At 72.8% G+C, this 57,671-nt stretch carries 50 protein-coding genes and 1 pseudogene (1 of these 51 running past the window's edge); 32 read left to right on the top strand and 19 right to left on the bottom strand.

Annotated features, from left to right (window positions below; translation table 11 throughout):
- The 3 genes from ABZX30_RS20525 to ABZX30_RS20515 all read right to left on the bottom strand — a co-directional run.
- Positions 1–1,583, bottom strand: the 5' portion of a protein-coding gene (locus ABZX30_RS20525; RefSeq protein ID WP_355935294.1) for a PucR family transcriptional regulator. Its footprint begins 64 nt before the window's first position; only the first 1,583 of its 1,647 coding nucleotides appear in the window; it begins with the start codon at positions 1,581–1,583; the stop codon falls past the left edge of the window.
- Between the two features lie 64 nt (positions 1,584–1,647).
- The gene (locus tag ABZX30_RS20520) at positions 1,648–2,985 is read right to left on the bottom strand and encodes an FAD-binding oxidoreductase (RefSeq protein WP_355935293.1); all 1,338 of its coding nucleotides are present in this window, start codon (positions 2,983–2,985) and stop codon (positions 1,648–1,650) included.
- Between the two features lie 62 nt (positions 2,986–3,047).
- The gene (locus tag ABZX30_RS20515) at positions 3,048–4,850 is read right to left on the bottom strand and encodes a glycoside hydrolase family 15 protein (RefSeq protein ID WP_355935317.1); all 1,803 of its coding nucleotides are present in this window, start codon (positions 4,848–4,850) and stop codon (positions 3,048–3,050) included.
- 519 nt (positions 4,851–5,369) lie between these two features.
- Between ABZX30_RS20515 and ABZX30_RS20510 the strand changes: the two genes are divergently transcribed.
- The 10 genes from ABZX30_RS20510 (at position 5,370) to ABZX30_RS20465 (ending at position 17,560) form a co-directional block, all read left to right on the top strand.
- The gene (locus ABZX30_RS20510; protein ID WP_355935292.1) at positions 5,370–7,037 is read left to right on the top strand and encodes a CTP synthase; all 1,668 of its coding nucleotides are present in this window, start codon (positions 5,370–5,372) and stop codon (positions 7,035–7,037) included.
- A gap of 116 nt (positions 7,038–7,153) precedes the next feature.
- Positions 7,154–7,780 (top strand): NUDIX hydrolase, encoded by a 627-nt coding sequence (locus ABZX30_RS20505; protein ID WP_355935290.1) that lies wholly within the window; start codon positions 7,154–7,156, stop codon positions 7,778–7,780.
- A 195-nt stretch (positions 7,781–7,975) separates the two neighbouring features.
- The gene (locus ABZX30_RS20500; RefSeq protein ID WP_355935288.1) at positions 7,976–10,042 is read left to right on the top strand and encodes a tetratricopeptide repeat protein; all 2,067 of its coding nucleotides are present in this window, start codon (positions 7,976–7,978) and stop codon (positions 10,040–10,042) included.
- Between the two features lie 136 nt (positions 10,043–10,178).
- Entirely contained in the window at positions 10,179–11,303 is a 1,125-nt protein-coding gene (ald, locus tag ABZX30_RS20495; protein ID WP_355935286.1) for an alanine dehydrogenase, read from the top strand.
- Positions 11,304–11,771: 468 nt separating this feature from the next.
- Positions 11,772–12,908, top strand: coding sequence for a ParA family protein (locus ABZX30_RS20490; RefSeq protein WP_355935284.1), 1,137 nt, complete (start codon positions 11,772–11,774; stop codon positions 12,906–12,908).
- Positions 12,893–13,459 (top strand): hypothetical protein, encoded by a 567-nt coding sequence (locus ABZX30_RS20485; RefSeq protein ID WP_355935282.1) that lies wholly within the window; start codon positions 12,893–12,895, stop codon positions 13,457–13,459. Before ABZX30_RS20490 ends, ABZX30_RS20485 begins: the two co-directional genes overlap by 16 nt.
- A 328-nt stretch (positions 13,460–13,787) precedes the next feature.
- A complete protein-coding gene (locus ABZX30_RS20480) occupies positions 13,788–15,044 on the top strand; it encodes a segregation/condensation protein A (RefSeq protein WP_355935281.1) in 1,257 nt (418 codons plus the stop codon).
- On the top strand, positions 15,041–15,706 hold the full coding sequence (scpB, locus tag ABZX30_RS20475; RefSeq protein ID WP_355935279.1) for an SMC-Scp complex subunit ScpB: 666 nt from the start codon (positions 15,041–15,043) through the stop codon (positions 15,704–15,706). The genes ABZX30_RS20480 and scpB overlap by 4 nt, the downstream gene beginning before the upstream one ends.
- Entirely contained in the window at positions 15,706–16,776 is a 1,071-nt protein-coding gene (locus ABZX30_RS20470) for a pseudouridine synthase (protein ID WP_355935277.1), read from the top strand. Before scpB ends, ABZX30_RS20470 begins: the two co-directional genes overlap by 1 nt.
- A 25-nt stretch (positions 16,777–16,801) precedes the next feature.
- Positions 16,802–17,560: a nucleotidyltransferase domain-containing protein gene (locus ABZX30_RS20465; protein WP_355935275.1), complete on the top strand. Its 759-nt coding sequence runs from the start codon at positions 16,802–16,804 to the stop codon at positions 17,558–17,560.
- Here ABZX30_RS20465 and ABZX30_RS20460 read toward each other — a convergent pair.
- On the bottom strand, positions 17,486–18,229 hold the full coding sequence (locus ABZX30_RS20460) for a nucleotidyltransferase domain-containing protein (RefSeq protein WP_355935273.1): 744 nt from the start codon (positions 18,227–18,229) through the stop codon (positions 17,486–17,488). The genes ABZX30_RS20465 and ABZX30_RS20460 overlap by 75 nt on opposite strands.
- 22 nt (positions 18,230–18,251) lie before the next feature.
- Complete coding sequence (locus tag ABZX30_RS20455) at positions 18,252–18,650, bottom strand: Rieske (2Fe-2S) protein (protein ID WP_355935271.1); 399 nt, start codon at positions 18,648–18,650, stop codon at positions 18,252–18,254.
- A gap of 192 nt (positions 18,651–18,842) precedes the next feature.
- Here ABZX30_RS20455 and aroH point away from each other — a divergent pair, with 192 nt between their 5' ends.
- From aroH to der, 5 genes are all read left to right on the top strand, one after another.
- Positions 18,843–19,205 carry a chorismate mutase gene (aroH, locus tag ABZX30_RS20450; protein ID WP_355935269.1) on the top strand — a complete coding sequence of 121 codons (363 nt, stop codon included), beginning with the start codon at positions 18,843–18,845 and terminating at the stop codon, positions 19,203–19,205.
- Positions 19,202–20,287 carry a prephenate dehydrogenase gene (locus tag ABZX30_RS20445; RefSeq protein ID WP_355935267.1) on the top strand — a complete coding sequence of 362 codons (1,086 nt, stop codon included), beginning with the start codon at positions 19,202–19,204 and terminating at the stop codon, positions 20,285–20,287. The genes aroH and ABZX30_RS20445 overlap by 4 nt, the downstream gene beginning before the upstream one ends.
- A gap of 189 nt (positions 20,288–20,476) precedes the next feature.
- Positions 20,477–21,169 carry a (d)CMP kinase gene (gene cmk / locus ABZX30_RS20440; RefSeq protein ID WP_355935265.1) on the top strand — a complete coding sequence of 231 codons (693 nt, stop codon included), beginning with the start codon at positions 20,477–20,479 and terminating at the stop codon, positions 21,167–21,169.
- A complete protein-coding gene (locus tag ABZX30_RS20435) occupies positions 21,166–21,819 on the top strand; it encodes a lysophospholipid acyltransferase family protein (RefSeq protein ID WP_355935263.1) in 654 nt (217 codons plus the stop codon). Before cmk ends, ABZX30_RS20435 begins: the two co-directional genes overlap by 4 nt.
- Before the next feature lie 80 nt (positions 21,820–21,899).
- Positions 21,900–23,381: a ribosome biogenesis GTPase Der gene (der, locus tag ABZX30_RS20430; protein WP_355935261.1), complete on the top strand. Its 1,482-nt coding sequence runs from the start codon at positions 21,900–21,902 to the stop codon at positions 23,379–23,381.
- Positions 23,382–23,442: 61 nt separating this feature from the next.
- Here the strand turns inward: der and ABZX30_RS20425 are convergent, their stop codons facing one another.
- Together ABZX30_RS20425 and ABZX30_RS20420 are read right to left on the bottom strand one after the other, a co-directional pair.
- Positions 23,443–23,838, bottom strand: coding sequence for a hypothetical protein (locus ABZX30_RS20425; RefSeq protein ID WP_355935259.1), 396 nt, complete (start codon positions 23,836–23,838; stop codon positions 23,443–23,445).
- Between the two features lie 83 nt (positions 23,839–23,921).
- The gene (locus ABZX30_RS20420; protein ID WP_355935258.1) at positions 23,922–24,710 is read right to left on the bottom strand and encodes a hypothetical protein; all 789 of its coding nucleotides are present in this window, start codon (positions 24,708–24,710) and stop codon (positions 23,922–23,924) included.
- Between the two features lie 538 nt (positions 24,711–25,248).
- Here ABZX30_RS20420 and ABZX30_RS20415 point away from each other — a divergent pair.
- From ABZX30_RS20415 to ABZX30_RS20405, 3 genes and pseudogenes are all read left to right on the top strand, one after another.
- Complete coding sequence (locus tag ABZX30_RS20415; RefSeq protein ID WP_355935256.1) at positions 25,249–25,941, top strand: transglycosylase family protein; 693 nt, start codon at positions 25,249–25,251, stop codon at positions 25,939–25,941.
- Between the two features lie 144 nt (positions 25,942–26,085).
- Positions 26,086–27,071: pseudogene (locus tag ABZX30_RS20410) on the top strand (YafY family protein); the annotation flags it as partial.
- Between the two features lie 281 nt (positions 27,072–27,352).
- Positions 27,353–27,568, top strand: coding sequence for an I78 family peptidase inhibitor (locus tag ABZX30_RS20405; RefSeq protein WP_355935254.1), 216 nt, complete (start codon positions 27,353–27,355; stop codon positions 27,566–27,568).
- A 135-nt stretch (positions 27,569–27,703) separates the two neighbouring features.
- Here ABZX30_RS20405 and ABZX30_RS20400 read toward each other — a convergent pair whose 3' ends face one another.
- Positions 27,704–28,726, bottom strand: a complete 1,023-nt coding sequence (locus ABZX30_RS20400) for a phosphatase PAP2 family protein (protein WP_355935252.1) — start codon at positions 28,724–28,726, stop codon at positions 27,704–27,706.
- A gap of 238 nt (positions 28,727–28,964) precedes the next feature.
- On the bottom strand, positions 28,965–30,209 hold the full coding sequence (locus tag ABZX30_RS20395) for a hypothetical protein (RefSeq protein ID WP_355935250.1): 1,245 nt from the start codon (positions 30,207–30,209) through the stop codon (positions 28,965–28,967).
- A gap of 261 nt (positions 30,210–30,470) precedes the next feature.
- Here ABZX30_RS20395 and ABZX30_RS20390 point away from each other — a divergent pair, with 261 nt between their 5' ends.
- Positions 30,471–32,072 (top strand): MFS transporter, encoded by a 1,602-nt coding sequence (locus tag ABZX30_RS20390; RefSeq protein WP_355935248.1) that lies wholly within the window; start codon positions 30,471–30,473, stop codon positions 32,070–32,072.
- Positions 32,073–32,239: 167 nt separating this feature from the next.
- Complete coding sequence (locus ABZX30_RS20385; RefSeq protein ID WP_355935246.1) at positions 32,240–33,430, top strand: acyl-CoA dehydrogenase family protein; 1,191 nt, start codon at positions 32,240–32,242, stop codon at positions 33,428–33,430.
- A gap of 37 nt (positions 33,431–33,467) precedes the next feature.
- Here the strand turns inward: ABZX30_RS20385 and ABZX30_RS20380 are convergent, their stop codons facing one another.
- Entirely contained in the window at positions 33,468–33,905 is a 438-nt protein-coding gene (locus ABZX30_RS20380; RefSeq protein WP_355935245.1) for a cell division protein SepF, read from the bottom strand.
- Between the two features lie 321 nt (positions 33,906–34,226).
- On the opposite strand from ABZX30_RS20380, the gene ABZX30_RS20375 reads away from it, so the two are divergent.
- From ABZX30_RS20375 to ABZX30_RS20345, 7 genes are all read left to right on the top strand, one after another.
- Positions 34,227–35,399, top strand: coding sequence for a DUF5685 family protein (locus ABZX30_RS20375; protein ID WP_355935243.1), 1,173 nt, complete (start codon positions 34,227–34,229; stop codon positions 35,397–35,399).
- A gap of 607 nt (positions 35,400–36,006) precedes the next feature.
- On the top strand, positions 36,007–37,881 hold the full coding sequence (locus tag ABZX30_RS20370; protein WP_355935315.1) for an FAD/NAD(P)-binding protein: 1,875 nt from the start codon (positions 36,007–36,009) through the stop codon (positions 37,879–37,881).
- Positions 37,878–38,684, top strand: coding sequence for a DUF1684 domain-containing protein (locus tag ABZX30_RS20365; RefSeq protein ID WP_355935241.1), 807 nt, complete (start codon positions 37,878–37,880; stop codon positions 38,682–38,684). The genes ABZX30_RS20370 and ABZX30_RS20365 overlap by 4 nt, the downstream gene beginning before the upstream one ends.
- Before the next feature lie 232 nt (positions 38,685–38,916).
- The gene (locus ABZX30_RS20360) at positions 38,917–39,816 is read left to right on the top strand and encodes a S1 family peptidase (RefSeq protein ID WP_355935239.1); all 900 of its coding nucleotides are present in this window, start codon (positions 38,917–38,919) and stop codon (positions 39,814–39,816) included.
- Positions 39,817–39,952: 136 nt separating this feature from the next.
- Entirely contained in the window at positions 39,953–40,138 is a 186-nt protein-coding gene (locus ABZX30_RS20355) for a hypothetical protein (protein WP_355935237.1), read from the top strand.
- Between the two features lie 302 nt (positions 40,139–40,440).
- Positions 40,441–43,890, top strand: coding sequence for a DNA polymerase III subunit alpha (gene dnaE / locus ABZX30_RS20350; RefSeq protein ID WP_355935314.1), 3,450 nt, complete (start codon positions 40,441–40,443; stop codon positions 43,888–43,890).
- Entirely contained in the window at positions 43,887–44,879 is a 993-nt protein-coding gene (locus ABZX30_RS20345) for a hypothetical protein (RefSeq protein WP_355935235.1), read from the top strand. The genes dnaE and ABZX30_RS20345 overlap by 4 nt, the downstream gene beginning before the upstream one ends.
- Here the strand turns inward: ABZX30_RS20345 and ABZX30_RS20340 are convergent.
- On the bottom strand, positions 44,857–45,231 hold the full coding sequence (locus tag ABZX30_RS20340) for a cupin domain-containing protein (RefSeq protein WP_355935233.1): 375 nt from the start codon (positions 45,229–45,231) through the stop codon (positions 44,857–44,859). The genes ABZX30_RS20345 and ABZX30_RS20340 overlap by 23 nt on opposite strands.
- Before the next feature lie 95 nt (positions 45,232–45,326).
- Here ABZX30_RS20340 and ABZX30_RS20335 point away from each other — a divergent pair, with 95 nt between their 5' ends.
- Positions 45,327–45,773, top strand: coding sequence for a MarR family winged helix-turn-helix transcriptional regulator (locus ABZX30_RS20335; RefSeq protein WP_355935231.1), 447 nt, complete (start codon positions 45,327–45,329; stop codon positions 45,771–45,773).
- 169 nt (positions 45,774–45,942) lie between these two features.
- Positions 45,943–46,821, top strand: coding sequence for an alpha/beta fold hydrolase (locus tag ABZX30_RS20330; RefSeq protein WP_355935229.1), 879 nt, complete (start codon positions 45,943–45,945; stop codon positions 46,819–46,821).
- 176 nt (positions 46,822–46,997) lie between these two features.
- On the opposite strand, the gene ABZX30_RS20325 is transcribed toward ABZX30_RS20330, so the two are convergent.
- On the bottom strand, positions 46,998–47,132 hold the full coding sequence (locus tag ABZX30_RS20325) for a hypothetical protein (protein WP_355935228.1): 135 nt from the start codon (positions 47,130–47,132) through the stop codon (positions 46,998–47,000).
- Between the two features lie 138 nt (positions 47,133–47,270).
- Between ABZX30_RS20325 and ABZX30_RS20320 the strand changes: the two genes are divergently transcribed.
- A complete protein-coding gene (locus ABZX30_RS20320) occupies positions 47,271–47,885 on the top strand; it encodes a class I SAM-dependent methyltransferase (protein WP_355935226.1) in 615 nt (204 codons plus the stop codon).
- A 14-nt stretch (positions 47,886–47,899) separates the two neighbouring features.
- Here ABZX30_RS20320 and ABZX30_RS20315 read toward each other — a convergent pair whose 3' ends face one another.
- Together ABZX30_RS20315 and ABZX30_RS20310 are read right to left on the bottom strand one after the other, a co-directional pair.
- The gene (locus ABZX30_RS20315) at positions 47,900–48,400 is read right to left on the bottom strand and encodes a DUF402 domain-containing protein (protein WP_355935224.1); all 501 of its coding nucleotides are present in this window, start codon (positions 48,398–48,400) and stop codon (positions 47,900–47,902) included.
- Positions 48,381–49,310 carry a GNAT family N-acetyltransferase gene (locus ABZX30_RS20310; protein WP_355935222.1) on the bottom strand — a complete coding sequence of 310 codons (930 nt, stop codon included), beginning with the start codon at positions 49,308–49,310 and terminating at the stop codon, positions 48,381–48,383. Before ABZX30_RS20310 ends, ABZX30_RS20315 begins: the two co-directional genes overlap by 20 nt.
- A 71-nt stretch (positions 49,311–49,381) precedes the next feature.
- Between ABZX30_RS20310 and ABZX30_RS20305 the strand changes: the two genes are divergently transcribed.
- The gene (locus ABZX30_RS20305) at positions 49,382–49,750 is read left to right on the top strand and encodes a GntR family transcriptional regulator (RefSeq protein ID WP_355935220.1); all 369 of its coding nucleotides are present in this window, start codon (positions 49,382–49,384) and stop codon (positions 49,748–49,750) included.
- Positions 49,751–49,932: 182 nt separating this feature from the next.
- Here the strand turns inward: ABZX30_RS20305 and ABZX30_RS20300 are convergent, their stop codons facing one another.
- Entirely contained in the window at positions 49,933–50,766 is an 834-nt protein-coding gene (locus ABZX30_RS20300) for a DUF72 domain-containing protein (protein WP_355935218.1), read from the bottom strand.
- Positions 50,767–50,781: 15 nt separating this feature from the next.
- Positions 50,782–51,900: a DUF5925 domain-containing protein gene (locus tag ABZX30_RS20295; RefSeq protein ID WP_355935216.1), complete on the bottom strand. Its 1,119-nt coding sequence runs from the start codon at positions 51,898–51,900 to the stop codon at positions 50,782–50,784.
- Positions 51,901–52,279: 379 nt separating this feature from the next.
- On the opposite strand from ABZX30_RS20295, the gene ABZX30_RS20290 reads away from it, so the two are divergent.
- Positions 52,280–53,086 (top strand): SGNH/GDSL hydrolase family protein, encoded by an 807-nt coding sequence (locus ABZX30_RS20290; protein ID WP_355935215.1) that lies wholly within the window; start codon positions 52,280–52,282, stop codon positions 53,084–53,086.
- A gap of 6 nt (positions 53,087–53,092) precedes the next feature.
- Here ABZX30_RS20290 and ABZX30_RS20285 read toward each other — a convergent pair whose 3' ends face one another.
- From ABZX30_RS20285 to ABZX30_RS20275, 3 genes are all read right to left on the bottom strand, one after another.
- Positions 53,093–54,703 (bottom strand): protein kinase, encoded by a 1,611-nt coding sequence (locus ABZX30_RS20285; RefSeq protein WP_355935313.1) that lies wholly within the window; start codon positions 54,701–54,703, stop codon positions 53,093–53,095.
- Positions 54,704–54,730: 27 nt separating this feature from the next.
- Positions 54,731–56,353, bottom strand: a complete 1,623-nt coding sequence (locus tag ABZX30_RS20280; RefSeq protein WP_355935213.1) for a sulfite exporter TauE/SafE family protein — start codon at positions 56,351–56,353, stop codon at positions 54,731–54,733.
- Positions 56,350–57,671: tetratricopeptide repeat protein (locus ABZX30_RS20275; RefSeq protein WP_355935211.1), on the bottom strand; the 1,322-nt coding region annotated here is incomplete at its 5' end. The genes ABZX30_RS20280 and ABZX30_RS20275, both read right to left, overlap by 4 nt.

Below are 57,671 nucleotides of genomic sequence, written 5' to 3'. Positions count from 1 at the left end.
AGGTCGGTACCGAGCAACTCGCCGATGCGGGCGAGGCGGTTGTAGAGCGTCTGGCGGTTGAGGTGCAGCTCGCGGGCGGTCTCGGCCTTGCGGCCCGCATGGGCCAGGTAGGTCTCCAGGGTGGGCAGCAGCGGCGGCTTGGAGCGGTCGTCGTGGTCGCGCAGCGGGCCGATGGCCCGGTCCACGAAGGCCGCCAGGTCCGGGTGGTCGCGCAGCCGCCACAGCAGCAGGTCGATGTCCAGGCGCCGGGCGTCGTACCAGGGCCGGTCGCTCAGGCCCTGCGCCGCCGTCGCCGTCTCCGCCGCGTGCCGGAGCCCGGCCGATGCCGCCGCCCAGCCACCGGCCACCCCGACCACCACCACGGGCGGCTGGGCCCCGGGCCGCTGCATCCCCGCCCGCTCCGCTCCGGCCCGCAGCGCCGCCGCGACCCGGTCCGCGACCGCCGGCCGCTCCGCCTCCGAGCGCAGACCCACCAGCAGCGGGACCCGGCCCTCGACCGGCCGCACGCCGAGCAGCACCGGCACCCCGACCGAGGCCAGCTCCTCGGCGACCGCACGGGCCAGGACCGCCCAGCCCCCGCCAGGGGACAGAGCGTCCCCGAGCCGCATCACGACCGGCAGCAGCGGGCTGCCGCCCGGCTTGAAGCCCAGCACCCGGGCCTGCGCCGGGGCGTCCTGCGCCGCGATCCGCCCCTCGGCGAGGTCGGTGAGGAAGTCGCCGCGCCCACGCGCCGCCAGCTCCTCCTCCTGCCGGGCCTGCATCAGCACCACGGCGAGGATGCCCGCGGCCCGTTCGGCGGCCATGCGGTGCACCGGGGCGAGCGGCCCCAGGACGGGCAGCAGCACCAGCCGGGCCCGCACCGCGCCCGTGCCCGGGCCGCCGCCGGGCACGTCCACCAGGACCGAGCCCGCCGGTGGCGGAGCGTCCTTGTGCGGGTCGCGCAGCCCCTCCCAGACCTGCAGCGGATCGGCGCCCTCGGACCCGGCCCCGGCGGCGTACAGCAGCCGGCCGTCCGTGGTCTCCAGGAAGACCGGGTTGCCGCTGAAGCCGGCCAGGACGCCGAGCACCTGCGGCACCCCGCCACCCCCGAGGAGGGCCTCGGTACAGCGCCGGTGCACTTCCTCCGCCCGCTGCAGCAGCGCGTAGTGGCCGTTGACGATCTCGGTGTGGATCTCCTCGGTGACCGTGACGAAGGGCACCTCGCGGTGCAGCTGGACCAGTGGCAGCCCGGCACCGCGGGCGGTGTCCACCAGGGCGGCGGGCAACCGGGTGAAACGCGGCCCCAGCTCCACGACCAGGGCGGCGATGCCCCGCTCGGCGAGGGTGCGGACGAACGCCCGCTGGTCGGCCGGGCGGGTGCCGAGGCCGTAGCCGGTGGTGAGCAGCAGCTCGCCGCCCTTCAGCAGCGAGGCGATGTGGGGCACCTCGCCCGCGTGCACCCAGCGGACGGTGCGCCCCAGCCGGTCGGCGCCCGCCAGGATCTCCGGCAGGCCGCTGCGCAGCCCGGGCAGCTCCAGGGCTCGCTGAACGGTGATGCCGGCACCCTGGGCGGCGAAGCCGCCGCTGTCCGCACTGCTGTTCATGCAGCGGACGCTACCTGCGAAAACGTCAGGAGGACAGCGTCGGCCCGGCGCCGGAGCCGACGGCCTACACCGGCTTGATGTTGTGGTTGAAGCGGAACACGTTGTCGGGGTCGTACCGCCGCTTCACCTTCTCCAGCCGCAGCAGGTTCCCCGCGCCCAGGCCCGCCCGGACCCGCTCGGGGCCCTCGTCGCCGACCAGGCCGAGGCAGACCGCACCGGCGCTCCAGGGCCGGACGTCGGCGCGGGCGTCCCGTACCCAGGCCAGGGCGCGCTCGTCGTCGGCCGGGTCGGCCCAGCGGGCGAGGGGGTGCGCCACCCAGGGCGCGCTCCGGTACGGCACCGGGTACCGGTCGGGCCCGGCGGCGGCGGCGCCGCCGAGCGGGAGGAGCGTGTACCGGGACCCGCTCGGCACGGGCACGGCCTCCGCGCGGGCGCAGAAGCGGTCCACCAGGTCGTCGGGCAGACCGGTCAGGCACTGAGCCGACCAGTGGGCGCGCAGCCCGGGAGCGAGGTCCAGCAGACGCCGGGCCCCGGCGCCCGGCAGCTCCGCCTCGTGCGGCAGCGCGAGCAGCGGCCCGGCGAGCCTCCGCAGGTCCGCCGCACCGCCCGCGTACGTCAGCAGCGCGCCGTACCCGGCTCTGTCCGCAGCCGGGTAGAACACGGCGCCGCCCAGCCGGTCGGGACCGCCGGCGATGATCTCGCGGAAGGCGCGGACCACCTCCCGCCCGTACGCGGGGCGGTGCAGCAGCAGCGTGACGGAGAACTCCGGGAGCTCGTGCAGTTCCAGGGTGAGCGCGGTGGCGATGCCGAAGTTGCCGCCGCCGCCGTGCAGCGCCCAGAACAGCTCGGGGTTCTCGTCGGGGTTGGCACGGACCCGTTCGGCGTCGGCGGTGACCAGCTCGACGCCGATCAGGTCGTCCACGGCGAGGCCGAAGAAGCGGTCCAGCAGGCCGGTGCCGCCGCCCAGGACGAAGCCGCCGACGCCGATGCCGGATGCCCGGCCGCCGGTGCCGGCCAGGCCGTACGGCCGGGTGGCCCGGTCGAGGTCACCCGTCGTGGCGCCGCCCTCGACCCGTACCGCCTCGGCCGCCGGATCGACGGTCACCTCGTGCATCCGGCGCAGGTCCACCACGAGAGCTCCGTGGTCCGGCGGCGGGCCCGCGAGACCGTGTCCGCCGCCGCGCACGGCGATGTGCAGGTCCAGGTCCCGGGCGAACCGCACCGCCCGTACGACGTCCGCCTCGTGCGCGCACCGCGCGATCACCGCGGGCCGCCGGTCCACCCGCGCGTCGAAGCACGCGCGGGCCTGGTCGTACCCCGGGTCCCCGGGCGCGAACACCTCGCCGGCCAGATCCTCACGCAGCGCGTCGAGCGCCGCGCCCGCCTTGGAACGGGAAGCCATGGCAGCCCCCTTCCGCAAGGGTGCCGCTCTCCAGCCTAGGGCCCGCCGTGCGGGCGCGTGCGTCAGCCTCCGTACGCGCCCGAAGCCGTCAGCCGCAGCGCCGTGTCGATCAGCGGGACGTGGCTGAAGGCCTGCGGGAAGTTGCCGACCTGGCGCTTGCGGCGCGGGTCCCACTCCTCGGCGAGCAGACCGAGGTCGTTGCGCAGGGACAGCAGCTTCTCGAACAGCTTGCGGGCCTCGTCCACGCGGCCGATCATCGCCAGGTCGTCCGCCATCCAGAACGAGCAGGCCAGGAAGGCGCCCTCGTCGCCGGGGAGGCCGTCGACGCCCTCGTGCTCGCCCTCGGTGGGGTAGCGCAGGATGAAGCCGTCGGTCGTGGACAGCTCGCGCTGGATGGCCTCGATGGTGCCGATGACCCGCTTGTCGTCCGGCGGCAGGAAGCCCATCTGCGGGATCAGCAGCAGGGAGGCGTCCAGTTCCTTCGAGCCGTAGGACTGCGTGAACGTGTTGCGCTCCTTGTCGTACCCCTTCTCGCACACGTCCCGGTGGATGTCGTCGCGCAGCTCGCGCCACCGCTCCAGCGGGCCGTCGGCGTCGCCGGACTCGATCAGCTTGATCGTGCGGTCCACCGCGACCCAGGCCATGACCTTCGAGTGCACGAAGTGGCGGCGCGGGCCGCGCACCTCCCAGATGCCCTCGTCCGGCTCGTCCCAGTGGTCCTCCAGGTAGCGGATCAGCTTCAGCTGGAGCAGGGAGGCGTAGTCGTGGCGGGCCAGGCCGGTCATGTGGGCGAGGTGCAGGGCCTCGGTGACCTCGCCGTACACGTCCAGCTGGAGCTGGTGCGCGGCTCCGTTGCCGACCCGGACCGGGGCGGAGTTCTCGTAGCCGGGCAGCCAGTCCAGCTCGGCCTCGCCCAGCTCGCGCTCGCCGGCCAGGCCGTACATGATCTGCAGGTTCTCGGGGTCGCCGGCCACGGCCCGCAGCAGCCACTCGCGCCAGGCGCGGGCCTCCTCGCGGTAGCCGGTGCGCAGCAGGGAGGACAGGGTGATCGCCGCGTCGCGCAGCCAGGTGTAGCGGTAGTCCCAGTTGCGGACGCCGCCGATGTCCTCCGGCAGCGAGGTCGTGGGGGCGGCGACGATGCCGCCGGTCGGGGCGTACGTCAGCGCCTTCAGCGTGATCAGCGAGCGGATCACCGCCTCGCGGTACGGACCGTGGTACGTACAGTGCTCGACCCACTCGCGCCAGAAGTCCTCCGTCGCCACCAGCGACTGCTCCGGCTCCGGCAGAGCCGGGGGTTCCTTGTGAGAGGGCTCCCAGGAGATCGTGAACGCGATCCGGTCACCCGGGGCGACGGTGAAGTCCGCGTAGGTCGTCAGCGACTTCCCGTACGTCTCGGCCTCGGTGTCGAACCACACGGAGTCCGGTCCGGCGACGGCGACCGTACGGCCCTCGTGCTTGTGCACCCACGGCACCACCCGGCCGTAGGAGAACCGCATCCTGAGGACCGAGCGCATCGGTACCCGCCCGGAGACGCCCTCGACGATCCGGATCAGCTGCGGCGCCCCGTCACGCGGGGGCATGAAGTCGATCACGCGGACCGTGCCGCGCGGGGTGTCCCACTCCGACTCCAGGATCAGCGAGTCGCCCCGGTAGGTGCGCCGGGCGGCGGTGGGCGGCTCGGCGTCGGCCGCGTGGGCCGGACCGAGACGCCAGAAGCCGTGCTCCTCGGTGCCCAGCAGACCGGCGAAGATGGCATGCGAGTCGAAGCGGGGCAGGCACAGCCAGTCCACTGTCCCGTCCCGGCAGACCAGGGCAGCGGTCTGCATGTCTCCGATGAGTGCGTAGTCTTCGATGCGCCCGGCCACGTGCTTCTCCAGTCGAACGGCCACGTCGCCCCCACGGAAGAGGGCTGTCGCTAGTGCGGTCAAGGGGTCGTTGTTGTGCGTCGTTGAGCGGTGAAGCAAAGCAGCCCGCCGAGCCCTGAGGCAAAACGACAGTCTTTGCTCAACGAACTGACGAGCTCTCGTTGTTCCGGTGCTTACGGGCGGGGGTGGTGCCGTGTTCTCCGGGCGGGCTCGGCAGCGAGTGTCCGAGCAGGATACGACGCACGTAGATGATCTGCGTCCCGCTCCGGGCAACCCGTGTGGGCCGAACGAGTGAGCCTCGGGTGAGAGACCCGTGCTCGTGGCACGTCCGTGGCGGCCCGTGCGCGGAGCGTGGCCGGAAGCCATCTCTCCGCGGCGCTGATACCCTGGTAGCCCGTGGACCGGTGGGCACGAAACCCCCGAACCGCAGCGACGGCGCCTCCGCGAGAAAAACCACATTCTCCGGCCCGGCAGCCGCACCGCACCCCAGACCGCGACCACGGGAGCCCCCTCTTGGCCATGCCGCCCGCTGCTTTCCGAACCAGCACAGCCACGACGACCAAGCACATCTTCGTCACCGGGGGTGTCGCCTCCTCTCTCGGCAAGGGCCTCACCGCCTCCAGCCTCGGCATGCTGCTCAAGGCCCGCGGTCTGCGCGTCGTGATGCAGAAGCTCGACCCGTACCTCAACGTCGACCCGGGCACCATGAACCCGTTCCAGCACGGTGAGGTGTTCGTCACCAACGACGGCGCGGAAACCGACCTGGACATCGGACATTACGAGCGCTTCCTCGACCGCGACTTGGACGGCTCCGCCAACGTCACTACAGGCCAGGTGTACTCGACCGTCATCGCCAAGGAGCGCCGGGGCGAGTACCTGGGTGACACGGTGCAGGTCATCCCGCACATCACCAACGAGATCAAGCACCGCATCCGGCGCATGGCGACGGACGAGGTGGACGTGGTGATCACCGAGGTCGGCGGCACGGTCGGCGACATCGAGTCGCTGCCGTTCCTGGAGACCGTCCGCCAGGTCCGCCACGAGGTCGGCCGGGACAACGTCTTCGTGGTGCACATCTCGCTCCTGCCCTACATCGGCCCCTCGGGCGAGCTGAAGACCAAGCCGACCCAGCACAGCGTGGCCGCGCTGCGGAACATCGGTATCCAGCCGGACGCGATCGTGCTGCGGTGCGACCGTGAGGTCCCCACCGCGATCAAGCGCAAGATCTCCCTGATGTGCGACGTCGACGAGGCGGCCGTGGTCGCCTGCCCGGACGCCCGCTCGATCTACGACATCCCCAAGACCGTGCACGGCGAGGGCCTGGACGCGTACGTCGTCCGCAAGCTCGACCTGCCGTTCCGTGACGTGGACTGGCGGACCTGGGACGACCTGCTCGACCGTGTCCACAACCCCGACCACGAGATCACCCTGGCCCTGGTCGGCAAGTACATCGACCTGCCCGACGCCTACCTGTCGGTGACCGAGGCGCTGCGCGCCGGCGGCTTCGCCAACCGGGCCCGCGTCAAGATCAAGTGGGTCACCTCGGACGACTGCAAGACCCCGGCCGGCGCCAAGGCGCAACTCGCCGACGTCGACGGCATCTGCATCCCCGGCGGCTTCGGCGACCGCGGTGTGCTCGGCAAGGTCGGTGCCATCCGTTACGCCCGCGAGAACCGGATCCCGCTGCTCGGCCTCTGCCTGGGCCTGCAGTGCATCGTGATCGAGGCCGCGCGCAACCTGGCCGGCGTCTCCGACGCCAACTCCACCGAGTTCGACCCGGCCACCGCCCACCCGGTCATCTCCACCATGGCCGAGCAGCTCGACATCGTGGCGGGCGAGGGCGACATGGGCGGCACCATGCGGCTGGGCATGTACCCGGCGAAGCTGGCCGAGGGCTCGATCGTGCGCGAGGTGTACGACGGCAAGGAGTACGTCGAGGAGCGGCACCGGCACCGGTACGAGGTGAACAACGCCTACCGCGCCGAGCTGGAGAAGAAGGCCGGCATCCTCTTCTCGGGCACCTCGCCGGACGGCAAGCTCGTCGAGTACGTCGAGTACCCGCGCGACGTCCACCCCTACCTGGTCGCCACGCAGGCGCACCCCGAGCTGCGCTCGCGGCCGACCCGCCCGCACCCGCTCTTCGCCGGGCTCGTGAAGGCGGCGGTCCAGCGGAAGAATTCCAAGTAACACACCCAGTTGTACGGTGGCCGGGGTGCATACCTTCAAACGGTGGGCACCCCGGTTTCGTTGTGGGCCGGTTCCGTGGTGAGCCGGTCTTCCTCGCACGTGCGGAAGGACAGGGCATGACGATCAAGGACACCCCGGAGGAGTGGGAGATCCGGGCGACGGAGACCCCCTTCGCGGGCAACAAGACCTCCGTCCGCACGGACGACGTGGTCATGCCCGACGGCTCGGTGGTCCGCCGCGACTACCAGGTCCACCCCGGTTCCGTGGCCGTCCTCGCCCTGGACGACGAGGACCGCGTCCTGCTCATCAAGCAGTACCGCCACCCCGTACGGCACAAGCTGTGGGAGATCCCGGCGGGCCTGCTCGACGTGCCGGGCGAGAACCCGCTGCACGCGGCGCAGCGCGAGCTGTACGAGGAGGCGCACGTCAAGGCCGAGGACTGGCGGGTGCTGACCGACGTCTACACCACCCCCGGGGGCTGCGACGAGTCCGTGCGGATCTTCCTCGCCCGCGGCCTGTCGGAGGCCGAGGGGGAGCGCTTCGAGGTCGAGGACGAGGAGTCCGACATGGAGCACGCGCGCGTGCCCGTCGACGAGCTCGTCCGTGGCGTGCTCGCCGGTGAGCTGCACAACAACTGCCTCGTCGTCGGCGTCCTGTCGCTGGTCGCCGCCCGCACCGGCGGCGGGCTCGAGGCGCTGCGCCCGGCGGAGGCGCCGTGGCCGGCGCGTCCGTTCGAGTCCTGAGACCCGTCCTCGAGTCCTGAGACCCGTCCGCCGCGCCGAGCGGCCCCACCGGTGTGACGATCGCCTGATCCGATCGGGGGATGTCTCCGCCGTGCTCCTCCCGGACCGTTGCAGAGCGTGAACTAGGCTCTGAAAACGCCCGGACCGGAGTTCCCGGCGGGCGCCGGTGTGCGGGGTTGGACGGGAGTGTGGCCCGTGGCGGAACAGGCGGTGGACACAGGCGGTGCGCGGCTGGCCGGCGAGTCGGCCGCGCCAAGCCATTTCCTCGGCCGCTCACGGGAGTTGAAGGAGCTGCGCGCCGACATCGAGCGCGCGGGCCTGGACACCCTCTCCGGCCGCAAGGCCCCCCGTGCGCGGGTGCTCCTCATCGCCGGCCGCCCCGGTTCAGGCCGTACGGCCCTCGCCGAGGAACTCGTCCGGCGGGTCGCCGAGCGTTACCGGGACGGGGTGCTGCGGGTCCGCCTCAGCGACCCCGACGGCACCCCCGTCCCCGTCGGGCGCACCGCCCGCGAGCTGCTCACCGCCCTGGACCTGCCCGCCCCGGCCGGAGCCGCCGAGGACGACCTCACCGAGGCGCTGCGGGCGGCCCTGGCCGGGCGCCGCGCCCTGCTCCTGCTGGACGACGCGGCGAGCGCCGAGCAGGTCGACGCGCTGCTGCCGGACGCCCCGGACTGCCTCGTCGTCGCCGTCTCCGGCGGCCCGCTCACGGGGATCACGGACGTCCGCCCGTGCACCCTGGGCGGCCTCGACACCAAGTCGGCGCTGGAGCTGCTGACCCGCTTCACCGGCTCGGTCCGCATCACCGTCGACCCGCGGGCCGCCGAGAACCTGGTCGAGGTGTGCCAGGCCCAGCCCGCCGCGCTCGTCCTGGCCGGCGGCTGGCTGGCCGCCAGCCCCAAGACGGCCGTGTCCGACCTGGCCAAGCGCCTGCACGCCGAGACCGACGAGGGCACGCCGCTGTCCCGTGTCTTCCGGTTCGTGTACGGCGGGCTGCCGGGCCCGGCAGCCCGGATACTGCGACTGCTCTCCCTGGCCCCGGCCGGCCTGGTCGACCCGCACACCGCCTCCGCGCTGGCCGGCACCTCGGTCACGGCCGCCCGGGCCGCCCTGGACGACTTCGTCGCCCTCGGCCTGCTGCGGGCGGTGGCCTCCCCGCTGCCGCAGTACGAGGTGCCCGGCTGCCTCCAGCCCCTGCTGCACGCGCGCGCCGAGGCCCAGGACCGCCCCGGCGAGCTCCGGCTGGCCCGTGCGCGCATGCTGGAGCGCACCGTGCGGCTGCTGCAGTCCTGCCGGGCGATCACCGAGACCGACCAGCCCGAGTTGCGCGAGAAGCTCCAGGGCCTGCCGGCCGAGCTGCGCTTCCCGACGCCGAGGGCGGCCGAGGACTGGCTGCGCATCCGCCGGCCCGCGCTGCTGGCCGCGGCCCGGCTCGCGGTCGCCGACGGGGAGCTGGACACGCTGGCCCGCCGGCTGATGTCCCAGCTGGTCCGGGCCATGGCGGCGCACTTCGGCACGGAGGCGGCCGCGCCCGACCTGTACGGCGTGCACCGGCTCGTCCTGAACGTGGCCGAGCGCCGGAACCTGCCCCGGGAGAAGGCCGCCGCGCTGCTGAACCTCGCCGACCTGGACGCCCGTACCGGCCGTACCCGGGACGCGCTGGCCCGCTACCGGGCCGCGCTGGACGCCGGACGCGAGGCGAACGACCCGTACGCGGCCGGCCGTGCGATGGAATCCGTAGGGGGTGCCCACCAGGAGCTGGGGGACTACGACCGGGCCGCCGACTGGTTCGGCCGGGCGCTCGCCCAGCGCCTGGCCCGGGGGGAGCGCGCGGACGCCGCCCGGCTGTACGGCCGTATCGCGGGCGCCCACACCTTCGCGGGCCGCTACGGGGAGGCGCTCAGGAACTGGCGGGCGGCCGGCGCCGTGTACCGCAAGGACGGTGACATCGCCGCCTACGCAAGGGCGTTGAGCGAAGTGGCCCGGGTCCAGGAGTACGCCGGACGCCCCACGGAGTCGCTGCACACCTGCCAGGAGGCGGTGGAGTGGGCGCGCCGCGCCCAGGACCCCCGGCTGCAGGCCGCGATCCAGCTGCGGCTCGCCGACACCCTGGAGCGCCTCGGCGACCCGGCCGCCGCCCGACTGCACCGCTCGGCGGCCGAGCGCATGCTGGGAGAGGGGCCCCAGGAGGGCCCTGACGCGGAGAAGGGGCCGGAACACGGCGCTAACGCCTGCGAAATCCGTAGTACATCCGGCGAAGATTAATGCAATGAAAGGCTAGACAGCCGGAACGCCTTCATTAAACTGGCTCTGCCGCACGTTCTCCGGCGGTGTCTCCCGGTGTGCCCCTGCATGCCCGGGTATGTCTGACAATGCCCCCACACCCTCTGAGCCAAGGACCGTGATCCACGTGAAGGTCGGCATCCCCCGCGAGGTCAAGAACAACGAGTTCCGGGTGGCCATCACCCCCGCCGGCGTGCACGAGCTGGTGCGCCACGGCCACCAGGTCGTCGTCGAGCGGAACGCCGGCGTCGGCTCCTCGATCCCGGACGAGGAGTACGTGGCGGCCGGCGCGCAGATCCTGGAGACGGCCGACGAGGTCTGGGCCTCCGCCGACCTGCTGCTGAAGGTCAAGGAGCCCATCGCGCAGGAGTACCACCGCCTCCGCAAGGACCAGATCCTCTTCACCTACCTGCACCTGGCCGCCTCGAAGGAGTGCACGGACGCCCTCCTGGAGTCCGGCACCACGGCGATCGCCTACGAGACGGTCGAGCTCGCGAACCGCGCCCTGCCGCTGCTCGCCCCGATGTCCGAGGTCGCGGGCCGCCTCGCCCCGCAGGTCGGCGCCTACCACCTGATGGCCGCGAACGGCGGCCGCGGTGTGCTCCCCGGCGGTGTCCCGGGGGTGCCGGCCGGCAAGGCTGTCATCATCGGCGGCGGCGTCTCCGGCTGGAACGCCGCGCAGATCGCCATCGGCCTCGGCTTCCACGTGACCCTGCTCGACAAGGACATCAACAAGCTCAAGGAAGCCGACAAGATCTTCGGCACGAAGATCCAGACCGTCGTCTCCAACGCCTTCGAGCTGGAGAAGGCCTGCCTCGACGCCGACCTCGTGATCGGCGCGGTGCTCATCCCGGGCGCCAAGGCCCCGAAGCTGGTCACCAACGAGCTGGTCTCCCGGATGAAGGCCGGAAGTGTCCTTGTCGACATCGCGATCGACCAGGGCGGCTGCTTCGAGGACTCCCACCCGACCACGCACGCCGAGCCGACCTTCCGGGTCCACAATTCGGTCTTCTACTGCGTCGCCAACATGCCGGGCGCGGTGCCCAACACCTCCACCTACGCGCTGACCAACGCCACGCTGCCGTACATCGTGGAACTGGCCGACAAGGGCTGGGTCGAGGCGCTGCGCCGCGACGCCGCGCTCGCCAGGGGCCTCAACACGCATGACGGCAACGTCGTTTACAAGGAAGTCGCCGAGGCGCACGGTCTGGAGCACGTGGAACTCGAGACCCTGCTCGGCTGAGCGGCGACCGGCCGCCGGCCTGGCGCCGGCCTCACGCCGGCTTCACGCCGGCCTCGCGTCGGCCTCGCGTCGGTCACCAAGTCGCCAAGAACCATAAGGCGATTCGTCAACACCGGTCGTCAACGCGGCGCACCCGGCCGGACCTTGCCCGACAAGGTCCGGCCGGATGTGTGTATGGTCACTTTGCCACTTGCGGTCAACTCGCCTCGAACGTAACCCTTCGACCGATTCGCACACCGGTGAAACCTGCCGTGCGACGGCCGTACGCCCTTGACAGCGGGATGTTTCATTGCCGACACATCCTGCCGGGTCCGGCGGATTGTGTTGCTGCGGACCGCCGACACGCCATAGAGTCGCCAACCGTCGGCATGGTGCCACGCTGACCTGTCTAGAAGTTTCCTGGTCACCAAGGAGGTAAGACGACTTGTGAATGAGTCGACATTTTCTCCCGGGGGTGGTCAACCAGGAATGCCTGCGCGGGGCCAGGGCTCCACGGGGCTCGAGGCTGTCGGCTCCGTCGCTGTCCGAACCTTCGCAGCCCAACAGAGCCAGGGCAGCCCCCACATGGCTCTGTCAGCACACCAGAGCATGGATGGCCATCACGTGAACGCCATGGCCGGCGACGGAAGTGGCGCGCCCCACAACCACTTCGCCGACTACGACGAACTGCCCGAAGGGCACTTCTACGACCCCGACGCCGAGTACGAGCCCGATCCCGAGTACGCGGCCACGCTCGCGCCCGACGCGGCCCGCCAGCGCCGTGAGCGCATCGGTCCGACCGGACGCCCGCTGCCGTACTTCCCGATCCCGGGCCCGCTGACCGACCACGGCCCCGCGAAGATCATCGCGATGTGCAACCAGAAGGGCGGCGTCGGCAAGACGACGTCGACCATCAACCTGGGTGCCGCGCTCGCGGAGTACGGCCGGCGCGTGCTCCTCGTGGACTTCGACCCGCAGGGCGCGCTGTCGGTGGGTCTCGGCGTCAACCCGATGGAGCTCGACCTCACCGTCTACAACCTGCTCATGGAGCGGGGCATGTCGGCGGACGAGGTGCTCCTGAAGACGGCGGTCCCCAACATGGACCTGCTGCCCAGCAACATCGACCTGTCCGCCGCCGAGGTCCAGCTGGTCTCCGAGGTCGCCCGTGAGTCGACGCTCCAGCGGGCGCTGAAGCCGCTGCTGCCCGACTACGACTACATCGTGATCGACTGCCAGCCCTCGCTCGGCCTGCTCACGGTGAACGCGCTGACGGCCGCCCACAAGGTGATCGTCCCGCTGGAATGCGAGTTCTTCGCGCTGCGCGGTGTCGCGTTGCTCACGGAGACCATCGAGAAGGTCCAGGAGCGGCTCAACCCGGAGCTGGAGCTCGACGGCATCCTCGCCACGATGTACGACTCGCGTACCGTGCACAGCCGCGAGGTGCTGGCACGCGTGGTCGAGGCCTTCGACGACCACGTCTACCACACGGTCATCGGCCGCACGGTCCGCTTCCCGGAGACCACGGTCGCCGGCGAGCCGATCACCACGTACGCCTCCAACTCCGTCGGTGCCGCCGCCTACCGCCAGCTCGCCAGGGAGGTGCTCGCCCGGTGTCACGCCGAGTGAGTCTGCCCGGGGCCGACGAACTGTTCCGTACGACGGGGGGGACGGCGCTCCAGGCGTCCACCCCCCGGCGCCAGACGGGCGGCGAGGCCCGGGTGCCGGCTCCCGCCGGAGAGAGCGACCCGGCGGCCGCCTCGGCGGAGGACGCGCCGCAGGCCGTCCCCGTGCAGAGCGGTGACGGTGACGGTGCGGAGCACGTGGCGGCGGTCGACACGGAGCCGGCCGAGGCCGGTGAGTCCCGGGAGCGGGAGCGCTCCGCGCGGTCCCGGACGGCGGCGCAGGAAGGTTCTGCCGCCGCCGCGCAGCCGCGCAAGCGGGGCCGGGCCGCCGCGCGCCGGCCCAGCGGGCGCGAGCGGCACGACGAGAAGATCACCGTGTACGTCTCCGCCGAGGAATTGATGGACCTGGAGCACGCCCGCCTGGTCCTGCGCGGCGAACACGGCCTGGCGGTCGACCGCGGCCGCATCGTCCGCGAGGCGGTCGCCGTGGTACTGGCCGACCTCGAGGCCCGCGGCGACGCGAGCATCCTGGTACGGCGGCTCCGCGGCCGCTAGCGGCCGCGCGCGACGGCCGGCCCGGGGTTGCCCCGGTGCCCAGGTCCCCCCCGAGGCGCAGGCGCCAGGACGCCGGCCGCGGGATGCTCGCCCGGGAGTCAGCGGTTCAGGGGTCCGCGGGCGTGCGGGGCTGCTGGTGTGGCGGGCTGTGGGGGCGGCAGGCGCCTGGTGGCGGGGCCGGGCGGTTCGGGAGCGTGCGGATGCTTCGAGCCGGTGTGCGGGTGCCTGCGCGGGCGGGAGGGCCGCCTGGGAGGCGGTGGGTCCGGTGCGGCGGCCGTGGCGGGCCGTGGCCGGCTCCGCGAACGGGAAACGATAGCCTGCGACGGCCATGACCCCGAACGACGTTCCCACCCCCGGCGCACGCGCCGGCCAGAGGCGTGCGCTCGGGCGGGGACCCGGCACCGCGCGGGTGGAAACGGATACGGCTCCGGCCCCGGACGTGCCACCACCCCCGCCCACGGAACCAGAACCGGAGGCTGCCGCCGAAGAGGCCGAGCAGGCCCCGGTGCGTGAGGCGGAGCTCGATCCCGAGGCCGTGACCCATGGACCGGTGGACCCGGTGGCCGGTGCGCGTGCGGAGTCCGGCAGCGGGCCGGAGCAGGTGTCCCGCGCGGCGGGTGAGGTCGGGGCGGCTTCGGTGCGTGAGGCGGGGTCCCGTCCTGAGCCCGTGGCCCGTGGCCGGATGGACCCGGCGGCCGGTGCGGGGGCCGAGTCGGCGGCCCCCGCGGCGGGTGAGGTCGGGGCCGTGGCCGAGGCGTCGGCCGACCCCGGCGGGGAAGGTGTCTTCAAGGTCCGGCTCGCCAACTTCGAGGGGCCGTTCGATCTGCTGCTCCAGCTGATCTCGAAGCACAAGCTGGACGTCACCGAGGTCGCCCTGTCCAAGGTCACCGACGAGTTCATGGCCCACATCCGGGCGATGGGGCCGGACTGGGACCTGGACCAGACGACCGAGTTCCTGGTCGTCGCGGCCACCCTGCTGGACCTGAAGGCGGCCCGGCTGCTGCCCACGGCCGAGGTCGAGGACGAGGCCGACCTGGCGCTGCTCGAGGCCAGGGACCTGCTGTTCGCACGGCTGCTGCAGTACCGGGCGTACAAGCAGATCGCCGACATCTTCCACCAGCGGCTGGAGGAAGAGGCCCGGCGCTACCCGCGCACCGTGGGACTCGAACCCCACCACGCCGAACTCCTCCCCGAGGTCGTCATCAGCATCGGCCCGGAAGGCTTCGCCAAGCTCGCGGTCAAGGCGATGCAGCCCAAGCCGAAGCCCCAGGTGTACGTCGACCACATCCACGCACCGCTCGTCTCGGTGCAGGAGCAGGCCCAGATCGTGGTCGGGCGGCTGAAGGAGCTCGGCGAGGCCAGCTTCCGCACGCTCGTCGCGGACACCGGCGACACGCTCACCGTCGTCGCCCGCTTCCTCGCCCTGCTGGAGCTGTACCGGGAGAAGGCCGTCGCCCTGGACCAGGAGACCGCGCTCGGCGAGCTGGTCGTGCGCTGGACCGGCGGGGACGGGGACGCCGCCCCGGTGGTCACGGACGAGTTCGACCGGCCTCCCGAGGAGCCGAAGGAGGACAGGAAACCGTGAGCGAGGACACCGCGGAACCCACGGCGGGGCCGCACACCGTCGCCGGCCTCGAGCTCAAGCCCGCCCTCGAGGCGGTCCTGATGGTCGTGGACGAGCCCGCGACCGAGGAACACCTGGCGAAAATACTGCAGCGGCCCCGGCGGCAGATCGCGGACGCGCTGCGCGAACTGGCCGACGAGTACACCGTGCAGGGCCGCGGCTTCGAGCTGCGCCTGATCGCCGGCGGCTGGCGCTTCTACACCCGCCCCGAGTACGCGGCCGCCGTCGAGGGCTTCGTCCTGGACGGCCAGCAGGCCCGCCTCACCCAGGCGGCACTGGAGACCCTGGCCGTGGTCGCCTACCGGCAGCCGGTCAGCCGCAGCCGCGTCTCGGCCGTGCGCGGAGTGAACTGCGACGGCGTGATGCGCACCCTCCTCCAGCGCGGTCTGGTCGAGGAGGCGGGCACGGAACCCGAAACAGGTGCGATCCTGTACAGGACGACGAACTACTTCCTGGAGCGGATGGGCCTGCGCGGCCTGGACGAGCTCCCGGAGCTCGCGCCCTTCCTCCCGGAGGCTGAGGCGATCGAGGCCGAGACCCAGGAAGGCGTACCGTCGTTCGATCCGGACGCCCCGGACGCGGACGACGGTCCCACGACGAACACGACGACGACGGAACTTTGATGCGAAGCAGCGGCAGCGGCAGCGGCAGGAACGGCGGACGCGGTAACCACCGCGGCGCCGGCAACAACAGGGACGAGCGGCAGGGGCAGGGCCGTCCCCGCAAGCCCCGCCCCGAGGAGCGCCGCTACGACGTGGGCCCCGGCGCTTCCCAGGACGGCCCCAAGTCCGGGCGCGGCGGCACGGCACGGGGCGGCGCCAAGGGCGGCCCGAAGAAGCCCCAGAGCGGGCGCGGCCGTACCGCCCCGGCGAGCTCCCGCGAGTACGAGACGCGGGCCGAGGAGCGCAACCGCGAGCGGTACGCCGGGAAGAAGGACATCAAGCTGCCCAGGACCTTCCCGGGCGCCGAGCAGGAGGGCGAGCGGCTGCAGAAGGTCCTCGCGCGCGCGGGCTACGGCTCCCGGCGTGCCTGCGAGGAACTGATCGACCAGGCCCGCGTCGAGGTGAACGGCGAGATCGTCACCGAGCAGGGCAAGCGGGTCGACCCGGAGAAGGACGAGGTCAAGGTCGACGGCCTGACGGTGGCGACCCAGTCGTACCAGTTCTTCTCGCTCAACAAGCCGGCGGGCGTGGTCTCCACGATGGAGGACCCGGAGGGCCGCCAGTGCCTCGGCGACTACGTCACCAACCGTGAGACGCGCCTGTTCCACGTCGGCCGCCTGGACACCGATACCGAGGGGGTCATCCTCCTCACCAACCACGGCGAGCTGGCCCACCGGCTGACCCATCCCAAGTACGGCGTGAAGAAGACCTACCTCGCCGCCATCGTCGGCCCGATCCCACGCGACCTGGGCAAGCGTCTGAAGGACGGCATCCAGCTCGAGGACGGCTACGCCCGCGCGGACCACTTCCGCGTCGTGGAGCAGACCGGCAAGAACTACCTCGTCGAGGTCACCCTCCACGAGGGCCGCAAGCACATCGTCCGCCGCATGCTCGCCGAGGCCGGCTTCCCGGTCGAGAAACTCGTGCGCACCGCATTCGGCCCCATCACCCTGGGCGACCAGAAGTCGGGCTGGCTGCGCCGTCTGTCCAACACGGAGGTCGGCATGCTGATGAAGGAGGTCGACCTCTAGGACCGGGCTCTGGGACGCTTGGGTCATGATCGACGATCTCGACCTGGACCTGACGCCCGTGATAGCCGAGCAGCCGGACCCCTTGCTGTTCGCCACGGTCTCCGGCGCGCACCTGTACGGCTTCCCCTCGCAGGACTCCGACCTGGACCTGCGGGGTGTCCACCTGCTGCCCGCGGCCGACCTGGTGGGGCTGCGGGAGCCGGAGGAGACCCGGACCCGGATCTGGGTGCGGTACGGCGTGGAGATGGACCTCGTCACGCACGATCTGCGCAAGTTCGTACGGCTGATGCTGCGCCGCAACGGCTATGTGCTGGAGCAGCTCCTCTCGCCCCTGGTCGCGCACACCACCGACGCGCACCGGGAGCTGGCCGCGCTGGTGCCCGGCGTGCTGACCAGCCACCACGCCCACCACTACCGGGGTTTCGCGGCGACGCAGTGGCGGCTGTTCGAGAAGACCGGCGAACTCAAGCCGCTGCTGTACACCTTCCGGGTCCTGCTCACCGGGATCCACCTGATGCGCACCGGCGAGGTACAGGCCCATCTGCCGACCCTCCTCGACCTGGACACCGGCCCGGACGTGCCCGCCTACCTGCCCGACCTGATCGCGGCGAAGGCACAGCGGGAGCACGGCAGCGCCGAAGTGGACCACGCGCGCGTGGCCGCCGATGTCGAGAGGCTGCACGCGGTGCTCGACGAGGCCCGGACCGGCTCAGTCCTGCCCGACGCGCCCACCGCGTACGACGCCCTGCACGACTTCGTCGTCCGGATCCGCCTGGTGGGCTGAGGCGCGGCGGGTACGGACCAGGAAGTCCTCCACCCGGCGGCGGTCCGGCTCGGCCGGCAGCGGGGTCCGGTGCGACCACTCGTCCGTCTCCGCGGCCAGACGGGCCATCCAGAGCTCCACCTCGGGCCAGGAGACCTCGCCCCGCTTCACCGCCAGCAGCGTCTCGCGCCGGTCGCCGACGTCGATCGTCAGCTCGCCCGTGCGTAGCAGGACGGCGGCGGACATCAGCAGCCGCAGCAGATGCATCGCATGCTTCCAGCGCGGGGCGCCATGGGTGCGGACGTCGGCATCGAGCTTCCTGCGCTGGCCCAGGGCGTACCGGGTGAACGAGTCGTGGACCCGGCGGGAGAGGAACGCCCCGCGCAGCGACAGCAGTTCGCGACCGGTGGCGTCGACGTGCTCCACCAGGGGCGAGTGCAGGCACTCCAGAACGTTCGGATTGGCGCGCAGCGCCAGTTCGCAGAAGCGCTCCAGCTCCCAGCTGAACCGCTCCTCGCCCGGCCCGTCCACATGCGCCGGCGGCTTCTCGAAGCGCCAGAACAGGGGAGCGGGAGCGAGGAAGACACCCCTGTGGTCCGTGTCGCTGCCCTCCGTGGCCAGCCCGAAGGCGCGCGAGCCCATCACGCAGGAGTAGATCGTGTGGTCGCGTACCAGGTCCTCGGGGTGCATGCCCGGGAGCGTACGCGGACCCTCACGCCAGGCGGATGGAATTTCCGTTCACCGTGATCTCCTTCGCGGGCAGCGGCCTGGTCGCCGGGCCGTGCGCCACCGAGCCGTCGGCGATGCGGAACCTGCTGCCGTGGCAGGGGCAGTCGATCGTGCCGTCCGCGACCCGGTTCACCGTGCAGCCCTGGTGGGTGCAGATCGCCGAGAAGGCCTTGAACTCACCCTTCTTCGGCTGGGTGACCACGACCTTGCGGTCCGCGAAGACCCTGCCGCCACCGACCGGGACGTCACCGGTCGCCCCCAGTTCCTGCCCGGAGGACGAGGAACTGCCGCTCTCGCCCTGGGCGCCGCATCCCACGCATCCCACGGCGAGCGCGGCCGCGCCCGTCGCGAGAAGCGTGCGCCGTGTCGAGCTCTGGGTCATGTCGTCACTCCGCACAGTCGTCACTCCGCACCTAGGGACACCGAAGGCGTCGAACAATCAACAATGCGGGACAGACTGCCACAGATGGCGCGTTTCGCGCGTCTCAGCGTGCGGGCGGCGGACACCGCGTCGGCGCGGGCTGACTACGCTGGACGGACCAAGCACCCACACACGTCAGCAAGGAGCAGCGCCGTGGCGGTACGAGCGGTCCGGGGGGCCGTCCAGCTGGAGAGGGACGAGGCCGGACACATGGACGAGCAGGTCGGAGCCCTGCTCACCGCCGTCCTGGAGCGGAACGGGCTGACCGCCGACGACCTGATCAGCATCTGGTTCACGGCCACGCCCGACCTGCACAGCGACTTCCCGGCCGCCGCCGCCCGCAAGCTCGGCATCGTCGACGTGCCGCTGATCTGCGCCCAGGAACTGGACATCGAGGGCGCCATGCCCCGTGTGGTCCGCGTCCTCGCGCACATCGAGTCCGACCGGCCCCGGGCCGACATCGCCCATGTCTACCTGGGCGCCGCGGCCGCCCTGCGCAGGGACATCGCCCAGTGAGGACCGCTCTCGTCATCGGCACCGGGCTCATCGGCACGTCCGCCGCGCTCGCCCTGACCCAGCGGGGCGTCGTCGTCCACCTGAGCGACCACGACCCGGAGCAGGCCCGTACGGCCGCCGCGCTGGGCGCCGGCACCGACGAGGCCCCTGCCGGTCCCGTCGACCTCGCCATCGTCGCCGCCCCGCCCGCGCATGTCGCGGCCGTCCTCGCCGACGCCGTACGCCGGGGGGTGGCCCGTGGCTACGTCGACGTGGCCAGCGTCAAGGGCGGCCCGCGCCGCGAGCTGGAGGCGCTCGGCCTCGACCTGTCGTCGTACATCGGCACGCACCCCATGGCGGGCCGTGAGAAGTCCGGCCCGCTGGCCGCGACCGGCGACCTGTTCGAGGGCCGCCCCTGGGTGCTGACCCCCACCCGGGACACGGACACCGAGGTGCTCAACCTCGCCCTGGAGCTGGTCTCGCACTGCCGGGCGGTGCCGGTGGTGATGGACGCCGACGCCCACGACCGCGCGGTGGCGCTGGTGTCCCACATGCCCCACCTGGTCTCCAGCATGGTCGCGGCCCGTCTGCAGCACGCCGAGGAGGCGGCCGTACGGCTGTGCGGTCAGGGCATCCGCGACGTGACCCGGATCGCCGCCTCCGACCCCCGGATGTGGATGGACATCCTGTCCGCGAACCCCGGTCCGGTCGCCGACCTGCTCACCGACGTCGCCGCCGACCTGACGGAGACGGTGCGGGCCCTGCGCGCCCTGCAGTCCTCCGACGAGACCGAGCGGCACGAGGGGACCGCCGGGATCGAGGACATGCTGCGGCGCGGCAACGCGGGGCAGGTCCGGGTGCCCGGCAAGCACGGGTCCGCGCCGCGGGTCTACGAGACCGTGGCCGTGCTGATCGACGACCAGCCGGGACAGCTGGCCCGCATCTTCGCTGACGCCGACCGGGCCGGGGTCAACATCGAGGACGTCCGCATCGAGCACGCGACGGGGCAGCAGGCCGGTCTGGTCCAGCTGATGGTCGAGCCGAAGGCGGTGCCGGTGCTGACGGCGGCGCTGCGGGAACGGGGCTGGGCGCTGCGGCAGTAGGCGCCCCGGGCTGTCGTGACCGTCTGCTGGGGGCGGCCGCCCCCGGACCGTCGCTTCGGCCCGGACGGCCTCGCCCCCGCCTCCTCGCGTCCGGGCGGGTCACCCGTACCCAGTAACCTTAGTCCGGGGCGCTCTCGCTCCCCGCACCCCGTTCATCGCATCCCGCATCGCACCAGGAAGGTGTCCCCCGTGGAAAACGGCGCCCCGACCGCCAAGCCCGTGATCGTCGCGATCGACGGTCCCTCCGGCACTGGCAAGTCGAGCACGTCGAAGGCCGTCGCCGCGCAGCTCGGCCTGAGCTACCTGGACACCGGTGCCCAGTACCGGGCGATCACCTGGTGGATGGTGAACAACGGCATCGACCTGGAGGACCCGACCGCGATCGCGGCCGTCGCCGGGAAGCCGGAGATCGTCTCCGGCACCGACCCGTCCGCCCCGACCATCACGGTCGACGGCGTCGACGTGGCCGGCCCGATCCGCACCCAGGAGGTCACCTCCCAGGTCAGCGCGGTCAGCGCGGTGCCCGAGGTGCGGGCCCGGATCACCGAGCTGCAGCGCTCGCTGGCCGCCGCCGCGGAGACCGGCATCGTCGTCGAGGGCCGGGACATCGGCACGACCGTGCTGCCGGACGCCGACCTGAAGATCTTCCTCACCGCCTCCCCGGAGGCGCGCGCCGCCCGCCGCAGCGGTGAGCTGAAGGGCGCGGACATCCACACCACCCGCGAGGCACTGATCAAGCGGGACGCGGCCGACTCCGGCCGCAAGACCTCGCCGCTCGCCAAGGCCGGCGACGCGGTCGAGGTGGACACCACCGAGCTCACCCTCGCGCAGGTCATCGAGTGCGTCGTCACGCTCGTCGAGGAGAAGCGGGCCGGGAAGTGACCCAGCCGTCCGTTCCCTCCGAGAAGGGCGCCGAGGTCGGGCGGCGCATCGGCGTCGGCCTGATGTACGGGCTGTGGAAGCCGCGGGTGCTCGGCGCCTGGAAGGTCCCCGCGACCGGCCCGCTGATCTTCGCCGTCAACCACTCGCACAACATCGACGGCCCCATGGTCATGGGCGTGGCGCCCCGGCCGACGCACTTCCTGATCAAGAAGGAGGCGTTCGTCGGCCCGCTCGACCCGTTCCTGCGGGGCATCGGGCAGCTGAAGGTGGACCGTCGCGGCACCGACCGCGCGGCCATCACCCAGGCGCTCGGCGTACTGGAGAACGGCGGGGTGCTGGGCATCTTCCCGGAGGGCACCCGGGGCGAGGGCGATTTCGCCTCGCTGCGCGCCGGGCTCGCCTACTTCGCGGTGCGCGGCGGGGCGCCGATCGTGCCGGTCGCGGTGCTGGGAAGTTCCGAGCGGCCGGGACGGTTGGTAAAGGGGCTGCCTCCGCTGCGCTCCCGCGTGGATGTCGTCTTCGGCGACCCGTTCGAGGCGGGCGACGGCAGCGGGCGGCGTACCCGCAAGGCGTTGGACGAGGCGACCGAACGCATCCAGAAGCAGCTCACCGCGCACCTGGAGAACGCCAGGCGGCTGACCGGCCGCTAGACCACACTGAGTAGTGGATCAGCCGGCACAAACCGGGCGGTCCACCGATCACCACGAATGAACGACGAGGTACGGACTTCATGAACGACCACATCCAGCCCGACGGCTCGGCCGAGCACGAGTACGAGCACGGGGCGCTCGGCGACGCCGAGTACGCGGAGTTCATGGAGCTCGCCGCGGAGGAGGGCTTCGACCTCGAGGACGTCGAGGGTGCCATCGAGGCGGCGGGCCACGGCCCGCTGCCCGTGCTCGCGGTCGTCGGCCGCCCCAATGTCGGCAAGTCGACCCTGGTGAACCGGATCATCGGCCGCCGCGAGGCGGTCGTCGAGGACAAGCCGGGCGTCACCCGTGACCGCGTCACCTACGAGGCCGAGTGGGCGGGCCGCCGCTTCAAGGTCGTCGACACCGGCGGCTGGGAGCAGGACGTCCTCGGCATCGACGCCTCCGTCGCCGCCCAGGCCGAGTACGCGATCGAGGCGGCCGACGCGGTCGTCTTCGTGGTGGACGCCAAGGTGGGCGCGACCGACACCGACGAGGCGGTCGTACGGCTGCTGCGCAAGGCCGGCAAGCCCGTGGTGCTGTGCGCCAACAAGGTCGACGGGCCGAGCGGCGAGGCCGACGCGGCCTACCTGTGGTCCCTCGGTCTCGGCGAGCCGCACCCCGTCTCGGCCCTGCACGGCCGCGGCACCGGCGACATGCTGGACGCGGTCCTGGAGGCGCTGCCCGAGGCGCCCGAGCAGACCTTCGGCACCGCCGTCGGCGGCCCGCGCCGCGTCGCGCTGATCGGCCGCCCGAACGTCGGCAAGTCCTCGCTGCTCAACAAGGTCGCGGGCGAGGAGCGCGTCGTCGTCAACGAACTCGCGGGCACCACCCGCGACCCGGTCGACGAGATGATCGAACTGGGCGGCAAGACCTGGAAGTTCGTCGACACGGCCGGCATCCGCAAGCGCGTCCACCTTCAGCAGGGCGCCGACTACTACGCCTCCCTGCGCACCGCGGCCGCCGTCGAGAAGGCCGAGGTCGCGGTCATCCTGATCGACGCGGCCGAGAGCATCTCGGTCCAGGACCAGCGCATCGTCACCATGGCGGTCGAGGCGGGCCGCGCGGTGGTCCTCGCCTTCAACAAGTGGGACACCCTCGACGAGGAGCGGCGCTACTACCTCGAGCGGGAGATCGAGACCGAGCTCGGCCAGGTCGCCTGGGCACCGCGGGTGAACGTCTCGGCGCGCACCGGCCGGCACATGGAGAAGCTGGTCCCGGCGATCGAGACGGCGCTGGCCGGCTGGGAGACCCGGGTGCCGACCGGCCGCCTCAACGCCTTCCTCGGCGAGCTGGTCTCGGCCCACCCGCACCCGGTCCGGGGCGGCAAGCAGCCGCGCATCCTCTTCGGCACCCAGGCCGGCACCAAGCCGCCGCGGTTCGTCCTCTTCGCCTCCGGCTTCATCGAGGCGGGCTACCGGCGCTTCATCGAGCGGCGGCTGCGCGAGGAGTTCGGCTTCGAGGGCACGCCGATCCACATCTCGGTACGGGTGCGCGAGAAGCGCGGCGCGAAGAAGAAGTGACCGACGCGGCGAGAGGGCGGCCCCTGATCCGGTCAGGGGCCGCCCTCTCGCCGTCGGTACGTCAGGCTCCCCGGCGCGGGCCCGGTGGCAGCGCCGCCGGGACGTGGTGCATCCCGGTGTCGTGCTGCCGTCCGAGTGTCCCGATCCGCTGCCAGGACGGCTGGTGCTGCCCGGTGCCGTGCCGGGCGCTGTAGGCGCCCGCGCTGTACGCGCTGTACGAGTTCGAGCCGTACGACCCCGTGCCGGTGCCGCGCGGGGCGTTCCCGAAGGCGGTGAACCCGAACTCCTCCTCCCCGCTCCGGTCGCCCGGCAGCGTCCGGAAGGCCCTGACCCATTCCGCGTAGAGCGTGTCGTAGATCGGCGTGGCCGATGACCTGCCGGGCGCCTCCTGCCCCGACCTGGCGGACGGAATGGGGGAGAAGGACGGGCGGCGGGGAGGAACGTCGTATGCGTGCACGTATGTCCAAACGACCCCGGGCCTCAAGGGATGCGGTCGGCAAGTGCCCCGTTGGGGGCGGAGGCGCCACAGCGCGTGGGCGCTCAGGTCCCGGCCAGGGGCAGCGCGGCCGCGACCAGCTGGCCGCCCGCCGCCGCTTTGTCCAGCGCGTCCCGCAGCAGGTCCTCCCGCGGCTGGCGCCCGATGGAACCGACCGGTGCGGCGAACATCAGCACCTGCTGGTGCTTGTTGGCGGCGGCCCGCCAGCCGTCGGTGACCTGAAGCGGCTGGTGCGCCTGCCACCAGGCCACCGGCTGCCCGCCGTTCGTGCCCGGCTGGAGCACCGCGTGCAGCTGACCGACCGCCAGCAGCACCGACCACCCGTGCAGCACCGGCGGCACGGCGGCGAGCTCGGTCACCGGCATGAACCCCTGCTCGATGAGCAGGGGCAGGAAGTCGTCGCCGGCTCCGAGGGTGCCCGGGCGCACGATCGGCGCGGTCGGCTCCACGACGAGCGCCGGGTGCAACTCCCCGGCGATCAGCACGAGTCCGCTGGTCACCCCGAGCACGGCCTGCTCGGGCACGGCCTTCTCCGGCAGGCCCCCGGAGGCGTGCGCCTCGCCGCTGATGGAGCGGACGGCGCCCTGCAACTGCTCCTCGGTCACCTGGACGACCTGCGAGGGCAGGCAGCCGGCGTGGGCGAAGGCGAGGACGGCGGTCTCGTCCCCGACGAAGAGAACGGTGCTGGTGCGCTCCTGCTCGGAGTCGCCCGGGGTGCGGCAGGACGTGCAGTCGTAACTGCCCGGGGCGTTCTCTCCGGCGAGCAGCCGGTCGGCTTCTTCGTCGCCGATCTCGGCGCGTACGGCGTCGCTGACGTCGAGCATGCGCGGCACGGGTGGCTCCCTCGGGATGCGGTGCTGGGTCGACCGGGTGGCTCCCGGCCCATGAGCCCCGCGGTTCCGGGCTCATGAAGAAGACAACGGGCGATCTGTGGCGGGAGTCACGCCCCGCGGGGAACGGAATCGAACCATCCACCGCGCAGGGTCACACCTGGTGCGGAACCGCCCACTCCCTGTCAACTCAACGTGCTGTCAAGGAACTTGATCCGGTGAAGTGGGTCACAGATCGGCGGGGCGGCTGGTCGACAAATCAGGAAATCGGCGAATGAAGTGGGTGACCGAAAATCGTTGCTACCGGAGGTAACGTCGAACTGGCCTGCGGCAACGAGGAGTTGGTTGATACCTCCTGGCCGGGCTCCATACATTCCTCGGCCGTGTGCACCTTGCACCGCTCGGGAACGTTCGCCGGCCGCGCCGCTCAGGCACCAACGCGGCACCGGTCACGGCGGACAGGGCGGAGCGCGCGTACCGCGTCCATGCGCGGAACCGCGCCCCGCTCGGGGGGATTCCGGGTTCGTGGAGAGGGAATTACATGTCCGAATGTGCCGATACCACCCGCAGCACCGCTCGTAAGGACAACGCCCGCAAGGGCCGTAGGACGGCGGTCCTCGCCGGGGCGGCGCTGCTCGCCCCGCTCGGACTGCTGACGGCGACCGGCGACGCCGACGCGGCGGACAACGGAGTGTGGGACCGCATCGCCCAGTGCGAGAGCGGCGGCAACTGGCACATCAACACCGGCAACGGCTACTACGGCGGACTCCAGTTCTCCGCCTCGACCTGGCGCGCGTACGGTGGCACTGCCTACGCGCCGACCGCCGACCAGGCCTCCAGGGAGCAGCAGATCGCCGTCGCCGCCAAGGTCCAGAGCGCCCAGGGCTGGGGCGCCTGGCCGGTCTGCTCGGCCCGCGCCGGAGCATCCGGCGCCGCACCGGCGGCCGCCTCCACCGGCGGCAGCACGGCCGCCACGAAGCCGGCCCCGCCGGCCCGGTCGGCCCCGTCGGCCGCGCCGAAGCCGTCGAAGGCGCCGCAGCGATCGACGGGCCACACCAACCGCGGTTCGTCCCGCGACGCGTCGCACGGGAACTACACCGTCCGCGAGGGCGACACGCTGAGCAGGATCGCCGAGCGGCACGGGACCACCTGGCAGCGGATCTACGCCGTCAACAAGTCCGTCATCGGCGGTGACCCCGACCTGATCGTGCCCGGTCAGCGCCTCGAGGTCTGAGCCGGTCCGCGACAGCCGGCCCGCGAGAGCCGGCCCGCGAGAGCCGGCCCGCGAACGTCCGATCCGAGCCACTGTCCTCATGAGCTCCTGACGAGCCGCTCGTGAGGACAGTGGCCGTCCTCGTCCGCCGGCAGACCCGGATCCATGGTGGAGACCTCGGCACGCCTGCTGCGCCTGCTCTCGCTGCTCCAGGCCCACCGTGACTGGTCCGGCGCCGAACTGGCCGAACGGCTCGGCGTCACCGCGCGCACGGTCCGCCGGGACGTGGACCGGCTGCGCGAACGGGGATACCCCGTGAACGCCAGGCCCGGCACCGGCGGCGGCTACCAGCTGGGGGCGGGGGCCGAACTGCCGCCGCTGCTGCTGGACGACGACGAGGCGGTCGCCGTCGCGGTCGGGCTGCCCACCGCCGCCGGGCAGGGCATCGAGGGCATCGGCGAGGCCTCCGTGCGGGCCCTCGCCAAGCTGGAGCAGGTGCTGCCGGGCCGGCTGCGCCGCCGGGTGGGCGCCCTCGACGCGTTCACCGTGCCGATGCTGCACGGTCCGCGGTCCTCCGCCGTCGACCCGGCCGTCCTGACCGAACTGGCCCACCTGTGCCGGGACGCCGAGCGGCTGCGCTTCGACTACCGCGACCTCCCCCACCCTCGAACCGGCTCGAGCGGGGGCCCCATCGGCACCCCGGGCCGCCGCACCGTCGAACCGCACCGCCTGGTGTGCACCGAGCGCCGCTGGTACCTGGTCGCCTGGGACCTCGACCGGGCCGACTGGCGGACCTTCCGCGTCGACCGCATCACGCCCAGGCCGCCGCACGGCCCGCGCCTCGCCCCGCGCGAACCGCCCGCCGAGGACCTCGCCGCCTACGTCTCCTGCGGGGTGTCCAGGTACGCGTACGCCTCGCACGCCGTCGTCCGCCCGCTGGTACCCCTGGCGGAGGCCGCCGAGCGGATCTCGCCGTCCGCCGGAACGCTCGAGCCCGGGGGGCGGGCTCCTGCATCCTGCGCGCCGGCGCCGCGAACCTGGACGTGATGGTGGTGCACGTGACGATGCTCGGCTTCGACTTCGAGGTGCTGGAACCCGCCGCGCTCACCGAGGCCGTCAGAACGGCCCGCGACCGGCTCTCACGGGCTCTGGGAGAGGTGCCCCCGTACGGGCGCGCCGCGCCGGACCGGTGAATTTCCTTATGCGGTGTCAGCTTGCCCGAACCTGTGCGGAACCTGAATGGAGCGGCGCTTTCCCGCCGGGCTGTGCCGGGCTATTCGGCGCACCGGACCGGCCCACGAGAATTTCGTTCGAATACCCCGGTAAGCCGCGCGGAAACCCTCGTTCGGGTGACGGAGTTCGGCCACATCCGGTGTCGTGACCCTGTGACAGAAGTGTGACGGGGAAGGGACGCGCGGCTAGCGTTGCTCGTATGGCACCGATTCCCACTCCGTCAGCGGAGCCCCAGGACAGTCCGGAAGGGTACGTCGGCCTCGACGCGGCGCGTGCCGAGCGGCTCGCGCGGGAGCGGGGGTGGTCGACGGTGCGTTCGCTGCCGCCGGGCGCGATCATCACGATGGAGTACCGGACGGGACGGCTCAACTTCGAGGTGCGCGACGGCCGGGTGGCGCGCGCCTGGAAGGGCTGAGACCCGGTCGGTCGACGCACCCGGAGGCCCGCCGCCCGTGAGCGGTACGGCGAAGGCCCCGGTCCTGAGGGACAGGAACCGGGGCCTTCGCTCCGCGGGTGGCTGTGCGTACCGGCCCCGCTGTCTCGCCGGGAGTCAGCCGCCCGTGACGGGGCGGGCCGCCGGGGCCGCGCCGCGCGGGACGCGTTCCGGGTGCGGGGGTCGGCGGTTGCCCGCCGGGGTGACCGGGGGGCGTTCCGAACGGGCGGTGTGCGGGGCCGGTGTCCGGTGGACCGGCGTCCGGGGCGAGTGGGCCGAGGAGACCGGCTCACGTGCCGGGGCCGTCTGCTCGGCGGCGGCGGTACGCGGCTTGAGGGCCACCGGGGTGACCGGGATCGGCACGTGCGCCGTGCTGCCGCGGCGGGAGCGCCAGCGGTCGCGCAGGTCGAACAGGGCGGCCTCGGCCCGGGCGATCGTCGGCTCGCACCACGGCAGCGCCAGCAGGATCAGCAGCCCCGCGGCCCAGCCCAGCAGCACGTCGCTCAGCCAGTGGGTACCGAGGTAGACGGTGGCCATCCCGACGCCGAGCGAGGTCACGGCCGAGGTCGCGGACAGCCAGCGGCGGGCCCTCGGGGTGGAGGCCAGATACGCCAGGATGCCCCACGTCACCACCGCGTTGGCGGTGTGGCCGCTGGGGAATATATCGCCGCCCAGACCCATCTCGTTCGAGCCGATGACCGTGGCGTAGTGCGGTCCGAGGCGGCCCATGCCGTACTTGGCGGCGCCGACCGTGATGTTCAGCAGCAGCAGTGAGGCGCCGAGGGTCAGCAGCGGGCGCAGCGTGTGCTGCCGCCAGGAGCGCCAGCCCAGCCAGGCCGCGACCATCACGGCGGTGGGGCCGCGCTGGCCGAGCACCACGTAGTAGTCGACGAACCAGTGGATCCCCGACCACTGCTGGTACGGCCGGAAGAACATGACCTGCCAGTCGAGCCGGACCAGCCAGGAGGTGGTCACCACGGCCCACACGATCGCCAGGTAGAAGGCCAGGGTCGCCGAGAACAGCACGACCCGGTGCCGGCTCATCCGCGGCACATCGATGTGGGCCGGCCGTTCCGGCTCACGGTCCAGCCTGGCGAACACCCGGTCCGGACGGCGGGTGGGCTTTGGTTCGGTACGCACCCAATCGACGTTACAGCGAGTGAGCTCTCCGGCCGGTCGAATCAGCGGCTTTGTGATGACGATGTGATGTGGGAAACCTCTCAGGAGTGCTGTCAATTACGCGGATTCGGCAATCCCCGCCGACCGTCTCCCGTAATTCCTTTGATCATGCCGGGTGTTGCTTATATGGCGCTTACTAATGCGTTCACCGAGTGATGGGGTGGAATTCGCCGGATGCTCATCGGGGGCGTCGGAACGATCACGGGGGACCGGAACCGTTCAGCCAGAACGCCCCGTAGGCCGCGGCGCCCACCGCCAACAGGCCGATGACCGGCGCGGATCGGGACGCACGCGCCCGGGCGAGGGCCGTCGCGAGGGGCAGCAGCAGCGGAAAGGCCGGCAGCAACAGGCGCGGCTTGGAGCCGAAGTAGCTCGAGGCGCACAGGGCGAGCGCGACGACGACACCCGTGTACACCAGCAGCGGAAGCGGTTGGCGCTGTTGTACGCCGATCAGGTACAGCCAGATCACCAGACCGACTCCGATGATCAGCCCGGCCCCGGCGAGGACCGACGGGAACGAGGTGAACTTGTCGGCGACGAAGCGCGCGAAGGCGTATCCGCCGTCGAAGCCGTTCCGCCAGCCGGCCTGTACGTCCAGATAGCCGAGCGGGCCCTTGCCGGTGCGATGACCGACCCACAGGACATAGGCGGCGGCGCCGAGGGGGGCGAGGAGCATGCCGAGGGCGCGGGACCGGGCGGATGCGCCGGTAGTGGGGCGAGGGGAGTGCGTCAGGGCGACCGCGCCCCCCGTCGTGTCAGGGGCGCGTTCCTCATCCCGCGCGCCGTACGCGGCGGCCGCGCTCCGATCCCGCACGAACGAGACCACCCCGGCCGTCCACACCGCGGCGACCACCGCGAGGCCCACCGGCCGGGTCAGCCCGGCCAGCGCCGCCAGGGCGCCCGCGGTCAGCCACCGGCCGGTCAGCGCGGCGTACAGCGACCAGGCCGCCAGAGCGGTGAACAACGACTCGCTGTACGCCATCGACTGCACGATCCCGACCGGCAGCACCGCCCACAGCAGGACCGCGCAGATCCCGGCGCGCCGCCCGTACCCGTGGTCGGCCACCGCGAAGACCCCCCAGGCCGCGGCGAGCGAGGCGAGCAGGCTGACGGCGAATCCGGCGTCGGCGTACGACAGCGGGGCCAGCGCGTGCAGCAGCCGCTCCAGCCAGGGCAGCAGCGGAAAGAACGCCAGATCGGAGTGGACGTCACCGTTCGGCAGCCGCACCTCGTAGCCGTAGCCCAGTCCGGCGACCCGGGCGTACCAGAGCGCGTCCCAGCGGGCGGTGAGCAGTGTGTACGCGCTCTTGCCGCGCGCCGCGCTCCAGGCCACCAGGGCGAGCAGGCCCAGGGCGCGGACGGCGGCGTACCCGAGGAGGGCCGGGGCCGCCCGGCGCAGGGGCGTGGCGCGGGGTGGTGTCACGCGCGTCGCGAGATCGGTCACGGGGCCGATTATCGGCCGGGTGCGGAACCGGACCTCTCACCGGGGCGCGGTCAAGGGATGGAGAAGTGGTGTACGCCACATGGCTCCGTGGTGAGTGTGAGAGGTCCGCCACGTGTATGCGGAGCGAACTCGCGTACGCTGGCCAACCACTCGCGTTCGTATGCGCGGGCCGGAGATCCCACCGCTCCTCCGGCCGATGTCACGGGACACCCCCACCCCGTGAGTCCGCCGAACCCGAGGAAACATCTGGGAGGTACGTACATGTCCGGGACGACCACGGCCGCGTCCGCGCTGCGCCGTCGGACGGCCGGGGCCGGTGCCAACCGCTGGGTCGTCCTCGTCGTCCTGTGCGTCAGCCTGCTCCTGGTCGCCCTCGACGCGACCGTGCTGCACGTGGCGGTGCCCGCCGTCACCGAGGACCTCAGGCCCGGCGCCATCGAACTGCTGTGGATCGTCGACGTCTACCCGCTCGTCTGCGCCTCGCTGCTGATCCTGTTCGGCACGCTCGGCGACCGGGTGGGCCGCCGGCGGATCCTGCTGCTCGGGTACGCGCTGTTCGGCGTCGCCTCCGCGGTCGCGGCCTTCGCTTCGAGCGCGCAGGTGCTGATCCTCGCCCGGGCGCTGCTCGGCGTGGGCGGTGCGATGATCATGCCGGCCACGCTGTCCATCCTCCGTCACGTCTTCCCCGACCGGCGGGAGCGGGCGCTGGCGATCGGCATCTGGAGCGCGGTGGCCGCGGTGGGGGCGGCGGTGGGACCGCTGCTCGGCGGTTTCCTGCTCGAGCACTTCTGGTGGGGTTCGGTGTTCCTGGTGAACATCCCCCTGATGCTGGTCAGCCTGCCGGTCGGGCGGCTGCTGCTGCCCGAGTCGAAGGGCGAGCGGAACGGCCCCTGGGACGTGGCCGGCGCGCTGATGGCGGCGGGCGGGCTGTTCGGGGCGGTGTTCGGGGTGAAGCGGCTCGGGGGCGGCGAGCCGGTGGCCGACGTGTTCACGGTGGCGCCGCTGGTGGTCGGCGCGGTGCTGCTGTACCTCTTCGTACGGCGTCAGCGGCGGCGGCCGTATCCGCTGGTGGACCTCAGGATGTTCGCGCGGCCGGCGTTCAGCACGGCGGTCGGGTGCATCGTGCTGGCGATGCTCGCGCTGGTGGGACTGGAGCTGATCGCGGCGCAGTACCTGCAGCTGGTGCTGGGGCTTTCGCCGCTCGAGACCGGCCTCAGGCTGCTGCCGCTGACCGTCGCGGCGATGGCGGCCGGACTGGCGGGGGCGCGGATGCTGCGGCGGTTCGGGCCGCGGCGGATGGTGTGCTTCGGGTTCTGCCTGACGGCGGCTGCCGTGCTGATGCTGACCGGGATGGGCGGGCGGGAGAACACCGGGCTGCTGCTGTCCGGGTTCGTGCTGCTCGGCTTCGGGCTGGAGACGACGCTGTTCGGGGCGTACGAGTCGATGCTGAGCGAGGCGCCGGCCGAGCAGGCCGGCGGGGCCGCGGCGGTCGGGGAGACCTCCTACCAGCTCGGGGCCGGGATCGGGATCGCGCTGCTCGGCAGTGTGATGAACGCGGCGTACGCGCCCGGGCTGGCGTCCGTTCCGGGGGTGCCGGCGCCCGCGGCGGCCTCGGCGGGGCATTCGCTGGGGGAGGCGTACGAGGTCGCGGCGCAGCTCGGCGGAGATGCCGGGGGCGCGCTGCGCAGGGCGGCGCGGGAGTCGTTCGTGCACGGGCTGCATGTCACGCTGCTGGTCAGTGCGGTGCTTCTGCTGCTCGGAGCGGTGATGGCGGCGCGGTTGCCTCGGGTGATGCAGTGCGAGGCCGTCGAGGTGGAGCTGCCCGCGCCCCGCGAGCCGGAACGGCCCCGCGTCTCGGCCTGACCCGACCGCCGCGCTCGGCTTTCGTGAGGGGTCCCCCACCCACGCACCACCGCGCGGGCCGGCTCGGAGGCGGACGTCTCCCGCGGGGGTGTCCCGCGGTCGGCGGCTACCGGTGTAACGTCGGGGCGGAAGTCACGGCTAGCGGTGCTAGTTTTACCGGAGGGTCCATGTCCGCGTCCCCGAAGTCGCCCCCGTTCGACCCGGCCGACCCGCTCGGCATCGACGATCTCCTGGAACCCGAGGACCTGGCCGTGCGGGAGACCGTGCGCGCCTGGGCCGCGGACCGCGTGCTGCCGCATGTCGCCGAGTGGTACGAGAAGGGCGAACTGCCGGGCATCAGGGAGCTGGCGAGGGAGCTCGGCGGCATCGGGGCGCTCGGGATGTCGCTCACCGGGTACGGCTGTGCCGGGGCGAGCGCGGTGCAGTACGGGCTGGCGTGTCTGGAGCTCGAGGCCGCCGATTCGGGGATCAGGTCCCTGGTCTCCGTGCAGGGGTCGCTGGCCATGTACGCCGTCCACCGCTTCGGCAGCGAGGAGCAGAAGCAGGCCTGGCTGCCCCGGATGGCCGCCGGTGAGGTGATCGGCTGCTTCGGGCTCACCGAGCCCGACCACGGTTCGGACCCCGCCTCCATGCGGACGTACGCCAAGCGCGACGGCGGGGACTGGGTGCTGAACGGCCGGAAGATGTGGATCACCAACGGCTCCGTCGCCTCGGTGGCCGTGGTCTGGGCGCGGACCGACGAGGGGATCCGCGGATTCGTCGTGCCCACCGACGCCCCCGGCTTCTCGGCCCCCGAGATCAAGCACAAGTGGTCCCTGCGGGCCAGCGTCACGAGTGAGCTCGTCCTCGACGACGTGCGGCTGCCCGCCGACGCCGTCCTGCCGGACGTGGTCGGGTTGAAGGGCCCGCTCAGCTGTCTCTCCCACGCCCGCTACGGCATCGTCTGGGGGGCCATGGGCGCGGCGCGGTCCTGTTTCGAGGCCGCCGTCGACTACGCGAGGTCACGGGAGCAGTTCGGACGGCCCATCGGGGGCTTCCAGCTCACCCAGGCCAAACTCGCCGACATGGCGGTCGAACTGCACAAGGGGATTCTGCTCGCCCACCACCTGGGGCGGCGCATGGACGCCGGCCGCCTGCGTGCGGAGCAGGTCAGCTTCGGCAAACTCAACAACGTCCGGGAGGCCATCGACATCTGCCGGACGGCACGGACGATCCTCGGTGCCAACGGGATCTCCCTCGAATACCCCGTGATGCGGCACGCGACCAACCTCGAGTCGGTGCTCACCTACGAGGGCACCGTCGAGATGCACCAGCTCGTGCTGGGCAAGGCGCTCACCGGGCTCGACGCCTTCCGCTGACCCGGGGAGCGGGGCAGGGCCGGTGAGCGGCCCTGCCTCAGCTCTGGTTGAAGAAGCCGTCCGAGTGACGGGACCTGGCCTCGCCGCTGACGATCTCGGTGTCCGCGGGCGTCAGCAGGAACACCCGGTTGGAGACGCGGTCGATGGAGCCGCGCAGGCCGAAGATGAGCCCGGCCGCGAAGTCGACCACGCGCTTGGCGTCGGCCGGCTCCATGGCCGTGAGGTTCATGATGACCGGTACTCCCTCCCGGAACAGTTCGCCGATGGCGCGCGCGTCCCGGAAGCTGTCCGGGGTCACGGTGCCGATCCGGCGGTTCTTGTCCTCGGCGACGTCCGTCGCCACCTTCACCCGCGGGTCGGTCACCCAGGCATCCCCGGGCTCGCTCCCCTCGGAGTAGTCGTCGTCGTAGTAACGCTCGTCATCGTTGTCGTCGACGAGGCCGAGCCACGCACTCGCCTTGCGTACCGATCCCATGGACGCCTCCTCTCACAGCGGTCTTCTTGCTTCCGCGTCCCTATGGTCATCCATGATGCGGACGGCGCGCCAAGTGGATAGACGCCGCGCGGGGGGTTTGTGACGGTACTGGTGCACAGCGAATCCGTCGAGAGCCCGTGTGCCCCAAGGGTCGTGCTCTACACGGCTGCTGACTGTGAGTGAAATATGATCTTCATCGGCGTTTGGGTGACGCCTGCTGCGTACGGGTGAGCGCGGGGGCTGCTCCGAACCGATGGTCGGTCGATACGATGCCGCAGCTCAACGTCGGCTCATCGTCGCATCGCACCACGGGGGAGCGTCGTGTTCGGAATCGTCAGGCCCTGCAGTCACCGGCTCGGTGAAAGCCTCAAGACGGAGTGGATGGCCCATCTGTGCGGGCTGTGCCTCGCGCTGCGCGGGGACCACGGACAGTTCGCGCGTATAGTCACTAATTACGACGGTCTGCTCATATCGGTGTTGACGGAGGCTCAGGCACGGCAGCAGGGCGGTCTGCGGCGTACCGCCGGGCCGTGCCCGTTGCGCGGGATGCGCACCGCCTCCGTGGCCCGGGGCGAGGGTGCCCGGCTCGCGGCGGCCGTCTCGCTGGTGCTGGCCTCGGCCAAGGTGCGCGACCATGTCACCGACGGCGACGGACTGCTGGCCCGGCGGCCGGTCGCGCTCGCCGCGCGCCGGGTCGCCGCCACCTGGGGGCGCGCGGGTGCCCGTACCGGAGCGGACATCGGGTTCGACACCGCCGTACTCGTCGACGCCGTCGACCGGCAGCTCGGCATCGAGTCCCTCGCCGGCCCGGGAACGCCCGTCCTGACGGTCACCGAGCCGACCGAGACGGCGACCGCGGCCGCCTTCGCGCACACCGCCGTGCTCGCCGGGCGGCCGGGCAACGCCGAACCGCTCGCGGAGGCCGGGCGGCTCTTCGGACGGCTGGCCCACCTCCTGGACGCCGTCGAGGACCGCGCCGCCGACGCCGCGTCCGGCGCCTGGAACCCGCTCACCGCGACCGGCACCTCGCTCACCGAGGCCCGCCGGCTCGCCGACGACGCGCTGCACGGCATCCGGCTCGCCCTGCGCGAGGCCGAGTTCACCGACGGGAAGCTGGCGCACCTGCTGCTGGTGCACGAACTGCGCCGCTCGGTGGACCGGGCGTTCGGCACCCGCTCCTGCGGGCACGCACCCGAGGCCTCCTTCGGACCGCCCCCGGGCCACCAGGCGCCCCCGGCGCCGGGCAACCCCTACGGCAACCCCTTCGGCGGTGAGCCGCCACGTCCGGAGAAGCGGGGATTCTGGGCAGGCTGTGCCGTCGCCCTCGGGCTGTGCTGCACCTGCAAGGTGTGCTGTGCCGACGAGTACGAGGGCCCCTGGTCGCGCAAGAAGCGCGAGGGCTGTTGCGGCGACTGCGACTGCTGCGACTGCTGCGACGCCTGCCAGTGCTGCGAGGCCTGCGAGTGCTGCTCGTGCTGCGACTGCGGTCTGTGACGCTCCATTCCGCTACGAGTGCGACATGTGGAATACGAGGGGGAACCGGAAGGCATGCGGGGGCGCGAGGGGAGGGGTGCGCGTGTGAAGGCGAGGAGGGAGAGGTGACATGCGCAAGGCGCCCGGCCGGATCAGCGGATCAGGGCGCGCGGTGGGGTCGGCTCAACAGGAACAGGACCACACACGACCGAAGTCGATGTGGGAGCGGGTGACCAGCCACTGCTGCGGATGCATGGGCCAAGTGGAACAGGCATCCGCATTCCCGTCAACCGGCTCGAGACGTACCGCTCACATCATGGACAGCCTTGACAGTGAGGGGAAACGGCCCCGTACAGTCGGCGGACGGCCCTGCTGAGGGGTTCGGCCGTAGCGCGCCGTGCGGCGCGCCCGTGTGAAGGCATCCACCCGTGTTCCCCCTGCGTCACGGAGCCTTCGCATGTCCCACGACACCCCTCTGTCCTACGACACCCTTCCCCATGTCCCCGCCGCGCCCGGCGTGCCGGAGCGGGCCGACACCACCCCGCACCGTCCGCACCGCCGACGGCCGGCCGTTCTCGGCGCGGCCGATCCCCAAGCGGCCCCCGCGAGCGCCTCCAGGCCGGCGCTGGTGATCGTCGGGGCCGGGCCGCGGGCGACCGGTCTGCTGGAGCGCATCGCCGCCAACGCGCCCGAGCTGTACTCCGGTGCCGGCCTCGACATCCACCTCGTCGACCCGCACCCGCCGGGCGCCGGACGCGTCTGGCGGGCGGCGCAGTCCCCGCTGCTGTGGATGAACTCGCACGCCGAGGACGTCACCATGTTCACCGACGAGACGGTGGAGATGGCCGGGCCGGTGCGCGAGGGCCCCACCCTGCACGAGTGGGCGGGTCTGGACGGACGCGTCTTCGCGGACCGCCGGATCCAGGGCGACTACCTGCGCTGGGTGTACGACCGGGCGGTGGCCGGCCTGCCGCCGGGTGTCACCGTCCACCACCACCCCCGGCGCGCCCTGCGCGTCGGCGGCCCACCGGGGGGCCGCCAGCAGGTGTGGCTGGAGAGCCGCCCGCGTCCGCTCCTCGCCGACCTCGTCGTCCTCGCCGTCGGCCACCTCGACGCCGAACTCGACGCGGAGCAGGCCCGTCTGGCGGCGTACGCGCGTGAGCACGGCCTGGTGCACCTCCCGCCGGACTACACCGCCGACAGCGACCTCACGGCGCTGAAGCCCGGCGAGCCCGTGCTCGTCCGGGGCTTCGGACTCGCCTTCGTCGACCTGATGGTGCTGCTGACGGAGGGCCGCGGCGGCCGGTACGAGGGGGACGTGTACCTGCCCTCGGGCCGCGAACCGGTCCTGTACGTCGGCTCGCGGCGCGGAGTCCCGTACCACTCGAAGATCGGCTACGACTGGACCGGCGAACGCCCCCCGCTGCCCCGCTTCTTCGGTCCCGCCGAGGTCGGGGAACTGCTCGCCCGGCCGGAGGGCTTCGACTTCCGCCGGGACGTGTGGCCGCTGGTCGAGAAGGAGCTCGGCTTCGCCCACTACCACCGGCTGTTCACTGCCCACCCCGAGCGGACGGCCCTCGCCTGGCGGGACTTCGAGGAGAAGTACGCCGCGGGGGACGCCGCCGACCGCGAGACCCTCGTCGCCTCCGCCGTACCGGATCCCGGCGACCGGCTGGACCTCGCCGCGCTCGACCACCCGCTGGACGGGGTGCGGTACGGCTCGCACGAGGAGTTCCAGGAGGGGCTGCGGGAGTACATCGAGGGCGACCTTGGCCGTCGGCACGACGCCCGGTACAGCGCCGACCTGGCGGTCTTCCTCGGGCTGCTCTCCGTCTACGGTCAGCTGATCCGGCTCGGCTCCGTCGGCCCCTGGTGGCACGGCTTCTTCAGCTACCTCGCCTCCGGGCCGCCCGGGCCCCGGCTGCGGCAGATGCTCGCCCTGTCCCGGGCGGGACTGCTCCGGTTCGTCGGCGCCGGCATGACCGTCGCCGCCGAGGACGGTGTGTTCCGGGCGTCGAGCCCCACCGTGCCCGGCTTCTCGGCCGAGGCACGGGCGCTGGTCGAGGCACGGCTGCCCGAGCCCACCGTCGGCCGGGCCCGCGACACCCTGCTGCGCGAACTGCACGCCGACGGGGCCGCCGAGACCCCCGACGGGCTGCTCCGGGTGGACCCCGGCGACGGGCGGATCCTCGACCGGGACGGCCGGCCGCACCCCCGGCGCTTCGCCCTCGGCCCGTACACCGACGGCCGTGCCCCGGGCGCCTTCACCCGGCCGCGCACCGGCGGTCCCGCCTTCCGGCAGAACGACGCCACCGCCCGGGCCGTGCTGGCCTTCCTGCGGGACCTGACGCGGCCCTCCGACGCGGGGGGCCAGGAGTTCCGAGTCCCCGGAGAACGGGCTGCGCCTCATGAGCCCACCGGCCGCGTGTCCGCCTCGAGCGGTAGGGAACGGCCGAACCCACAGGGATTCTTCGATCAGCACATGGAAGGTTCGAGTACATGACGACGGACGCATCCGACGAGTGGAAGCGGTGGCACGAGGACCGCGTGGACGCGGTGTCCGCCCCCTACGGGCCGCTCGCGCTCATCGGCACGCACTGGATCCAGGACCATCCGGAAGGGCGACTTCCGGACATCCCCGGTACCTGGAGCGTGGACGGCGACGCGGTACTGCTCACCGCCACCGGAGCCGACGGCCTCACCGTGGACGGCCGGCCCTTCTCCGGTGTGACACGCCTGGCCGCCGACAGCGGGCCGGAGCAGTCCTCCCGGGTCGCGTTCGGCAACCGGCGGCTGGTCGTGCTGATACGTGAAGGTGTCTGGGGGATCCGGCACTACGACCCTGACGCCGAGGCCCGCCGGAACTTCCGGGGTGTCGAGGCCACGCCGTACGACCCGCGCTGGTCGGTGCCCGGACGCTTCACGGCGTACGACGGGACGCGCACCGTCCGGGTCCAGGCCGCCGACGGCGTCGAGCGCGGACTCGGCCTCGCCGGTGAGCTCGTCTTCACCCTGGCGGGGCGGGAGCTGACGCTCCAGGTGGCCCGGCAGGCGAGCGGTGGGCTGTGGGCGGTGTTCGCCGACGCCACCAGCGGCGACACCGGTCACCGGTTCCGGTTCCTGTACCCCGCCGCCCCTGACGCCGCCGGCCGCACCACCGTCGACTTCAACCGGGCCGTGCTGCCGCCGTGCGCCTTCGCCGACCACTTCCTGTGCCCGTTCCCGCCGCCGGGGAACACGCTGGACGCCGCCGTCGAGGCGGGGGAGCGGCGACTGCTCCGGGCCCCGCGGCCGCAGCGGAACTGACGGTGCGTCATATGCGCTGATCGCACCGGGAACGCACACCGACGGCACGGATCGCCCGCGATCGCACGGCCGAAAGGCGCCCTTGCGCCTACCGGCCGTTCGGCCGAATACTCCCCCACAGCGCTTGTCAGGGACACGGCATGCCTCATCCGGGCGTCGACACCCCCTGGCTGCGCCTCACGGGCCCCGACCCCACGCGGGCCCCCGACTTCCCCCTGGGAGGGAACGAAAAGTGAGGATCAAGCGCAACACCCCACGCGGGCCCATCGCGAGACGGACCCGGCTGATCGCCGTGGCCACCGGATTCGTGGCCGCAGCCGCGTTCGCCGTCCCCACCGCGAGCGCGAGCGATGTCCAGACCTTCAGCACCGCCCAACTCGGCACGGCGAGCGGAGCCGTGCTCAAGGCGGACGTCCCCGGCACGGCCTGGGCCGTCGACAGCAAGACCAACCGGGTCGTCGTCACCGTCGACAGCACCGTCTCCAAGGCCGAGATCGCCAAGATCAAGCGGCAGGCCGGCGCCGGTGCCGGCGCCCTGACCATCAAGCACACCCCCGGCACGTTCAACAAGCTGATCACCGGCGGCGACGCCATCTACGGCGGCTCCTACCGCTGCTCGCTCGGCTTCAACGTGCACAGCGGGAGCACCTACTACTTCCTGACCGCGGGTCACTGCGGTGAGGTCGCCTCGACCTGGTACAGCAACTCCGGTCGCACCACGGTGCTGGGCACGAACGTCAGCTACAGCTTCCCGGGCAACGACTACGCGCTGGTCCGCTACACCAACTCCTCGATCGCGCACCCGAGCGCGGTCGGCAGCCAGACCATCTCCAGCGCGGCCACGCCGTCCGTGGGTACGACGGTGTACCGTCGCGGCTCCACCACCGGCACCCACAGCGGCCGGGTCACCGCCCTGAACGCCACCGTCAACTACGGCAGCGGTGACATCGTCTCCGGCCTGATCCAGACCACGGTCTGCGCCGAGGGCGGCGACAGCGGCGGCCCGCTGTACGCGGGTTCCGTGGCCTACGGTCTGACCTCCGGCGGCAGCGGCGACTGCACCTCCGGCGGCACCACCTTCTTCCAGCCGGTCACCGAGGCGCTGAGCGCGTACGGCGTGAGCGTCGGCTGACGGTCCTCCGGTTCCGCTCCCTGAGAGCCCCCGTACGCGAACCCGCGTGCGGGGGCTCTCTCGCGCTGCGAGAGCGAAAACGAGCCCCGGCTCGATGTCACGGTCCGCTGCGAGTCGCCCGCGGGTGGGGCTCGCGGTGCGGATTCCTCGGGACGGCGGTGAACGGCCCGGCGGCAGGGGGAGCGCGGCGCCAGGTGCGGCCGAGGTCACCGGCGGCGTGAAGGCCACCGGCGGCATGAAGGCCACCCGCGGCATGAAGGCCACCGGCGGCGGCTCGGCCACCCGGGTGCGCTCCGGCACGCCGGCCCGACCGCCACGGTGAACCACGCGGAGGGCGGCGTCGGCGGCCCCGTCCGGACCGGCGTGTGCGCCGGACCCGGTGGCAGCGGCGGCTCGCTCTTCCCGGGCGGCGAGGCGATCGGCCGGGCCTCCGGCGGCAGCGGCGACCGCACCGCCGACGGCGAGATCTTCTGCGCGCGAGGGGGTGGATGTCCGTGTTTGCGCAGGTGAGAAGCGCCGGAAGGAGTGTCGCACACTCGTTCGAGGATGGGGGTATGGTGGAGGTGTAGGTAGGGAACTGATGTTCGAGAGCCGGTCGGGGCTCGCGAGGAACGGGAGGTGCGTGTGCCGGGTTTCGCGCATCTGCACACCGTCTCCGGGTTCTCCCTGCGCTACGGCGCCTCGCACCCCGAGCGGCTGGCCGAGCGCGCCTCCGAGCGGGGCATGGACGCCCTCGCCCTCACCGACCGAGACACCCTCGCCGGCGCGGTCCGCTTCGCCAAGGCCTGCGCCGAGCAGGGCGTCCGCCCGCTGTTCGGCGTCGAGCTGGCGGTGGGGGAGCCGGCCGGGCGGGCGCGTCCGGGCGGCTCCCCGGGCCAGGGCGGGGCCGCCTCGACGGAGCGGCGCCGTACCCCCGTCCGCGGCGGTGCCTTCATCGACGAGTCGACACCCCGCGTGACCTTCCTCGCCCGGGACGGGGCCCGCGGCTGGGCCGGTCTGTGCCGGCTGGTCACCGCCGCCCACACCGCGGCGGGCACCCCGCTGCTGCCCTGGCCCGACAACCACGCCGACGGCCTGACCGTCCTGCTCGGCCCCGCCTCCGACGTCGGCCGCGCCCTCGCCGCGGGCCGTCCCGACCGGGCCGCGAAGCTCCTCGTGCCCTGGCGCGAGGTCTACGGCGACGCCCTGCGGCTGGAGGCCGTCTGGCACGGCCGCCAGGGCACCGGTCCCGGCTCCCTGCGGCTGGCCGCCCGCACCGTGGGCTTCGCCGCCGAGCAGCGGATCCGGCCGGTGCTCAGCAACGCCGTCCGGTACGCCGACCCCGGCCTGGGCCCGGTCGCCGACGTCCTGGACGCCGCCCGCCGCCTGGTCCCGGTCGACCCCGCCAAGGAGCTGGACTCCGGCGAGGCCTGGCTGAAGGACGCGGAGGCGATGCTGGGCGTGGCCGAGCGGGTCGTGGAGGCCGCGGGCTACCGGCGCGAGGCCGCCCACCGCCTGCTGGAGCAGACCCGGACGACGGCCGCGGAGTGTCTGGTCGACCCCGAGGAGGACCTCGGCATCGGCACCGTCCACTTCCCCGAGCCGCACCTGGCCGGCGCCGGCCGCCGCACCGCCCAGCGGGCGCTGGCCTCGCGGGCGGCGGCGGGGATGGTGCGGCTCGGCTACGGCACCCGGCGCGCCTACTGGGAGCGGATGCACCGGGAGCTGGACATCATCGCCCACCACGGCTTCGCCTCGTACTTCCTGACCGTCGCCCAAGTGGTGGACGACGTACGGGGGATGGGCATCCGGGTGGCCGCGCGCGGCTCCGGCGCCGGCTCGCTCGTCAACCACCTGCTCGGCATCGCGCACGCCGACCCGGTCGAGCACGGGCTGCTGATGGAACGCTTCCTGTCGAAGGAGCGGATCGTGCTGCCCGACATCGACATCGACGTGGAGTCCGCGCGCCGGCTGGAGGTCTACCGGGCGATCATCGACCGGTTCGGCGGCGAGCGGGTCGCGACGGTCGCGATGCCGGAGACGTACCGGGTCCGCCACGCGATCCGGGACGTGGGCGCGGCCCTGTCCATGGACCCGGCCGAGATCGACCGCGTCGCCAAGTCCTTCCCGCACATCCGGGCCCGCGATGCCCGCGCGGCGCTGGAGGAACTGCCCGAACTCAAGGAACTGGCCGGGGAGCGGGAGAGGTACGGCAGGCTCTGGGAGCTGGTCGAGGCCCTGGACGCCCTCCCGCGCGGGGTCGCCATGCACCCCTGCGGAGTGCTCCTCTCCGACGCCTCCCTCCTGGCCCGTACGCCGGTCGTGCCCACCAGCGGCGAGGGCTTCCCCATGTCGCAGTTCGACAAGGACGACGTGGAAGACCTCGGCCTGCTCAAACTGGACGTGCTGGGCGTGCGGATGCAGTCGGCGATGGTGCACGCGGTCGCGGAGGTGAAGCGGGCGACGGGCGCCGAGGTGGACCTGGACGGCCTGCCGCCCGGCGACCCGGCGACGTACCGGCTGATCCGCTCCGCCGAGACGCTGGGCTGCTTCCAGATCGAGTCACCGGGCCAGCGGGACCTGGTGGGGCGCCTCCAGCCGGCCACGTTCCACGATCTCGTCGTCGACATCTCCCTCTTCCGGCCCGGTCCGGTCGCCGCCGACATGGTGCGGCCGTTCATCGAGGCCCGGCACGGGCGGGCGCCGGTGCGCTGTCCGCACCGCGACCTGGAGCGGCCGCTGAGGGAGACGTACGGGGTCGTCGTCTTCCACGAGCAGGTCATCGACATCGTCGACATCATGACCGGCTGCGGGCGCGGCGAGGCGGACCGGGTGCGGCGCGGGCTGTCGGATCCGGAGTCGCAGGGCCGGATCAGGTTCTGGTTCGCGCAGCAGGCGGCGGCGCACGGCTATGACGCAGAAACGATTCAGCGAACCTGGGAGATCATCGAAGCCTTCGGCTCCTACGGCTTCTGCAAGGCGCACGCGGTCGCCTTCGCCGTACCGACGTACCAGTCGGCCTGGCTGAAGGCGCATCACCCGGCCGCCTTCTACGCCGGGCTGCTCACGCACGACCCGGGGATGTACCCCAAGCGGCTGCTGCTGGCGGACGCGCGGCGGCGCGGGGTGCCGGTCCTGCCGCTGGACGTGAACGTGTCCGGGGTCGCCCATCGGATCGAACTGGTGTCTGAACCGGGGGTGTGGGGGCTCCGGTTGGCCCTCTCCGACGTGCACGGCATCACCGAGGCCGAGGCGAGGCGGATCGCCGACGGGCAGCCGTACGCCTCGCTGCTGGACTTCTGGGAACGGGCCCGCCCGAGCCGGCCGCTGGCCCAGCGGCTGGCCCAGGTCGGCGCGCTGGACGCCTTTGGCGCCAACCGCCGCGACCTGCAACTGCACCTGTCCGAGCTGCACCGGGGCGCCCGGGGCGCGGGCGGCGGTCAGCTCCCCCTGGCCGGCGGGCACAAGACCGCCTCCGCCGGACTGCCCGACCTCACCCCGGAGGAGCGGCTCAGCGCCGAGCTGGGCGTGCTGTCCATGGACGCCTCGCGCAACCTGATGGACGACCACCGGGAGTTCCTCCAGGAGCTGGGCGTGGTCTCCGCCCGCCGGCTGCGCGAGGCGCGGCACGGTGAGACGGTGCTGGTCGCGGGCGCCAAGGTGGCCACCCAGACCCCGCCGATCCGGTCCGGCAAGCGGGTCGTCTTCACCACGCTGGACGACGGAACGGGTCTGGTCGACCTGGCCTTCTTCGACGACTCCCACGACGCCTGCGCGCACACCGTCTTCCACTCCTGGCTGCTGCTGGTGCGCGGAGTGGTGCAGCGGCGCGGCCCGCGCAGCCTCAGCGTGGTGGGCTCCGCGGCCTGGAACCTCGCGGAACTCGTCGAGCTGCGCGCCGGGGGCGGCCTCGACGAGGTGGCGGCACGGCTGGCGGAGCCCGTGCCCGAACGGCGGGGGGAACCGGCCGGGGGCCGGACGATCCGCATGCCCACGGGGTACGAGATGCATCCCTGGGCCGATCTGCGTCCCGCGGGCGAGGGCCCGGCGGGTGGGAAGAAGCTGTGGCACCGGAGTCCGGGGAGTGCGGGATGACGATCCTCTGCGTACGTTTCCAGCTGCCGCCGATGCACGAGGCGGCGCTGCCGGAGCTGATCGGGCTCCTCGAGGAGTTCACCCCGGTCGTCGAGGCCCTGCCGCCGGACGGGGCCCTGGCCGATCTGCGGGGCGCGGAGCGCTACTTCGGGCGCGACGCCGTCGCACTGGCGGCGGTGATCCGGGTCCGGGCCCTCGCGCTGTACGGCGTCGACTGCGTGACCGGGGCCGGGCCGGGCCCGCTGCTGGCCCGTATGGCCCTGCGCGACGCACGGCCCGGGACGACCTGCGCGGTCCCCGCGGACCGGGACGCCGTCAGGGAGTTCCTGGCCGGCCGTCCCGTGGCCGCGCTCCCCGGCGTCGGCACCGCCATGGCCCGCACGCTGTGCGAGTACGGCCTCGACACCCTGGGCCGGGTCGCCGCCGCACCCCTGTCCACGCTCCAGCGCCTGGCCGGCGCGAAGGCGGGCCGCGACCTGCACGAGAAGGCGAACGGGATCGACCGCGGCCGGGTGGTCCCGAACGCGGTCGCCCGGTCACTGGCCGCCGAACGCCCCTTCCGGCTGGACGAGCTGGACCCCGGCCGCCACCGCGCGGCGCTGCTGTCCGCCGCCGGGGAACTGGGCGCCCGGCTGCGCGCCCTGGAGAAGGTCTGCCGCACCCTGACCCTCACCGTGCGCTACGCCGACCGGACCGCCACGACCCGCAGCCGCACCTTCGGAGAGCCGACCGCGCACTCGGCGGCGCTGACCAGGGCGGCGTACGGCATGTACGAGGCGCTCGGCCTCCAGCGGGCCCGGGTCCGCGCCCTCACCCTGCGCGCCGAGGGGCTCACCCCCGCCGATCGGGCCTCCCGCCAGCTCACCTTCGACCCCGTGGACGAGAAGGTCCGCCGTATCGAGGAGGTCGCGGACCGCGCGCGAGCCAGGTTCGGGCCCCGGGCGGTGATGCCGGCGGCGCTGGCGGTCAGTTGGCCCACGGCGGCGTGACGCGCGTGCCGTCGGCCAGCTCCGCCTCCAGGCCGACGGAGGTGGTGACCCAGGAGATCGCGGTGTGACCGGCGGGGTTCTCGACGGCGAGGGTGGTGCCGGGGTTGACGATCACCGTGTCACCGGCCGTGATCCGCTCCGTGCGGCCGTCGAGCGTGATGACCAGCTCGCCGATGAGCAGGTGGAAGATCTCCTCTCGGTTGACGGTGTGGGCGGGGGCCTTCGTCCCCGCCGGGATCTCCCCGCGCCAGGCGCACAGCTCCTTGCTGCCGGTGAGCGGGGTGGCGTACGAGACGAACCTCGCGCCGTGGATCTCGTGGGTCGTGGCCTCGGACGAGCGGACGACGGGCATGGCTGGCCTCCGGGTCGGAATTGGTCAAGCTACTTGACTACTTTCTCCATGGTCAAGCTGCTTGACCATGTGGTCAAGGGTGTTTGAATTCCTCCGTGCACGACTCCGAAGCCATCGCCCTGTCCGCGGCCCTGCTCGCCGCCGCCGCCGACCTCACGCGACGCATTCACGACGGCGTCCTGGCCCGGGGTTTCGAGGGGGTGCGGCCCGCGCACGGCTTCGCCTTCGCCCGGCTCGCCCCGGACGGGGCGACGGTCACCGAACTCGCCGCCCACCTGGGGGTCACCAAGCAGGCCGCCAGCCAGCTCGTCGAGGAGATCGTGCGCAAGGGGTACGCCGAGCGGCGGCCGCATCCCCGGGACGCCCGGGCGCGGCTGATCGTGCTGACCGAGCGGGGCTGGGCCTGTACCCGGGCGGCGGAGGAGGCGGCCGCGGAGGTCGTGGGGGAGTGGGCCGGACTGCTGGGTGAGGGTGAATTCCGCGCGTTGCGCGACCGTTTGGGGCGGATCGCTCCCTACGGTCCGATCAGGCCTGCCTGGTGACGGCCCCTTGAGGGCGGGTGGGTCGCCGACTGTCACTGGAAGTTTTTACTGACGCGTAACTTCCCACATCTGCTACTGATCCGTAACTTGACGAATGAACAGCATCCCGTGATCCGGATCACAGGGCGTAAGGCCGTCGAACCCCCCCGAGCCGCAAGGAGATCACCCGATGCTGCCCTGGAAGCGCCTGCTCAGACCCCTGGCCGCCCTGCTCCTGACCGCCGCCGGCGCCACCGTCCCCGCCGCCACCGCCCAGGCCGCCACGACGACCGCCGCCGCGGCGACTTCGACGAGCGGCTGGAACGACTACTCCTGCAAGCCGTCCGCCGCCCACCCCCGCCCCGTCGTCCTGGTCCACGGCACGCTGGGGAACTCCGTCGACAACTGGCTGTCCCTCGCGCCGTACCTGACGCACCGCGGGTACTGCGTCTACTCACTCGACTACGGGCAACTGACCGGCGTCCCCGTCTTCCACGGGCTCGGCCCCATCGACAAGTCGGCGGAACAACTCTCCGCCTTCGTCGACAAGGTGCTCGCCGCGACCGGCGCGGCCAAGGCCGACCTGGTCGGCCACTCGCAGGGGGGCATGATGCCCCGCTACTACCTCAAGTTCCTCGGCGGAGCCGCCAAGGTGAACGCCCTGGTCGGTATCGCCCCCGACAACCACGGCGCCACGCTGAGCGGCCTCACCAACCTGCTGCCGTACTTCCCCGGCGCCGAGGACCTGATCAAGGACACCACCCCCGGCCTCGCGGACCAGATCCCCGGCTCCGACTTCCTGACCAAGCTCAACGCGGGCGGCGACACCGTCCCCGGAGTGCGGTACACGGTCCTCGCCACCCAGTACGACGAGGTGGCCACCCCCTGGCGCAGCCAGTACCTGAGCGGCTCGGGCGTCACCAACGTCCTGCTGCAGGACCTGTGCCCGCTCGACCTCTCCGAACACGTGGCGATCGCGCTCTTCGACCGCATCGCCTTCCACGAGGTCGCCAACGCCCTCGACCCGGCCCACGCCACCGCCACGACCTGCGCGTCGGCGTTCAGCTGACGGCCGCGCCGGGGCCTGTCCGGCCTGAGCCGCCGGACAGGCCCCAGGAGCCGCGCTCCGAAACCAGCCCGGGAAAACCGTGGGATCGCCCGCGGAGGGCGGGTGAGGGGGATCCTTGTGCTCGCGTTGAGGCAGCGCTGAGGCTGCGCTCAGGCAGGGACGGTGGCCTCGTCCGGTCAGCCGTCCGGCCACCACGTGCGGGCGATGTCCTTGCGCACCTCGGGGCGGCCTGCGGGACGCTCCTCGGCCTCGTCGCGGACGCGGCGGGTGTCAGGCCTCTTCAGGGGCTTGTGCACGACTGCGCGGCGCATGGCTGCCTCCTTCAGTGCCTACCGGGTTCCGTGGTGTCACGGAGGTAGACCCTTTCGGTGAGAGTTCCTCATCGGCCGGGATCTGTCAGTGGCGGCTGTCACGATTCGGATGTCAGTGGCGGGTGTCACGCTTGGGGCATGGCAAACACGAGTGACGAACCGACCGCGGTGCGTGTCGACTGGGACGCCGAGGCGGCCGGCTTCGACGAGGAACCCGACCACGGCCTGCGCGACCCGCGGGTCCGTGCGGCCTGGGCGGCCCGGCTCGGAACCTGGCTCCCGAACCGCCCCGCCGACGTCCTGGACCTCGGCTGCGGCACCGGCAGCCTGTCGCTGCTCGCCGCCGAGCGGGGGCACCGCGTCACCGGCGTCGACCTGTCCCCGCCGATGGTGGAGCTGGCCCGCACCAAGCTGGCCGGCCGTGACGCGGTGTTCCTGCTCGGTGATGCGGCGGCACCCCCGGTCGGGGAGCAGCGCTTCGACGTGGTGCTGGTGCGGCACGTGCTGTGGACGCTGCCCGACCCGGCCCGCGTGCTGCGGCACTGGCGCGGGCTGCTCCGGCCAGGGGGACGTCTCGTGCTGGTGGAGGGCGTGTGGGGGACGACCTCCCCGGTCGGGATATCCGCGGACCGGCTCGTCGGCCTTCTGGAGCCGGTCGTCCGGCAGGTGCGCGTGGAGCGGCTGTCCGACGACCCGGCGCTGTGGGGCAGGACCGTCCACGACGAGCGGTACGCGGTGGTGGCGACGGTGTGAGCCCCTGGCCGGCCTCAGGCCAGCAGGGCGCCGAAGCCGTCCCCGCGGGCCAGCGCCTCCAGTTCGTCGAGCGCGGCCAGGGCCGCCGCGGCCGCCCGCGGATCCCGCTCCGCCAGGCCGCTCCCGGCGAACTCCTCCTCGTCCAGCCGCCGTACGTCGCCGCCGTCGGCGGAACGCCACAGGTCCAGATCGAGGTCCTCGACGACCAGCTCCGTGCCGGAGACGGCCGCGGGGCGGGTGATGTCGCAGTACCAGCCCTTCACACCACCGTCCGCGGCACGGACCTCCTTCACCGCGTACCAGCGGTTGCGCCAGTAGTACTCGGTGAAGACGTCACCGGGCTCGAAGCGCACGAAGCCGAAGTCGCGGACTCCGGCGCCCGCCCAGGGGGCCCGTACGGTGACACGGTCGCCGTCGTCCCCCGTCAGCTCGCCCCGGTAACGGATCTTCGTCCGGCCGCCCTTGACGAGGACGACCTCCACCAGGGCCGTCCCGTCAGCCGAGTTCGCGGACATACCGCACCTCCGTCGCGCAGACCTCGTACCCGAACCACTTGTTGATCGCCAGCATCGGGCCGTTGCCGGTGTCGTTGCCGGTGAACGCCTCGGTGAACCCGGCCGCTCGGGCCCGGTGCAGGGAGTGGTTCTTGGCCAGCTTGGCCAGGCCCCGGCCGCGGAAGGCACGCGCGGTGCCGGTCATGACGGTGCCGTACCGCGTGCCGCCGTCCGTACGGGCCACGCTGAACGCGACGGGACGGCCGTCCACCACGGCCACCGAGGTCAGTTCGCGGCTGACCAGCGGGTGGTGCCAGCTCTCGTTCAGCCAGGCCCCGTAGTCGGTGAACTCGTAGTCGATGTCGCTCGGCTCGTCGGTCATCGCCTCCGCGTCCAGTTCGAACAGCGGACGCGGATCGTCCGCGAAGTCTGCCCCGGTGCGGAGTTCGACACCCGGTGGGGCGTCCGCGGACGGCGGCAGCGTGCCGTGCGCCAGGTCCAGCCGGAGGAAGTGCGCGGAGCGGCTGGCGCGGTAGCCGTGCCGCTCCGCGAAGGCGCGGTTGCCGGGCGCGTCCAGCACCCAGGCGAACAGCTTCTTCGCCCCGCGCTCGGCCAGGTGCTCCTCGGCGGCCCGGACCAGGAGCGAGCCCGCGCCGCGGCGGGTCCGCCCGGGGTGTGTGTACACGTTCAGATAGCCCATGCCGGCATCCCGGCTGTCATGGGCGATGCCGACCTGGGCCGTGCCGACGATCTCGCCGTCCTCCTCGGCGACGAGGGGGCGGTAGTGCCCGTCGGGGTGGGCGTGGGCGAGGTCGTAGGCGACGGACTCGGGGGTGACCAGGAAGAAGGGGAGAGCGAGCTGCCGGACACGGGCGAAGCCCTCCGCGTCGGTACGGACGTCGGGACGCAGGTCGCGCACGAACACTGTCATGGAGTCGCACGGTAGGCGGCGGCCCTGCCCGGATGCCTCTCATTTTCCGGTGGGTGGGAGAGAATCGGCCCGTGACCTTGAAGATCCACATCGATGACAGCGCGCCGCCCTACGAGCAGGTGCGGGCGCAGATCTCCGAGCAGGCCCGGTCCGGTGAACTGCCGGTCGGATACCGGCTGCCGACGGTGCGCGCACTGGCCGAGTCGCTGGGCCTCGCGGTGAACACGGTGGCCAAGGCGTACCGGGCGCTGGAGACGGACGGGGCGATCGAGACGCGGGGCCGCAACGGAACGTTCGTCGCCGCCGCGGGCTCCGCCGCGGTCCGGGAAGCGGCGTCGGCTGCCCAGGCCTATGCCGAGCGGGTGCGGCGACTCGGTCTGGACGAGGCCGCGGCGCTCGCCGCCGTGCGGGATGCCCTGCGGGCGGCTTACGGGGATTGATCGAGCGGCTTGGGCGGGTCAGACACCGCCGGAACCGCGGTGGCTGAGTGTCGTCGTGGCGCTGCCTTGTCCGCGGTGGTGGAGGGTGCGGCCGGGTCCGGTGTGCGGGGTGCCGTCAGGCCGGCCTTCGCCGCCGCCGTCGTCGTGCGGGCGGCTTACGGTGATTGAGTGGCTCGTGCGGGTCAGGGGCCGTCGGAGTGTGTTGTCGTGGCTGAGTGTCGTCGTGGCGCTGCCTTGTCCGCGGTGGTGGAGGGTGCGGCCGGGTCCGGTGTGCGGGTCGCCGTCAGGCCGGCCTTCGCCGCCGCCTTGCCGAAGGTCACCGCGTCCGCCACGGCCGCGCCGCCCGGGTCGTTGTTGAAGTACGCGTAGACGTCGTGGGTGTCGGGCCAGGTGGTGGCGATGCGGTCGACCCATGTCTCCAGGGAGCGCCGCCCGTAGCGCGGCCACGGCCGGGCGCGGCCCTGGTGGAAGCGGACGTACCCCCAGTCGGCGGTGCGCCAGAGCGGGGTCACCGGGCGGGCCAGGACATCCGCCCAGCACAGCGCGGCGGCCCGGGACTCCAGTACCGTCCGGACTTCGGGCGTCCACCAGGAGTCGTGGCGCGGTTCGACCGCGACCCGCGTGCCGGAGGGGAAGCGGGCGAGGCAGGCGTCCAGCAGGGCCGGGTCGGCGCGCAGGGTCGGCGGGAGTTGGAGCAGGACCGGGCCCAGGCGGTCGCCGAGCCCCGCCGCGTGGGACATCAGGCGGTGCACCGGCTCCTCGGGGTCCTTCAGGCGCTTGATGTGGGTGAGGTAGCGGCTGGCCTTGACCGCGACCACGAAGTCCGGCGGAACCCGGTCCCGCCAGGACTCGAAGGTCTCCCGCGACGGCAGCCGGTAGAACGCGTTGTTGATCTCCACCGTGGCGAAGAGCCGCGTGTACTCCTCCAGCCACAGCCGCGTCGGGACCCCGGCCGGGTAGACGAGGTCCCGCCAGTCCTTGTACTGCCACCCCGAGGTACCGACGAACAGGGTCATACCTCCATCAAAGCACTACAGATAGAGCCCCGCGTCCGCCCCGTCCCGCGCCCCCGGCACCGAGGTCGGTGACGTGCCCCGGCGCAGCGCGTACAGCTCCGCCAGCGTCGCCCCGTCCCGGCCCACGGCACCCTCACGGTCGCCGGCCTCACCGGCCTCACCGCCGAGCCAGGCCAACGCCTCCTGGCGGGTCAGCCTGCCGACCTCGATACGGGCCAGGCACCGGCCGGGCCGGACCACCGCGGGGTGCAGGCGCTCCAGGTCCTCGTTGGTGGTGACGCCCACCAGGACGTTGCGGCCCTGGCCGAGCAGGCCGTCGGTCAGGTTCAGCAGACGGGACAGGGCCTGGCCGGCCGTGTGCTTGGCCTCGCCGCGGATCAGCTCGTCGCAGTCCTCCAGCAGGAGCAGCCGCCAACGCCCCTTGCCCGCCGCGTCCTCCTCGCCGATCGCGATGTCCATCAGATAGCCGACGTCGGAGAAGAGCCGCTCCGGGTCGAGCACGCAGTCCACCTGGCACCAGTCCCGCCAGGACCGGGCGAGCGTGCGCAGCGCCGAGGTCTTGCCGGTGCCGGGCGGACCGTGGAGCAGCAGCAGGCGGCCCGCGATGTCCTCCGGGGTGGTCTTCATCAGCTGGTCCATCGCCTCGGCCACCGGTGCGGTGTAGTTGGCGCGGATCTCCTCCCAGGTGCCCGCGGAGATCTGGCGGGTGGTGCGGTGCGGACCGCGCCTGGGGGAGACGTACCAGAAGCCCATCGTCACGTTCTCCGGCTGCGGTTCCGGCTCGTCGGCCGCGCCGTCCGTCGCCTCGTTCAGCACCTTCGCGGCCAGTTCGGCGCTGGTCGCGGTCACCGTGACGTCCGCGCCCCGGTTCCAGCGGGAGACCAGCAGGGTCCAGCCGTCGCCCTCGGCGAGGGTCGCGCTGCGGTCCTCGTCGCGGGCGACGCGCAGGACGCGGGCGTCACGGGGCAGCAGGGTCACCCCGGAGCGGACGCGGTCGATGTTGACCGCGTGGGCGTACGGCTGCTCGCCCGTCGCGAAGCGGCCGAGGAACAGCGCGTCGACGACGTCGGACGGCGAGTCGGAGTCGTCGACGTTGAGCCGGATCGGCAGAGCGTCGTGTGGGTTCGCAGACATGCCGCCATGATCCGGCACGGGACCGCCCGGCGCACCCGGTTTCCGCCGCGCCACCCTCTCCGTCCTGTCGCGGAAGGGGGTGCTCCGCGGGATGTCTCCCGAAGCGTGCAGTCCACCCCTGTTGTCGTCCTTGTCGTGGTCCTTGACGGGGCGTCACGTCGCGGATGCCGCCCGCACGGCATCGTGTCCGGCTTCGACCACGCACTGGGGCGGCGCTTGAGGGCCGGTGGTGTTCCGTCCGGTTGAACGCGAACAAACAGGTAGGAAACGCGCGATTTCGATTCTGTTGAGGTGTCAAAACTCTTGGCATGAACACTTCCAATCAACACGCGTAGTTGGTAGGACAGTCGAGGCAGAGATCCTGCCAAAGGGAGGTTCCATGAGACGTTCCCGGTTTACGGCATTCGTGACCTCGCTCCTCCTCGCCACCGGCCTCGCCCTCACCGGGGCCGCCACGGCGCAGGGTTCCCCCCTCGCCGCGACCGGCGGTTATGTGGCACTCGGCGACTCCTACTCCTCCGGAGTGGGGTCGGGCAGCTACATCAGCTCCAGCGGCAGTTGCGACCGCAGCACCAAGGCGTACCCGTACCTGTGGAACGCCGCGCACGCCCCGTCCTCGTTCGCCTTCAACGCCTGCTCCGGTGCCAAGACGGACGACGTGCTCGCGAGCCAGCTCGGCTCGCTCAGCACCTCCACCGCCCTGGTCTCGATCACCATCGGCGGCAACGACGCCGGTTTCGCCGACGTCATGACGACCTGTGTCACCAGCTCCGACAGCACCTGCCTGTCCCGCATCAACACCGCGAAGGCGTACGTCGACTCGACGCTGCCCGGCAAACTCGACAGCGTGTACGCGGCGATCAGCGGCAAGGCCCCCTCCGCCCGTGTGGTCGTGCTCGGCTACCCCCGCTTCTACAAGCTGGGGACGACGTGCATCGGCCTCTCCGACACCAAGCGCGCCGCGATCAACGACGCGGCCGACTATCTGAACACCGCCGTCCAGAAGCGCGCCCTCGACCACGGCTTCGTCTTCGGCGACGTCCGCTCCGCCTTCTCCGGCCACGAGCTCTGCTCCGGCAGCGCCTGGCTGCACAGCCTGAACCTGCTCGACATCACCGAGTCGTACCACCCGACCGCGTCCGGCCAGTCCGGCAGCTACCTGCCGGTGCTCAGCAACGCGGCCTGATCCCCGTCAGGGGGAGGCCGAAGGAGAGGAGGAGGCCCCGTCCGTCGGGGTCTCCTCCGTCGCGCAGGCCACTGAGAACGGCACCTGGTCGGACGATGTACGCACCGGGCCGCGCACCTCGACGCGGATCGCGTTCTCGATCGTCCCGCTCTCCGAGTACGTCGTCACGACGACCTTGTCCTGCTTGGACTTCCCGCCGCCCGCCGGGAACGACAGCGTCTTCCACCCGTCGTCGGACACCGAGCCGTTCTTCGCCACCCACCGGTACTCGACCTGCGCGGGCAGCCGGCCCACCGTGAACGTCGCCGTGAACGCCGGTGCCTGCGCGCTCGGCGGCGGACAGCTCCCGGAGTACTCCGTGTGCGCCCCGCTCACGGTGACGCGCACGGACTGCGCCGGGACGGAACTCGCCGGGCTGTCGCTCGGGGACTGCGGCGGGGCACCCTTGGGCGAGTCGGTGCCGCGGCTGGGGGTGGGGGAGCCGATGCCGCTGCTCTTGTCCGTGCTCGCGCCACCGCTGTTCCCCTTGTCCCCGCTGCCGCGGTCGAGCAGCGCGTACGTCAGCCCGACCAGCGCCAGGGCGACCGCGACCAGGCCCGCGACCAGGACCACGGCGGCACGGCTCTTGCGGTCGGGCTCCGGCCGGGGCACCGGGGTGGCACGGGACGGCGCGGGCATCGGCATCGGCGGTGTCCGGGACGGCGAGCGCTGCGTGCGGGGCGCGGACGCCGGGGCGTACGCCCCCATGGGCACCGTGTCCGCGCGGGGGGTGCCACCGGCCGCGACGAGCCGCAGATCCTGCTCGGCCAGTTCGGCGGGCAGCCGCTCGGCCGGATCCTTGCGCAGCAGCCCCTCGATCACGGGGGCGAGCGGTCCGGCCCGGCGCGGCGGCGGCAACTCCTCGTCGACGACGGCGCGCAGCGTGCTCAGCGGCGTGTCCTGACGGAACGGGGAACTGCCCTCGACCGTCGCGTACAGCAGCACGCCCAGCGACCAGAGATCGGACTCGGGACCGGGCGTACGCCCGAGCGCCCGCTCCGGGGCCAGGAATTCGGGCGAACCGATCACCTCGCCGGTCATGGTCAGCGCGGAACTGCCCTCGACCGTGGCGATGCCGAAGTCGGTCAGCACCACCCGGCCGTCCTCGGCCAGCAGTACGTTGGCCGGCTTCACGTCCCGGTGCAGCACCCCGGCCGCGTGGGCGGCGCGCAGCGCGGCCAGCACCTCGGCGCCGATGTGCGCGGCGCGCTGCGGGGGCAGCGGGCCCTCCGACTCCAACTGGTCGGCGAGGGACGTGCCGCGCACCAGCTCCATGACGATCCAGGGCCGGCCGCCCTCCATCGCCACGTCGTACACCGTCACCACGTTGCGGTTCGCGACCCGGGCCGCAGCCCAGGCCTCGCGCTCCAGCCGGGCGTACATCCGCTCGACGTCCGCCGTGGCCAGCCCGGCCGGGGCCCGCACCTCCTTCACGGCGACCTCACGGTGCAACACCTCGTCGCGGGCCCGCCACACGGTTCCCATGCCGCCCTCGCCGAGCGGGGACAGCAGACGGTAGCGGCCGGCGATCACACGTTCACTGCCCGATTGTCCGGACACGGGTGCCCCCCACGGCATCTCGCGTGATTTCTCCACAAACGTAGCTCAGCCCAGTGCGGATGCCGCCCCCTTGAGCACCAGTCCGGCGCCCAGGGCCAGCACGACGAACGCGGACGCCAGCGGAGTGCTCCTGCGCACGAGGGCCGCCGCGGGGCCCGCGGTCCAGCGGGGGCGCTTGTCCAGCACCCGGTTCATTCCGCTACCCAGCTTGACGACAGCGAATCCCGCCGCGGTGAGGGTGAGCGCCAGACCCACGCCGTACGCGACGACCAGCAGCAGACCGAACCACGCCTGTCCGAGGGCCGCGGCGCCCACGAGCACGACGACCGCCGAGGGGCTGGGCACGAGCCCGCCGGCGAACCCGAGCAGGAGCGTGCCGCGCAGGGTGGGGGCGGTGGCGTGGGTGTGGGTGAAGCCGCCGTGGGTGTGCTCGACGGCGACGCCGTGATGGTGGTGCTCGTTGTCGTGATGGTGACCGTGACCGTGACTGTGGTCGTGCTCGTGCCCGTGGTCGTGACCGTGCTCGTCCTCGTGACCGTGACCGTGCTCGTGCCCGTGGTCGTGCCCGTGGTCGTGCTGATGGTGCTCGTGCGTGTGGCCGTCGCCGTGCGTGTGGCCGGTGCCGTGCGTGTGGCCGTGCCCGGGCTGCCGGTTGCGCAGCGCGCGCCGTACGAGGTTCGCTCCCGCTACGGTCACCAGGAGGCCGCTCGCGATGCCCAGCCAGGCGATCACCGAAGGGGTGGCGGCCGAACCGGCCGTGACGAGCAGCCCGAGGGCCACCACGCCCAGGGTGTGGGTGACCGTGACCGAGGCGGCCAGGGGAAGCACGTCCCGCATCCGGGCCCGGCCGCCCCGGGCCGCCGCCGTCGCGGCCATCAGGGTCTTGCCGTGGCCCGGTGCGAGGGCGTGCATCGCGCCGAGGCCGATCGCGATGACCAGGGCCAGGGCGGCGAAGCCGACCGTCAGGTCGTGGCGGGCGACGAGGTCGTCCAGGGCGCGGGTCCAGCGGTCGGCGCCACGGGGCAGGACGGCGGAGGCGGGGGCGTCCTGGCGCTCCTCCGTCAGGGCCGGTCCGCCGGGGCGCGCGTGCACGGAGGCGGTGATGGTGTCGGCCGGGGAGGAGAGCAGGTCCTTCGGGTACGAGGTCAGTTCGTGGGAGACCGACGTCTTCGGCACGTCCGACGCGGTGAGCGTCATCCGGTCGCCGCGCGCGGTGATCTCCCGCCAGCCCGGTCCCGTGGTCGTGCCCGCGCTGTGGAAGCCGAGGGTCACGGTGCCGTCCTCGGGCAGCGGTGCGGTGAACCGGCACTCCACCCGCAGGGTGTCGAGCCCGGCCTGTCCGGGACGGAGGTTCGCGTGGGCGGTGCCGGCCGACAGGGCGGTCGTACGTCCGTCGACGGTCAGCCTGCTGCCCTCGGCGGCCCTGGCGCACCGCTGCCGGGCCCACTCGGTCAGGCCCAGCCGCTTGATGTCGGGCCCGGCCTGGGTGGCCGGGATCTCGGCGAGGTCCTCGACGTGGTCGACACGCAGTTGTCCGGGGGCGGCGACGAGACCGTCGTACCGGTTGACGGTGAAGTTGCCGAGCGGGTGCGCGCTCGCGGCCGTGGCGGGCAGCAGCGCGAGCGCGCCGGCGGCCAGGGCGGCGGCGAGGAGACGGCGGGTTTTCACCGGGCCGCCTCCAGTGCCGTGCGGGCCTCGCGGGCGCCCAGCGGGGAGAAGCCCGGGTTCAGCTTCAGCGCCGCGGTGAGCGAGGCGCGGCCGTCCTTCCGGTGCCCGGTGGCCAGTTCGATCACGCCGCGGTGGTAGAGGAACGAGGCGTTGCGGTAGCCGGTCGCGGTGGCCCGGCGGGCGTAGCCGAGGGCCTCTGCGTCCTTGCCGTTGACGTGCAGGGCCCAGGCCAGGGCGTCCGCGGTGTGCACGGTGTGCCGGCGGGCCCACTCGGCGCGGGCGGCGCGCAGGGCGGCCGCCTTGTCGCCGTGGTCGGCGGCGGCCAGCGCGGTGTCGAGGTCGGCGTTGACGCCGTTGGCCTTCGCCAGCGCGATCCAGGCGTCGACGAGGGCGTACTGGTCCTCGGCCTTGGCCCGGTCGCCGTCCTGGCCCCGCGCTTCGTACAGCTCGCCGAGTTCGACGAGCGGGCCGGGCAGCGGGTACCGCGAGACGACGAGCTCCATGCCCGTGATCGCGGCGGCCCGGTCACCGCTCGCCGCCTGGGCGCGGGCGCGACCCTCCAGAGCGGGGAGGTAGTTCTCGTCGGCGGCCAGGGCGCGCGCGTAGTGGTGCAGGGCCGAGGTGTAGTCGCCCTGGTTCCAGGCGAGCAGGCCGAGCTGGGCGGAGACGTAGGCGATGTCGCCGCGGGAGGTGGCGGTGGACAGCGCCTGCTGGAGCACCCGGCGGGCCGTCTTCACATCGCCGCGCAGCTCGTGCACGTAGGCGTACCGGGTGAAGACGGGTACTCCGGGCCTGCGCGTGTCGGCCGTGTCGGCGGCCTTCGCCGCCTCGTCGTACCGGCCGAGTTCGACGAGGGCGTCGACGCGGGAGGACAGGGCGCGTTCGCTGTAGGGGTTCTGCTCCAGGGCCCGGTCGGCGTAGCCGAGGGCCCGCGTGAACTGGTGCCGGGCGGCGGCGAGCGCGGCGAGGCCCGCCAGCGCCTGGTCGTTGTCCGGGGACAGCCGCAGCGAGCGCCTCAGGGCCTTCTCGGCCTGCGGGTAGCGGGAGGGGTCGCCCTTGGTCCGGGCCTGCTCGTCGTAGGCCAGCCCGAGCGTGGCCCAGCTGCCGTAGTCCTTCGGCTGGGTGCGCAGATGGGCCTGGAGGGAGGCGATGGTCGCGTCGAGGTCGCCGCTCGCCAGCAGCCCCGGCGAGACGGCGCTGGACGCCGCGACGGGCGCGGGCGAACCGTCCCGCGCGGCACCGAAGGCGATCGCCCCGCCGGTCAGCGCGACCGCCAGCAGTGCCGCGCACCCGGCGAGCCGGGCGGCCCGCCACCGCC

Source organism: Streptomyces sp. NPDC004542 (assembly GCF_040610035.1).
Lineage (GTDB): Bacteria > Actinomycetota > Actinomycetes > Streptomycetales > Streptomycetaceae > Streptomyces.
The sequence above is the reverse complement of the archived record's forward strand: the minus strand, read 5'-3'. Positions and strand labels throughout refer to the sequence as shown.

Excerpts from the sequence above, each read along its gene's own strand:
- ABZX30_RS20520 (WP_355935293.1), bottom strand. The coding sequence starts at position 2,985 with ATGGCTTCCCGTTCCAAGGCGGGCGCGGCGCTCGACGCGCTGCGTGAG.
- ABZX30_RS20510 (WP_355935292.1), top strand. The coding sequence starts at position 5,370 with ATGCCGCCCGCTGCTTTCCGAACCAGCACAGCCACGACGACCAAGCAC.
- ABZX30_RS20505 (WP_355935290.1), top strand. The coding sequence starts at position 7,154 with ATGACGATCAAGGACACCCCGGAGGAGTGGGAGATCCGGGCGACGGAG.
- ABZX30_RS20490 (WP_355935284.1), top strand. The coding sequence starts at position 11,772 with ATGCCTGCGCGGGGCCAGGGCTCCACGGGGCTCGAGGCTGTCGGCTCC.
- ABZX30_RS20480 (WP_355935281.1), top strand. The coding sequence starts at position 13,788 with ATGACCCCGAACGACGTTCCCACCCCCGGCGCACGCGCCGGCCAGAGG.
- ABZX30_RS20470 (WP_355935277.1), top strand. The coding sequence starts at position 15,706 with ATGCGAAGCAGCGGCAGCGGCAGCGGCAGGAACGGCGGACGCGGTAAC.
- ABZX30_RS20465 (WP_355935275.1), top strand. The coding sequence starts at position 16,802 with ATGATCGACGATCTCGACCTGGACCTGACGCCCGTGATAGCCGAGCAG.
- ABZX30_RS20460 (WP_355935273.1), bottom strand. The coding sequence starts at position 18,229 with ATGCACCCCGAGGACCTGGTACGCGACCACACGATCTACTCCTGCGTG.
- ABZX30_RS20455 (WP_355935271.1), bottom strand. The coding sequence starts at position 18,650 with ATGACCCAGAGCTCGACACGGCGCACGCTTCTCGCGACGGGCGCGGCC.
- der (WP_355935261.1), top strand. The coding sequence starts at position 21,900 with ATGAACGACCACATCCAGCCCGACGGCTCGGCCGAGCACGAGTACGAG.
- ABZX30_RS20415 (WP_355935256.1), top strand. The coding sequence starts at position 25,249 with ATGTCCGAATGTGCCGATACCACCCGCAGCACCGCTCGTAAGGACAAC.
- ABZX30_RS20405 (WP_355935254.1), top strand. The coding sequence starts at position 27,353 with ATGGCACCGATTCCCACTCCGTCAGCGGAGCCCCAGGACAGTCCGGAA.
- ABZX30_RS20390 (WP_355935248.1), top strand. The coding sequence starts at position 30,471 with ATGTCCGGGACGACCACGGCCGCGTCCGCGCTGCGCCGTCGGACGGCC.
- ABZX30_RS20385 (WP_355935246.1), top strand. The coding sequence starts at position 32,240 with ATGTCCGCGTCCCCGAAGTCGCCCCCGTTCGACCCGGCCGACCCGCTC.
- ABZX30_RS20380 (WP_355935245.1), bottom strand. The coding sequence starts at position 33,905 with ATGGGATCGGTACGCAAGGCGAGTGCGTGGCTCGGCCTCGTCGACGAC.
- ABZX30_RS20365 (WP_355935241.1), top strand. The coding sequence starts at position 37,878 with ATGACGACGGACGCATCCGACGAGTGGAAGCGGTGGCACGAGGACCGC.
- ABZX30_RS20345 (WP_355935235.1), top strand. The coding sequence starts at position 43,887 with ATGACGATCCTCTGCGTACGTTTCCAGCTGCCGCCGATGCACGAGGCG.
- ABZX30_RS20340 (WP_355935233.1), bottom strand. The coding sequence starts at position 45,231 with ATGCCCGTCGTCCGCTCGTCCGAGGCCACGACCCACGAGATCCACGGC.
- ABZX30_RS20330 (WP_355935229.1), top strand. The coding sequence starts at position 45,943 with ATGCTGCCCTGGAAGCGCCTGCTCAGACCCCTGGCCGCCCTGCTCCTG.
- ABZX30_RS20325 (WP_355935228.1), bottom strand. The coding sequence starts at position 47,132 with ATGCGCCGCGCAGTCGTGCACAAGCCCCTGAAGAGGCCTGACACCCGC.
- ABZX30_RS20320 (WP_355935226.1), top strand. The coding sequence starts at position 47,271 with ATGGCAAACACGAGTGACGAACCGACCGCGGTGCGTGTCGACTGGGAC.
- ABZX30_RS20315 (WP_355935224.1), bottom strand. The coding sequence starts at position 48,400 with ATGTCCGCGAACTCGGCTGACGGGACGGCCCTGGTGGAGGTCGTCCTC.
- ABZX30_RS20310 (WP_355935222.1), bottom strand. The coding sequence starts at position 49,310 with ATGACAGTGTTCGTGCGCGACCTGCGTCCCGACGTCCGTACCGACGCG.
- ABZX30_RS20300 (WP_355935218.1), bottom strand. The coding sequence starts at position 50,766 with ATGACCCTGTTCGTCGGTACCTCGGGGTGGCAGTACAAGGACTGGCGG.
- ABZX30_RS20295 (WP_355935216.1), bottom strand. The coding sequence starts at position 51,900 with ATGTCTGCGAACCCACACGACGCTCTGCCGATCCGGCTCAACGTCGAC.
- ABZX30_RS20290 (WP_355935215.1), top strand. The coding sequence starts at position 52,280 with ATGAGACGTTCCCGGTTTACGGCATTCGTGACCTCGCTCCTCCTCGCC.
- ABZX30_RS20285 (WP_355935313.1), bottom strand. The coding sequence starts at position 54,703 with ATGCCGTGGGGGGCACCCGTGTCCGGACAATCGGGCAGTGAACGTGTG.